General features: G+C 37.0%; 53 protein-coding genes and 4 riboswitches (1 of these 57 running past the window's edge). Of the genes, 38 read left to right on the top strand and 15 right to left on the bottom strand.

Annotated elements, in window-relative coordinates:
• On the bottom strand, window positions 1–1,601 hold the start of the coding sequence (locus tag HCH28_RS21430) for a DUF4132 domain-containing protein (protein WP_221683009.1). The gene continues 3,493 nt to the left of window position 1, outside the view; 1,601 of the gene's 5,094 nt are visible here — the first part of the coding sequence; its start codon is at window positions 1,599–1,601; its stop codon lies beyond the left edge, outside the window.
• Between the two features lie 12 nt (window positions 1,602–1,613).
• Entirely contained in the window at window positions 1,614–2,033 is a 420-nt protein-coding gene (locus HCH28_RS21425; protein ID WP_221683008.1) for a hypothetical protein, read from the bottom strand.
• Between the two features lie 620 nt (window positions 2,034–2,653).
• Here HCH28_RS21425 and HCH28_RS21420 point away from each other — a divergent pair.
• The 3 genes from HCH28_RS21420 (at window position 2,654) to HCH28_RS21410 (ending at window position 6,732) form a co-directional block, all read left to right on the top strand.
• The gene (locus tag HCH28_RS21420) at window positions 2,654–3,826 is read left to right on the top strand and encodes a glycosyl hydrolase family 18 protein (RefSeq protein WP_439331364.1); all 1,173 of its coding nucleotides are present in this window, start codon (window positions 2,654–2,656) and stop codon (window positions 3,824–3,826) included.
• Between the two features lie 128 nt (window positions 3,827–3,954).
• A complete protein-coding gene (locus HCH28_RS21415) occupies window positions 3,955–6,162 on the top strand; it encodes a YcdB/YcdC domain-containing protein (protein ID WP_221683007.1) in 2,208 nt (735 codons plus the stop codon).
• A 105-nt stretch (window positions 6,163–6,267) separates the two neighbouring features.
• Entirely contained in the window at window positions 6,268–6,732 is a 465-nt protein-coding gene (locus HCH28_RS21410) for a YusW family protein (protein WP_221683006.1), read from the top strand.
• 47 nt (window positions 6,733–6,779) lie between these two features.
• Here the strand turns inward: HCH28_RS21410 and HCH28_RS21405 are convergent, their stop codons facing one another.
• Window positions 6,780–8,774: a catalase gene (locus HCH28_RS21405; RefSeq protein ID WP_221683005.1), complete on the bottom strand. Its 1,995-nt coding sequence runs from the start codon at window positions 8,772–8,774 to the stop codon at window positions 6,780–6,782.
• A 152-nt stretch (window positions 8,775–8,926) separates the two neighbouring features.
• Between HCH28_RS21405 and HCH28_RS21400 the strand changes: the two genes are divergently transcribed.
• The 6 genes from HCH28_RS21400 (at window position 8,927) to HCH28_RS21375 (ending at window position 13,889) form a co-directional block, all read left to right on the top strand.
• A complete protein-coding gene (locus HCH28_RS21400) occupies window positions 8,927–9,361 on the top strand; it encodes a MarR family winged helix-turn-helix transcriptional regulator (protein ID WP_221683004.1) in 435 nt (144 codons plus the stop codon).
• A 50-nt stretch (window positions 9,362–9,411) separates the two neighbouring features.
• A complete protein-coding gene (locus HCH28_RS21395; RefSeq protein WP_221683003.1) occupies window positions 9,412–10,395 on the top strand; it encodes a ring-cleaving dioxygenase in 984 nt (327 codons plus the stop codon).
• Between the two features lie 69 nt (window positions 10,396–10,464).
• Complete coding sequence (locus HCH28_RS21390) at window positions 10,465–11,082, top strand: nitroreductase family protein (protein WP_221683002.1); 618 nt, start codon at window positions 10,465–10,467, stop codon at window positions 11,080–11,082.
• A 63-nt stretch (window positions 11,083–11,145) separates the two neighbouring features.
• Window positions 11,146–11,688, top strand: coding sequence for an NADPH-dependent FMN reductase (locus HCH28_RS21385; RefSeq protein WP_048394950.1), 543 nt, complete (start codon window positions 11,146–11,148; stop codon window positions 11,686–11,688).
• A 127-nt stretch (window positions 11,689–11,815) separates the two neighbouring features.
• Window positions 11,816–13,210 carry a sensor histidine kinase gene (locus tag HCH28_RS21380; protein WP_221683001.1) on the top strand — a complete coding sequence of 465 codons (1,395 nt, stop codon included), beginning with the start codon at window positions 11,816–11,818 and terminating at the stop codon, window positions 13,208–13,210.
• A complete protein-coding gene (locus HCH28_RS21375; RefSeq protein WP_221683000.1) occupies window positions 13,188–13,889 on the top strand; it encodes a response regulator transcription factor in 702 nt (233 codons plus the stop codon). Before HCH28_RS21380 ends, HCH28_RS21375 begins: the two co-directional genes overlap by 23 nt.
• Before the next feature lie 39 nt (window positions 13,890–13,928).
• Here HCH28_RS21375 and HCH28_RS21370 read toward each other — a convergent pair whose 3' ends face one another.
• Window positions 13,929–14,498, bottom strand: coding sequence for a YdhK family protein (locus HCH28_RS21370; protein ID WP_221682999.1), 570 nt, complete (start codon window positions 14,496–14,498; stop codon window positions 13,929–13,931).
• 114 nt (window positions 14,499–14,612) lie between these two features.
• Window positions 14,613–15,209 (bottom strand): biotin transporter BioY, encoded by a 597-nt coding sequence (locus HCH28_RS21365; protein WP_221682998.1) that lies wholly within the window; start codon window positions 15,207–15,209, stop codon window positions 14,613–14,615.
• 154 nt (window positions 15,210–15,363) lie between these two features.
• Window positions 15,364–15,551: riboswitch (cobalamin riboswitch) on the top strand.
• A 146-nt stretch (window positions 15,552–15,697) separates the two neighbouring features.
• Here HCH28_RS21365 and HCH28_RS21360 point away from each other — a divergent pair.
• The 3 genes from HCH28_RS21360 to HCH28_RS21350 are packed head-to-tail and all read left to right on the top strand — an operon-like array spanning window position 15,698 to window position 17,769.
• A complete protein-coding gene (locus HCH28_RS21360) occupies window positions 15,698–16,744 on the top strand; it encodes a FecCD family ABC transporter permease (RefSeq protein WP_221682997.1) in 1,047 nt (348 codons plus the stop codon).
• A 5-nt stretch (window positions 16,745–16,749) separates the two neighbouring features.
• Window positions 16,750–17,541 carry a heme ABC transporter ATP-binding protein gene (locus tag HCH28_RS21355; protein WP_221682996.1) on the top strand — a complete coding sequence of 264 codons (792 nt, stop codon included), beginning with the start codon at window positions 16,750–16,752 and terminating at the stop codon, window positions 17,539–17,541.
• A 51-nt stretch (window positions 17,542–17,592) separates the two neighbouring features.
• On the top strand, window positions 17,593–17,769 hold the full coding sequence (locus HCH28_RS21350) for a hypothetical protein (RefSeq protein WP_255601717.1): 177 nt from the start codon (window positions 17,593–17,595) through the stop codon (window positions 17,767–17,769).
• Between the two features lie 53 nt (window positions 17,770–17,822).
• Here HCH28_RS21350 and HCH28_RS21345 read toward each other — a convergent pair whose 3' ends face one another.
• The 3 genes from HCH28_RS21345 to HCH28_RS21335 form a co-directional block, all read right to left on the bottom strand.
• Window positions 17,823–18,137: a DMT family transporter gene (locus HCH28_RS21345; RefSeq protein ID WP_221682995.1), complete on the bottom strand. Its 315-nt coding sequence runs from the start codon at window positions 18,135–18,137 to the stop codon at window positions 17,823–17,825.
• A complete protein-coding gene (locus tag HCH28_RS21340) occupies window positions 18,137–18,490 on the bottom strand; it encodes a DMT family transporter (RefSeq protein WP_221682994.1) in 354 nt (117 codons plus the stop codon). Before HCH28_RS21340 ends, HCH28_RS21345 begins: the two co-directional genes overlap by 1 nt.
• Before the next feature lie 74 nt (window positions 18,491–18,564).
• Entirely contained in the window at window positions 18,565–19,143 is a 579-nt protein-coding gene (locus HCH28_RS21335) for a TetR/AcrR family transcriptional regulator (protein ID WP_221682993.1), read from the bottom strand.
• Between the two features lie 179 nt (window positions 19,144–19,322).
• On the opposite strand from HCH28_RS21335, the gene HCH28_RS21330 reads away from it, so the two are divergent.
• From HCH28_RS21330 to HCH28_RS21315, 4 genes are all read left to right on the top strand, one after another.
• On the top strand, window positions 19,323–19,493 hold the full coding sequence (locus HCH28_RS21330; protein ID WP_221682992.1) for a hypothetical protein: 171 nt from the start codon (window positions 19,323–19,325) through the stop codon (window positions 19,491–19,493).
• 69 nt (window positions 19,494–19,562) lie between these two features.
• Window positions 19,563–20,729, top strand: coding sequence for an endonuclease Q family protein (locus tag HCH28_RS21325; RefSeq protein ID WP_221682991.1), 1,167 nt, complete (start codon window positions 19,563–19,565; stop codon window positions 20,727–20,729).
• 109 nt (window positions 20,730–20,838) lie between these two features.
• Complete coding sequence (locus HCH28_RS21320; RefSeq protein ID WP_221682990.1) at window positions 20,839–22,464, top strand: S-layer homology domain-containing protein; 1,626 nt, start codon at window positions 20,839–20,841, stop codon at window positions 22,462–22,464.
• Window positions 22,465–22,570: 106 nt separating this feature from the next.
• The gene (locus HCH28_RS21315; RefSeq protein ID WP_221682989.1) at window positions 22,571–22,939 is read left to right on the top strand and encodes an ion channel; all 369 of its coding nucleotides are present in this window, start codon (window positions 22,571–22,573) and stop codon (window positions 22,937–22,939) included.
• A 50-nt stretch (window positions 22,940–22,989) separates the two neighbouring features.
• Here the strand turns inward: HCH28_RS21315 and HCH28_RS21310 are convergent, their stop codons facing one another.
• Both HCH28_RS21310 and HCH28_RS21305 read right to left on the bottom strand, forming a co-directional pair.
• Window positions 22,990–23,277 (bottom strand): DUF2653 family protein, encoded by a 288-nt coding sequence (locus HCH28_RS21310; protein WP_004224435.1) that lies wholly within the window; start codon window positions 23,275–23,277, stop codon window positions 22,990–22,992.
• Complete coding sequence (locus HCH28_RS21305; RefSeq protein WP_221682988.1) at window positions 23,265–23,726, bottom strand: hypothetical protein; 462 nt, start codon at window positions 23,724–23,726, stop codon at window positions 23,265–23,267. Before HCH28_RS21305 ends, HCH28_RS21310 begins: the two co-directional genes overlap by 13 nt.
• Window positions 23,727–23,910: 184 nt before the next feature.
• On the opposite strand from HCH28_RS21305, the gene HCH28_RS21300 reads away from it, so the two are divergent.
• The 10 genes from HCH28_RS21300 (at window position 23,911) to HCH28_RS21255 (ending at window position 39,044) form a co-directional block, all read left to right on the top strand.
• Window positions 23,911–24,927 (top strand): YdcF family protein, encoded by a 1,017-nt coding sequence (locus HCH28_RS21300; protein ID WP_221682987.1) that lies wholly within the window; start codon window positions 23,911–23,913, stop codon window positions 24,925–24,927.
• 71 nt (window positions 24,928–24,998) lie between these two features.
• Window positions 24,999–26,285, top strand: a complete 1,287-nt coding sequence (locus HCH28_RS21295; RefSeq protein WP_221682986.1) for an SEL1-like repeat protein — start codon at window positions 24,999–25,001, stop codon at window positions 26,283–26,285.
• A gap of 630 nt (window positions 26,286–26,915) precedes the next feature.
• The gene (locus HCH28_RS21290; RefSeq protein ID WP_216486202.1) at window positions 26,916–28,208 is read left to right on the top strand and encodes a globin-coupled sensor protein; all 1,293 of its coding nucleotides are present in this window, start codon (window positions 26,916–26,918) and stop codon (window positions 28,206–28,208) included.
• A 237-nt stretch (window positions 28,209–28,445) separates the two neighbouring features.
• The gene (locus HCH28_RS21285) at window positions 28,446–29,840 is read left to right on the top strand and encodes a protoporphyrinogen oxidase (RefSeq protein WP_221682985.1); all 1,395 of its coding nucleotides are present in this window, start codon (window positions 28,446–28,448) and stop codon (window positions 29,838–29,840) included.
• Between the two features lie 99 nt (window positions 29,841–29,939).
• Window positions 29,940–30,040: riboswitch (SAM riboswitch) on the top strand.
• An 88-nt stretch (window positions 30,041–30,128) separates the two neighbouring features.
• Window positions 30,129–31,976 (top strand): bifunctional homocysteine S-methyltransferase/methylenetetrahydrofolate reductase, encoded by a 1,848-nt coding sequence (locus tag HCH28_RS21280; protein ID WP_221682984.1) that lies wholly within the window; start codon window positions 30,129–30,131, stop codon window positions 31,974–31,976.
• Window positions 31,969–35,400: a methionine synthase gene (metH, locus tag HCH28_RS21275; RefSeq protein ID WP_221682983.1), complete on the top strand. Its 3,432-nt coding sequence runs from the start codon at window positions 31,969–31,971 to the stop codon at window positions 35,398–35,400. Before HCH28_RS21280 ends, metH begins: the two co-directional genes overlap by 8 nt.
• A 95-nt stretch (window positions 35,401–35,495) precedes the next feature.
• A complete protein-coding gene (locus HCH28_RS21270; protein ID WP_221682982.1) occupies window positions 35,496–35,996 on the top strand; it encodes a GNAT family N-acetyltransferase in 501 nt (166 codons plus the stop codon).
• A gap of 109 nt (window positions 35,997–36,105) precedes the next feature.
• On the top strand, window positions 36,106–37,137 hold the full coding sequence (gene desA, locus HCH28_RS21265; RefSeq protein ID WP_221682981.1) for a Delta(5) desaturase DesA: 1,032 nt from the start codon (window positions 36,106–36,108) through the stop codon (window positions 37,135–37,137).
• 130 nt (window positions 37,138–37,267) lie between these two features.
• A complete protein-coding gene (locus HCH28_RS21260; RefSeq protein WP_439331365.1) occupies window positions 37,268–38,416 on the top strand; it encodes a sensor histidine kinase in 1,149 nt (382 codons plus the stop codon).
• 16 nt (window positions 38,417–38,432) lie between these two features.
• The gene (locus tag HCH28_RS21255) at window positions 38,433–39,044 is read left to right on the top strand and encodes a response regulator transcription factor (RefSeq protein WP_004224461.1); all 612 of its coding nucleotides are present in this window, start codon (window positions 38,433–38,435) and stop codon (window positions 39,042–39,044) included.
• A 44-nt stretch (window positions 39,045–39,088) separates the two neighbouring features.
• Here HCH28_RS21255 and HCH28_RS21250 read toward each other — a convergent pair whose 3' ends face one another.
• The 3 genes from HCH28_RS21250 to HCH28_RS21240 form a co-directional block, all read right to left on the bottom strand.
• A complete protein-coding gene (locus HCH28_RS21250; RefSeq protein ID WP_048394992.1) occupies window positions 39,089–40,063 on the bottom strand; it encodes a proline dehydrogenase family protein in 975 nt (324 codons plus the stop codon).
• Between the two features lie 74 nt (window positions 40,064–40,137).
• The gene (locus tag HCH28_RS21245) at window positions 40,138–40,890 is read right to left on the bottom strand and encodes an ABC transporter permease (RefSeq protein WP_221682980.1); all 753 of its coding nucleotides are present in this window, start codon (window positions 40,888–40,890) and stop codon (window positions 40,138–40,140) included.
• Window positions 40,887–41,618, bottom strand: coding sequence for an ABC transporter ATP-binding protein (locus HCH28_RS21240; protein WP_221682979.1), 732 nt, complete (start codon window positions 41,616–41,618; stop codon window positions 40,887–40,889). The genes HCH28_RS21245 and HCH28_RS21240 overlap by 4 nt, the downstream gene beginning before the upstream one ends.
• A 92-nt stretch (window positions 41,619–41,710) precedes the next feature.
• Between HCH28_RS21240 and HCH28_RS21235 the strand changes: the two genes are divergently transcribed.
• A complete protein-coding gene (locus tag HCH28_RS21235) occupies window positions 41,711–42,220 on the top strand; it encodes a methylated-DNA--[protein]-cysteine S-methyltransferase (protein ID WP_221682978.1) in 510 nt (169 codons plus the stop codon).
• A gap of 169 nt (window positions 42,221–42,389) precedes the next feature.
• Here HCH28_RS21235 and HCH28_RS21230 read toward each other — a convergent pair whose 3' ends face one another.
• A complete protein-coding gene (locus HCH28_RS21230) occupies window positions 42,390–43,688 on the bottom strand; it encodes an ammonium transporter (protein WP_221682977.1) in 1,299 nt (432 codons plus the stop codon).
• 14 nt (window positions 43,689–43,702) lie between these two features.
• Window positions 43,703–44,044: a P-II family nitrogen regulator gene (locus HCH28_RS21225; protein WP_016995352.1), complete on the bottom strand. Its 342-nt coding sequence runs from the start codon at window positions 44,042–44,044 to the stop codon at window positions 43,703–43,705.
• A 312-nt stretch (window positions 44,045–44,356) separates the two neighbouring features.
• On the opposite strand from HCH28_RS21225, the gene HCH28_RS21220 reads away from it, so the two are divergent.
• From HCH28_RS21220 to HCH28_RS21170, 11 genes are all read left to right on the top strand, one after another.
• A complete protein-coding gene (locus HCH28_RS21220) occupies window positions 44,357–45,817 on the top strand; it encodes a nicotinate phosphoribosyltransferase (protein ID WP_221682976.1) in 1,461 nt (486 codons plus the stop codon).
• A gap of 18 nt (window positions 45,818–45,835) precedes the next feature.
• Window positions 45,836–46,660 (top strand): ammonia-dependent NAD(+) synthetase, encoded by an 825-nt coding sequence (nadE, locus tag HCH28_RS21215; RefSeq protein WP_221682975.1) that lies wholly within the window; start codon window positions 45,836–45,838, stop codon window positions 46,658–46,660.
• A gap of 159 nt (window positions 46,661–46,819) precedes the next feature.
• Complete coding sequence (locus HCH28_RS21210) at window positions 46,820–47,140, top strand: NAD synthetase (RefSeq protein ID WP_221682974.1); 321 nt, start codon at window positions 46,820–46,822, stop codon at window positions 47,138–47,140.
• A 206-nt stretch (window positions 47,141–47,346) separates the two neighbouring features.
• Window positions 47,347–47,970: a hypothetical protein gene (locus tag HCH28_RS21205; RefSeq protein ID WP_221682973.1), complete on the top strand. Its 624-nt coding sequence runs from the start codon at window positions 47,347–47,349 to the stop codon at window positions 47,968–47,970.
• Between the two features lie 148 nt (window positions 47,971–48,118).
• On the top strand, window positions 48,119–48,313 hold the full coding sequence (locus HCH28_RS21200; protein WP_255601716.1) for a hypothetical protein: 195 nt from the start codon (window positions 48,119–48,121) through the stop codon (window positions 48,311–48,313).
• A gap of 194 nt (window positions 48,314–48,507) precedes the next feature.
• The gene (locus HCH28_RS21195) at window positions 48,508–49,452 is read left to right on the top strand and encodes an AAA family ATPase (protein ID WP_004230520.1); all 945 of its coding nucleotides are present in this window, start codon (window positions 48,508–48,510) and stop codon (window positions 49,450–49,452) included.
• A complete protein-coding gene (locus HCH28_RS21190) occupies window positions 49,449–50,630 on the top strand; it encodes a DUF58 domain-containing protein (protein WP_221682972.1) in 1,182 nt (393 codons plus the stop codon). The genes HCH28_RS21195 and HCH28_RS21190 overlap by 4 nt, the downstream gene beginning before the upstream one ends.
• Window positions 50,627–52,810: a transglutaminase TgpA family protein gene (locus HCH28_RS25510; protein WP_221682971.1), complete on the top strand. Its 2,184-nt coding sequence runs from the start codon at window positions 50,627–50,629 to the stop codon at window positions 52,808–52,810. The genes HCH28_RS21190 and HCH28_RS25510 overlap by 4 nt, the downstream gene beginning before the upstream one ends.
• Before the next feature lie 32 nt (window positions 52,811–52,842).
• Window positions 52,843–52,944: riboswitch (purine riboswitch) on the top strand.
• 156 nt (window positions 52,945–53,100) lie between these two features.
• Entirely contained in the window at window positions 53,101–54,654 is a 1,554-nt protein-coding gene (gene guaA / locus HCH28_RS21180) for a glutamine-hydrolyzing GMP synthase (protein ID WP_221682970.1), read from the top strand.
• Between the two features lie 174 nt (window positions 54,655–54,828).
• Window positions 54,829–55,497 carry an MOSC domain-containing protein gene (locus tag HCH28_RS21175; RefSeq protein ID WP_221682969.1) on the top strand — a complete coding sequence of 223 codons (669 nt, stop codon included), beginning with the start codon at window positions 54,829–54,831 and terminating at the stop codon, window positions 55,495–55,497.
• A gap of 209 nt (window positions 55,498–55,706) precedes the next feature.
• Window positions 55,707–55,808, top strand: a riboswitch (purine riboswitch).
• Window positions 55,809–55,939: 131 nt separating this feature from the next.
• Entirely contained in the window at window positions 55,940–57,241 is a 1,302-nt protein-coding gene (locus HCH28_RS21170) for an NCS2 family permease (RefSeq protein ID WP_004230532.1), read from the top strand.
• Window positions 57,242–57,671 lie beyond the last annotated feature (430 nt).

The raw sequence follows: 57,671 nt of genomic DNA, 5'->3' as shown, positions 1-57,671 counted from the left end.
TCCTCTTCTGTTGGTGTTAAAGCACGTATTTTTTTTAACGCGAGAGAACGATTGATGGAACTACGATCTCGTAAAGAATTAAATAAAAATTCGCGTTGACCTTGTGTGGTGACAGGTTCTAGACAATAAATATTCAGTAGGCCGATTCTGCTAGATGGTGAGTAAGATTCTGCATGCTCAATAATTCGTTGGAATAATGCCTCATCTTGTACATGATGGGCTAAAATAATTTGTGTTGAAATTAAATCTTCTAATGACAAATGGACATGGACGAAGGATAGCGGTTTACCTGTAATGTTAAGTCCATCTTTCGTAATTTCATTTTTTGCCCACTCAAGCTGTTCAAATAAAAGGTATTCAATCCCTTGTAACTGTGTGTTTTCTTGCATGAAGGTTTGAAGGATTTGCGCCCATTCATTGTCTCTTGCATACTCACTATTAATATGGTGATTAGCATAAAGAAAATTGCCCCATGCAAAGGCAAACAACTCGATATCTTTTGTTGATAAGATTAAATCCTTTACAAATGGCGCTGTGAAGGAAATTTTCGATAAGTTTTTCAAAAAGGCAAGCGTTGTAAGTTGGATATGTTTGTCACGTTTTAAGAGAATTGTTACAAGGTCATTTAATTTCGTATAGTCCTTTGTAGCAGTTGCCCATAATGCAACATAGATATCAATTGTACGTTCACTCGTTAACAGTTGCTCAATAAAGCTGTCTTCTTCGATTGCTTGGATGGCTAATGCAAGAACTTCCTCGGTTATTTTTTGATTTTCGAAGCTATTATAGCCAAGTCCCATCCAAGTATCGACTGCTCGAATTACAGAGGAGAAGCGTGTTAGGCGTTGTTCCTGAATAAGCTTCATCATGTAGAGTTGTGCATCAAGATTGCCATGGTCAATATTTTCTACTATTGCCTGTCGTAAACCTTCTTGTCGTGCAGCTGCTAATAAGAGTTTGCCAAGTGCATCATGCATCCGATGATTATTTGATTTAAAAATACCTCGAATGAATGGATGACCGAAAAAGCTACTTTGATGTTCATCAAATAAAATACCCTCTACTGCTTCTTCAATTGACGGGTTCTCTAATGATAGTTCTTCAGCGAGCAACTGCTCAAAGACGTTAAAACCCATTACTTTTATATTTTCATTTTTTAAGACATAAGAGCTATAGTTTGGGTAGGTTCCATGCTCATATTGACGATGATTTGTTAACAACTCCTGCAAACTAATTTCCGCAAATGTCAGCATCTCTTCTATTAACTGTAAACATTGAAACAGATGGTCTTGCACTGGTTGAGATGAACGAAAAGATCGACGTAAAACACCTCTTTGGAACATTGTAGCATCAAAGCGTAATGCTAGTTTCTTGATCTTAAGTGCCCGTTCTTGTGAAGAAAACAGGGTAAGCACTTCAAATAATGGTCCACTAAATAACTCTTCAAGTGATGAATATTGCTGAACGTCTATAAGCGTTTCAATGTCATAATCTCTATTGTCCATGTATTTTAACAATGCAGCTGCTAAAGGCTGTATGACTATAGGTGCAGAATCAACTATACTTTGAAAATGTGTTTTTTGTTCATGTGAAAGTGTCATATAAATCCCTCCTTACCAAATTCGTCCTGCAAGCATAGTAAGTTTAATAAATGTAAAGACATCGTCCTCCTGTATGTTTAATGGTGTAGAAAGAGAATTTAAAGATTCTTCATTATGAAGGACTAAAAACAGCTCGTCCTGAAAGGCTTGAAGCATTGTGGAAATAGCTTGATTAACTGACTGTACAGTATCCTTTTTCTTTTCTCCAAAATGTACTTTGCCATATTGAGCTGCGTCTTCTAGTTGCTGATCCGTTAAATAAAGATGAAGTGGTGTATCTACCATTTTCTCATTAAATTGTTGAACCTGCTGTGTAACAAGCTGAACAAGTAAGTCTTGTAACGTTATGACGGGCTCTTCAATTGAAAATGGAATTTTTTCAAGTTTACGAGACTTCTTACCGATTACTTTTTGCTGGTAAAATAAACGCAATCTAACACCTCCTTACAATAATTTCATTATACAAGAGTGAGAACAGGGAAAAGAATAAGGCATATGACGCTAGTTGCGTAAAAAAATTTGGGAAAAGCGTAACAAAAAGTAGCCTGCTACACTTGATTGGTAGGGTAGAAAGTGGGTGACACTTTGCCTCAGATTATATGAAAAATAGAACATTTGTACGATTAATATTATCTAGATAAGTATCATTTTGCGCTTATTTATACTAATAACGGAGTAAAAAGCAGAATATATTACTCAGGTAACTTTATAGACATACATACGTAAAAGTAAATTCTTTCATGAAAGAGACTCGCTTTGGATTAGATTGGATTTCTATGATTTTCTTTGTATTAAATAGCTGACATAATACAGTCCAATATTCATCCGCTATAAATAGTGGTCTATTTTTGTGTAGTTGTTGAAAGACATCTTTTCATCTCTGATTTCATAAGCTTTATAGGTATGATTTTATCAAGCTAAAAGGAGGCAAAATCATTCAAATACACGTTGTACGGGCTGGTGAGTCTTTATGGGGAATTGCACAGGCGTATGGGGCTACGGTTCAGAGCATTATAGATGCCAATCAAATTCCAGAGCCAAATCGTTTAGTTGTGGGGCAAGCTCTTGTAATCCCGATTGTCGGAAGCTTTTATTATGTACAGCCAGGTGATAGCTTATGGTCAATTGGCCAACGTTTCGGTATTAATTATGTATCACTTGCACAAGTAAATGGCATTAATCCCAATCAACCATTAGCAGTTGGAACGAGATTATACATCCCACAACCACCAAAAACAAGGGCAGAAACCTTAGCCTATTTAGAGCCGAGAGGAACATCAGTTAGTGAGGCACTCTTGAATCAAGCGAGGGAAGCGGGTCCTAATTTAACATATTTAGCTTTATTTAGCTATGAAGCTAGGCGTGATGGTACTTTACAGAGGCCACCAAGCCAAGGTGTAACACAAATTGCCAATGATACGGGAGCATCAATGGCAATGGTTATTTCTAATTTGGAGAATTTTAGTTTTAGTGGTGAATTAGCGAGAGATATTTTTCAAAGCATAGCTGTTCAAGATTTACTATTTGATAATATTCTTGCAGAAGCAAAGCAACTAGGGGATGTTAAGGATATCCACTTTGACTTCGAAAATTTGCCAGCAGATCAACGACAAGCCTATAACAATTTTTTAAGAAGAGCTGTTGAAAAATTCCATGCTCAAGGATATACAGTGTCTACGGCATTAGCGCCAAAAACAAGTGATAGTGAGCAAGGACCATGGACAGCTGCACATGATTATAAGGCACATGGGGAAATCGTGGACTTTGTTTTACTCATGACCTATGAATGGGGATATTCAGCTGGCCCACCAATGGCCGTTTCACCTCTCCCAGAGGTAGAGGCAGTTGTAAAATATGCGATTAGTGAAATACCTGCAGGCAAAATTATGTTGGGGCAAAATTTATATGGCTACGATTGGACGTTACCTTTTGTCCAGGGGGGACCCTTTGCAGAAGCACTTAGTCCACAGCGAGCCATTGAAATTGCTAAACGTTATAATGCAGCAATTCAGTATGATTGGAGAGCCCAAGCACCGTTTTTTGAATACTATGATGAGCAAGGTAGAGCGCATATGGTATGGTTTGAAGATGCTAGATCTATTCAAGCTAAATTCAATCTCATTAAACAATATAACCTTCGTGGTATTGGTTATTGGAAATTAGGACTACCATTCCCTCAGAATTGGGTATTAATTGGTGCTAATTTTGATGTAGTAAAGAAATAAGATAAGGAAGTATAAGGGACAGATTACCCAATGTATTTTCTTCAAAGAGGAAATTATCTGTAAATTCCATATCTAATTATGGATAAATATATTATAATAATGGTAAATAGTATTTTAGGAGGGATATTTTGGGTAAATTTAAAAAGTTAGGTATTATTTTAACAACTACTGCATTTTCTGTTGGTATTCTAGCACCCGTTTCACAAGCTTCTGCAAATGTGAAAGAACCTTCAGAGCGTATTGCAATACAGTTGGCTGCCTCAGAGACAAAAGTGACAAAAGGTATGCTAATTAACAAATTACGTGCACTATTCCCTGAAGAGTTCAAATTTGTAGCTGACAATGAGTTTAATTCTGGAGGCGGTCATTTCTTTAGAGATGATACAACGGTCCGTTATGATTTAAACTTCCATAAAACTGTAAATGGTAAAGATGTATATGGTGGTTTTACATTTAAAGGTGAAGATTTGGAGTTAGAAAATTTCTATTATCAGCCAGCTAATATCGCTGAAGCAGTATATCCCGCAAAATATTCAGAGACTGAAGCAAAAAAAATTGCAGATGACTTCCTAAGAAAATTTGCGAAAATAGAGAACTATAAACTCCGTGAAGATGGCTTCGGTTATTACAATGACATTAATCGTCCATTATCACAACCAATTACCTACTCATTTGTTTATTCACCAACATATAATGGAGTGCTTATTGGCGATCAAAGTATCACTATTGATGTTCTTGCTAATGGTCAAATAACAGGAATGTATCGTAATACAGAATCTTTAAGTAAAGCAACCTTTGATAGCTCAAGCCAGAAAAAAAATGAGGAAGAAATTGTAGCACAAGTACGGGATAACTTAGCAGTTGAACTTCGTTATTACGTTGACTATTTTAGCGATCAACGTAATGTGAAGCTTGTCTATATGCCAGCAACAGGATTTAATGGTGTACATGCTTTAACAGGTCAATGGCAAACAACGAATGGCTTCTCTACACAAGTTCCAAAGACGAAAAGCGTTGAGAAAATATCCTCACAGCAATTACCACCAAGAAAAAGCGGTATGACAGTAGCAGAGGTTGAGGAATTCGCTAAAAATTTATTAAAAGTTGATGAAGACAAGGCAAAGCTCACGATTGATATGGTTGACGAAAGAGAAAATGACAATGGTGAAACGGTTTATACAGTAAATTACATGTATATGTACAATAATGGCGGGTCTGGTACCTCTTTCGAAATTAATAAGGCAACAGGCGATATCGTGCAGTATCACGATATTATGAGAGATTTTATCAACACTGACAAAACAACTACCCTCTCTAAGGATGCGGCATTAGCAAAGGCGATTGAATACTTAAAGCAATGGGCTCCATCCTATTTACATGAGTATTCGATGCCAATTGATGATCCTGTATATGATGATTATAGTAAAGATTATTACTTCTCCTTCCCACGCATCGTAAACGGGATTGCAGTTGTTGGAGATGAAATAAACGTAGGTATTGGCTCTGATGGGTCATTACGTTCATTGAATGTTAATAAGCAAAAGATTAATAACTGGCCTTCTCTTAGTCAGGTAATCTCTGCTGATAAAGCAAAAGAAGCATATAGTAAGGCCCTTACATTACAACTACAATATATAAAACAAGATACTGAAGGTAAACAACATTATGATCTAGTCTATGCTCCAACTTACAACGGTAGCTTAGTTAATCAGATTGATGCAATTACTGGTGAATGGTTGTATGAGGTAGATGACTCAAAAGAAAAACCATCTATTTCACACCCAACAGCAGCCAATGAATTAAACTATCTTTTACATCAAAATGTATTAGAGGTAAAAGATATAGCAAACTTTAATGCTGATGCTGCTGTGACAAAGGGAGAAGCATTAAAGATTCTACTAAAATCTTTAACATATGGCCATTTTGGTAGTGGCGATGGTGAAAAGCAAACCTTCAGCAATATCGATAAAAACCATCCATTATATGGAGTGGTTGAACAAGCTGTAAGAATGGGAATTTTACAACCAGCAAACCAATTCGCTTTGGATGAAGCATTAAATCGTCAAGAGCTAGCGGTATGGGCTGTTAAAGCAATGCAATTGGAGAATGTTGCAAAGTATAAGGATATTTACAAATTAAACTTTGCGGATTCAGCATCTATTGATCCAGCGTATACAGGCTATATAGCAATAGCAAATGGGATGGGTCTGATTGATACACAGCAAAATAACTTTAATGCTAGCAAGAGTGTGTCATATGCCGATTTGGCTGTGTCAACAGTTCGTTTAGCAAAAGCTATTCAAGAAAATAAAGTGGATCGTAACTTCTATTATTAAGTCGCATTCCATGAAAAGGGTATCTCCTTAATTGTAGGAGATGCCCTTTTTAGGTTAGTTTGTAGAAGAATGGGGAAATAATAAGTAAAGAAAGGAGTGAATAAATTGAAATTGAAATTTATTTTAGTGATTTCTTTAATGACTGTTATTCTTTACGGCTGTAATAAGGATGAGGTAAATGATGTGCCTGCAAACGCTCCAGCAGATCAGAATGCTACTCAACAGACTGGTGAGACGCCCACTGACCAAGTGACATTTAATTTTATAGAGTTTTCATTAGATGTTGATTACTCTGCAACGGAGTCTTATGAGGTAGAATATGAAGATAAAAAAACAGGAATAGAAGCAAAATTAGAGGATGATCGAAAAAATGAAAAACTGCAGGGCGATGAAGCTTATACTAAATTAGAGCCGTTATTTAAGCAGTTGAATTTTGATTCTACTACACCTAATGACGAAGTGATTGATCAAGTAATCAAAGTATTCAATATTGAAGATAACTATCAATCCATTGAAGTGGATGTCGAATTTGTAGACGGCAATGAAAAGGAATTTAAACGGATTAAATAATAAAAATATGCCAGCTAGCTGATTTAATCAGTTAGCTGGCTTTTCATTCATTTACATTCTCGTACCCAATGTCGATGTTTAGCAAGGGCATGAACAAAAGACTTTGGATCGTTTGCAACCCCATGTTTATTGGCTATATGCTGTAAAAATAAAACATTTTCCGTATAACCTATTGTTTTACAGTGCTGATAGGCTTGTTCAATAAACTGTTCTGCTTTAGCTTGTTCATAGGAATTTTGAAAGGCTCCTGTAACATAAACCCCATCATAAAGAACTGAGGAGGTAGTAGCAAATGTTTCGTGAATTTCATAGCCGCTTACTATGCCTTGTTTATTACTTACTAGTTCAACTACGATATCTTCACTTAAAAATGTAGCAATAAGTTCATTTAATTTTTCACTACTATTTTCTGTAACAATTACAGCTACTTTATTAGATTTGACACTTTCCTTTGCATTGATTACTTGGCTAACAGCAGGAGAAATTTGTTGAATATGTGGTACTTCCACTTCTACAGGTGGAACTATACCAATTCGTTCAGCGATAGATGAAGCAAGTGAGTAACTGACATTAGCATACATGTCTACAACTTGTTTTCGAATCGCTTTATTTTTTACTTTGCCAAGTTCAAAGCTAAAGGCATCGATAATATGCTTTTTCTCAATATCAGTCATACTAAGCCAGAATAATCTTGCCTGAGAAAAATGGTCTTTAAAGCTCTCACTACGTGCACGTACTTTATGCCCTTCAACTTTTTCTTCATAATGCTTATATCCACCATCTGCTTCAGAAACAGGATGTGGTGTATTATTGGCTAAGGAATTTTTATGGTAGCTAACTTGTCCCACATTAATGGTTTGTCGGCCATAGCCATCTCGTTGGTTATTATGAAATGGACAGATTGGTTTATTAATAGGAAGCTCATGGAAATTAGGACCTCCCAGTCGTATTAACTGTGTATCGGTGTAGGAGAATAAACGACCTTGTAATAAAGGATCATTTGAAAAATCAATGCCAGGTACAACATGACCGACATGGAATGCGGCTTGTTCTGTTTCTGCAAAAAAATTATCCACATTTTTATTCAAGGTCATTTTCCCAAGGATGCGTACTGGAATTTCTTCTTCAGGCCATATTTTCGTGGCATCAAGAATATCGAAGCTAAATTTGAATTCATCTTCAACGGGAATAAGTTGCACACCAAGCTCCCACTCTGGGAAATACCCACGTTCAATCGATTCCCATAAATCTCTGCGATGAAAATCGGGGTCTTTTCCAGCTATGATTTGTGCTTCATCCCATACTAATGATTTTACCCCAAGTACAGGTTTCCAATGAAATTTAACAAAGTGGGCTTTTCCTTCGGCATTGATAAAGCGATAAGTATTAACACCAAAGCCCTCCATCATTCGATAGCTTCGTGGAATCGATCTATCTGACATATGCCACATAACCATATGAGCAGACTCCTGATTATTTGCAATGAAATCCCAAAATGTATCATGGGCACTTTGTGCTTGTGGAATTTCGTTATTTGGTTCGGGCTTTACAGCGTGTACAAAATCGGGGAATTTAATAGCATCTTGAATAAAAAATACTGGTATGTTATTTCCAACTAAATCATAATTGCCCTCTTGTGTATAAAACTTAGTAGCAAAACCGCGTGCATCACGAACAGTATCTGCAGAGCCTTTAGATCCAGCAACGGTAGAGAAGCGGACAAAAACAGGGGTTTTAGTTCCTTTTCCATTTAAAAATTGTGCCTTTGTAATATCACTTGCGCATTCATATGTTTCAAAAATTCCATGAGCGGCTGAGCCACGTGCGTGTACTACTCGTTCAGGAATTCGTTCATGGTCAAAGTGAGTCATTTTTTCACGGAAATGAAAATCCTCTAGTAAAGTGGGTCCTCGCTCACCTGCTTTTAGTGAATGCTCATCTTCCGATATTTTTAATCCTTGATTGGTTGTGAGAGGTTGATCTTTATCACTTACTCGGAATGCTTCTAGCTGTTGTTGTTTTTGATTGACATCTTTTTTCATTTAGAATCCTCCTTTATAAGTTACAACTACCTTCTACCCCAACGAAAAGATGGCAAACATGAAGAAACAAATTGTTTGCTGTTCAAAAATGTATATGTTATTATTATCTCGAATTAAAGATAATTAAATTCGAAGTAAAAAGAGGGAGTCGTATGAAGCAAAACAATCGTAACTTAAAAGCATTTACGGTCTTGTTCCGAGCATATCAAACGATTCAAGATGCAACTAAAAGAGATTTACTTCAATTCGATTTAAATCAAACTGAATTTTCGGTTCTTGAATTTTTATATCATCATGGAGAACAACCAGTTCAAATGATTGGTAAAAAAATATTAATTGCAAGCAGTAGTATTACCTATGTGATAGATAAGCTTGAGCAAAAGGGCTATGTCTACCGTAAGGCATGTCTAAGAGATCGCCGTGTTACGTATGTATTACTAACGCTTGAGGGGCAGGTTTTGATGGAGGAAATATTCCCTAAGCATGAACAGAAAATAAATGAGATATTTGAAGTATTGGAAGCTCAGGAGCTGGACAACATGATTTTATCACTTAAAAAAGTTGGCAAGAACGCCAATAACCAATAAAAAATTTTATATATATATCTCGATATCGAGATATATAGGAGGAGCATACTATGAATCATTTAAAAGGTGTACACCATGTAACGGCTATCACAAGTAGTGCTGAAGAAAATTATAAATTCTTTACCTATGTTTTAGGAATGCGCTTAATAAAGAAAACAGTGAATCAGGATGATATTCAAACATACCATTTATTCTTTGCAGATGATAAGGGTAGTGCAGGTACAGATATGACGTTCTTCGATTTCCCTAATATCCCAAAAGGTGTACATGGTACAAATGAAATTTCAAAGACTTCTTTCCGTGTACCAACGGATGCTGCTTTAGATTATTGGATAAAGCGCTTTGACCGTTTAAATGTGAAGCATACAGGTATGAAAGAACAGTTTGGTAAGAGAACACTATCTTTCGTAGATTTTGATGATCAGCACTATCAGTTAATTTCCGATGAGCACAATACAGGTGTGGCAGCAGGTACGCCTTGGCAAAATGGCCCCATCCCACTTGAGTATGCCATTACAGGTTTAGGACCAGTTTTTGTCCGTGTCGCTAATTTTAAATACTTTAAGGATGTGTTAGAAAATGTATTGCTCTTTACAGAGATTGCAGAAGAAGGGGACTTCCATTTATTTGAAGTAGGTGAGGGAGGAAATGGCGCCCAGATTATTGTCGAGCACAACACAGTGTTACCTGTAGCTCGTCAAGGTTTTGGTACTGTTCACCATGCTGCCTTTCGTGTAGAGGATCGTGCGGTATTAGATGAATGGACTGCACGTTTGGAAAGTTTTGGTTTTCACACTTCTGGATATGTAAATCGTCATTTCTTTGAATCATTGTATGCACGAGTAGCTCCGCAGATTTTATTTGAATTGGCTACAGATGGTCCAGGATTTATGGGCGATGAGCCATATGAAACATTAGGAGAAAAACTGTCATTACCACCGTTTTTAGAACCAAAACGTGAACAGATTGAAAGTCTTGTTCGTCCGATTGACACTGTAAGAAGTTCCATTATGTTCGATAAAGAATATGAGTAACACAATTTCATCCAGCTGGGAAAGATAAGCCCCACTGGATGTATACATAACTGTATTGGGGGATAAAAAATGGAATTTTCCAAGCTGATTGATAAGCGTCGCTCTGCTAATAATTTTATCAAGGACGTTAAGATGACTGAAGAAGATATACGTCCTATTTTGGAGGATGTTAAGCTTGCCCCTTCAGCATTTAACTTACAGCATGCTAATTATATTGTTGTGCTGGATGAGGATATGAAAGAAAAGGTGAGAGAGGCAGCATATGGTCAATATAAAGTGCATTCAGCTTCAGGTGTAATTCTTGTACTAGGTGACAAGGAAGCATATAAAAATACTGCTGAGCTAAGTCAAGGCATGGTGGATTTAGGTATAATTACAGCGGGCGAACTAGAGGATATTGTAGCAGAGAATACAAGATTTTATGAGGATGGCGGTGAAGGATTCATGAAAGATGAAGCCATTCGTAATGCTTCTTTGTCTGCTATGTTATTCATGCTAGCTGCGAAAAATCGTGGTTGGGACACTTGTCCAATGATTGGCTTTGATAATCAGAAAATGCGTGAGCTATTCAATGTGCCAGAAACACATGAAATAGCCTTAATGATTACTATTGGGAAAGAAAAAGAGAGCAGTCGTCGATTACGTGGATATCGTAAGCCAGTTGAAGAATTTGCCATTTATTATTGAAATGGTATAAAATACAATAGCTATACAAATACTATGAATAATGGACATTTAGGAGGAAACATCATGAAAGTAGTAGCAATCGTAGGTAGTATCCGTAAAGAATCTTATAATATGCAATTAGCTCAATTTATTCAAAAACGTTATACAGAAAAGTTAGACCTTGAAGTATTAAGCTTAAAGGACCTACCAATGTATAATCAAGATATTGAAAATGAGGCTCCACAAGCAGTTCTTGATTTTAAAGCAAAAGTAAAAGCTGCAGACGCTGTACTTTGGGTTACACCAGAATATAATGGTACAGTTCCAGGGGTTATGGTAAATGCTATTGATTGGCTATCTCGTGTAGATAAAGTAATGATTGGCAAGCCATCCATCATTATGGGTGCATCAATGGGGAACTTAGGTACTGTAAAAGCACAATTACATTTACGTGATATTTTATTCTCTCCAGGCATTAACTCACCATTACTTAGCGGCAATGACGTTTATATTGGTGCTGTTCACACTAAATTTGATGAAGAAGGCAATTTAACTGATGAAGGTACAGTGAAATTCCTTGACGTAGTCATTGATAATTTCTTAAGCTGGGCAAAAAAATACGTTTAATTAAAATCTAACCCATAAGTATACAATATACTTATGGGCATTTTTTGTTTGGAAAGATGCTACTTCTGCATGAAATCTTCACACTTTCAGGATATACTTTTAAGAAATTCTAAAATGGTGGTTACGGATGAGAAAATTATCATTAAAGCTTGGCATTATCTTTTTCATCACATTGTTTTGTATTGAAACCTTTATGATGTTTTTTTTGCATGTTTCCCTGACGAATTCTAGAGTGGAAGAGGAACTAGAGCGTTTACAAGCGAGAGGAAATTCACATCGTACTATATTAGAACAGAACTTCAATAATGAAACATTAGCACATGTCGTTCTTATGGAATCAGAAGCAAGTACAGATGTCGTGGTGACTGACCATTTCGGAACAATCCTTGCATCCTCACAACCACATCAAGAAATGAGTGATCTGATTCGTGAGATAGAGGGGGAAATACCTTATGAAGGAAGGGTTTTACAAGACAATTGGCAAGAAGTTAAAGCTATTGCGACCATAAGCCCTATTCAAAATCAGCAAGGAACGATTGGCTATGTATTTATGTTTCAAAATACCGATTCCATCCATGCATTAATGAAACGGCTCAATAAGCATTTTCTCATCGTGGGTATTGTATCTGGTCTTGTCAGTATTGCAGTCATTGTTATTCTATCTCGCAAGTTGGCTAAACCACTTATTCAAATGAAAGAGGCTACATTGAAAATGAGTAAGGGTGATTTTACAGTCGCTCTTTCAACGAATGGAAAAGACGAGCTTGGGGATTTATCAAATGCTATCCAGCTTTTATCCAATGATTTAAATCATCTAAGGCAAGAGCGTAAGGAGTTTTTATCGAGTATTGCACATGAGCTTCGTACACCGCTAACTTTTATTAAAGGCTATACAGACATTCTTGCTAAACGGGATTTAACAGGGCAAGATCGTCAAAAGTATTTAGCTATTATAATAGAAGAAACAAATAGACTTTCTAGATTAATTAAAGATTTATTTGATTTAGCGAAAATGGATGAAAACTCATTTGTAATTGAAAAACATTGCTTACATTTAGAGCCGTTTTTCACAAGCATTGAAGAAAAATTAAGTCCCGCTTTTCAAGATAAAAGTATCTATTTGGTTGTCCGTTGTGATAATGGCTTAACACTATGTGCCGATGAAGCAAGACTTGAGCAAATCCTGATTAATCTATTAAATAATGCATTAATCTATTGTGCGCCAGGAGATATGACTACAGTCACTGTAAAAAAAGACAGTGGAATTTTAAGCATCACCGTTGAAGACACAGGGAAAGGAATTCCAAAGAAGGATTTACCATATATTTTTGATCGGTTTTATCGAGTGGAAAAATCACGTAGTCGTGCTTTAGGTGGATCTGGACTTGGGCTTGCTATTGTCAAGGAGCTTGTACAAGCACATGGGGGAGAAATAAAGGTTAGAAGTGAAATCAATAAAGGGACTACTTTTGAATTATCATTTAAAGGAGTAGAAACGAATGAAAACGATTTTATGCATTGATGATGAACCAAGAATGTTAGATTTATTAACCCTTTATTTGGAACCGCTATTTCTTTGTAGAGCAATGACTTCTATACAAGAGGCATTGGATTTTTTAGAAGAAGAACATGTGGATTTAGTTCTTTTGGATATTATGATGCCAGAGATGGATGGGTGGCAGGTTTGCCAGGAAATTAGGAAGTTTTGGGATGTTCCTATCATTATGCTTACTGCAAAAGGAGAACACGCTGATATTGTAAAAGGTTTAAACCTTGGTGCTGATGACTACATTTTAAAGCCTTTTGATGAGGAAGAGTTGTTAGCACGCATACATGCTGTATTAAGAAGAACGATATCTGTAGAAAAAGTGATTAACTTTGAAGGGCTTTGTCTAGATCGAGAGTCCTTTGAAGTATATTTTCAACATAAGGCAATTCCATTAACACCAAAGGAATTTGCCATGCTCGCCCTATTTTTAGATTACCAAAATAGAGCATTTTCTAGAGAACACCTTATACATGCCGTTTGGGGATATGATGTAACGATTGAAGATCGTACCATTGATTCACATGTACGTAATTTACGAGAAAAATTAAGAAAAAGTGGTTTTCCTGCGGATGATTACTTGCAAACCGTTTGGGGCATCGGCTATAAATGGCATAAGTCTGCAAATAGAAAGCGAATGGAACATAAAAGCTAGAAATAACCTCTACCAGAATTGAAGGTAGAGGTATTTCTATTATTTTGGACTAAGCTCTTCTTCTGTTACCCATTTATGATTTGTTACAGCTTCACCACTTGTAGTGGAAGTATAATCGACCATGTATACAGTTGTTTGCACAGCCTCGTCAATAAGGACAGTCGCATTTTCCATACCTTCCATATGTGTTGCGTCCGTTTTTACTTCTGTTCCAGGAGCCAGTGGTGCTTCTTGTGGGTCAATTAATTCTTCATGAATCACCCACTTATGCTTTTCTATTCGCTTTCCACCAGATGTAGGCTCATAGGAAATAACATAGGCAGTTGTATTATAGGCACCTACTATTGTTGCTTCTGCCCCTTTCATACCTTCCATATGTCCATCTGTAATAATGGCTGTGCTCCCTACAGGAAATTTCGGGTATTCAGCTTTTTTTAATGTTACTGGTACATCGCCAGAACTTGAATGGTTCATTGTAGAATGATCCATTTTTTCAGAAGTTTCATTAGAAGTGGACGCTGGTTCTGTTTGATCCTCTGTACAAGCCGATAAACTAATTAGAGCGACTACTGATAATAGTCCGACTGACCATCTTTTATTGAATTTCATATGATATCCTCCTCACTATGTGCTCCTAATGTAGCAAATAAATGTGCAGAAACGATGGATATGACCCTATGAAAAACATTTCTTTAGTCTGGCACAATTAGGTGGGGAGATATGCTATTGAATGGGCATGATCTTCAATGTTTTTTGTAATCTATGGGCGAAGATACCAGCAAAAATAGCTAAAATAATATCTTTTGGTAGTGGAGGAATCATCCAAAGCCAAGCGAGCTTATATGAAAAATTCTCTGGCGCACTTGCCCAAAGCTTATAGGCAAAAAACATCCAATTTGTTCCTATCAAATAATTTATAGCCGTTGCTACCAAAGCAGCTACGATAAAACTTTTCTTTGTCCCGCTTCGTTCCACGATCAACCCTGCAACAAATGCCGCTAATATAAATGTAATAATAAACCCAAAGGTAGGGCTTAAAATTTGGCCAATTCCACCACCGAAACGAGCAAAGACAGGAGCTCCCGCCAATCCTACGCACATATAAATTGTACAGGCGAGCGCACCTTTTCTACTACCAAGAATAAGCCCTGCTAAAGTTGCAAAGAAGGTTTGAAGCGTAATGGGTACACCACCAACTACCATAAAGGGTGCAAAGGAAGTGATATTAGCACCCACCATCATTAGCGTTGAAAACAATCCAATGTAGGTAATGTCAATAGTTCTTAACTTATGGTGACTATGTTGTGTAACAGTTGCCATGAATTTCACCTCGTTTTATAAGTTATTACTGCTAGTGTAAAAAACGAATGCTATTGTGTCAACCTTATTATTATTAATAGTTAACTCAAATATTGGGTTAAATAGAAGTAGACTATCTATCTATAAAAATGTATGATAGAACCGTCACAATTTTATAACTTCAAATACTATTGGTGTGACATTTTTGAATGTCACTTAAAAGGGAAGTCGGTGGAAGTCCGACGCTGTCCCGCAACTGTAACGAGGAATCCTATAATATGATTTGCCACTGTTTAAGAATGGGAAGGCAATTATAGGATAGTGAATCGAAGCCAGGAGACCTGCCATTTAGTAATACCTGTAATGCCCACGAGGATGCAAGCAATTACGGACAATAGCTGGATATTTTTCTGACTTTGTTTAATCTAGGGTATTTCTATGCGCATTTTCGCATGGGATACCTTTTTTTATTGCTTCATTCATCAATATTCAGTAGGAGTTTAAAACAGATGAATAAAAAATTTATGTTATTTTCCTTCGTACTTTTCATGGTATTAATTGTTTCAATGACCTTTGCTGTAATGGTTGGCTCAGTTTCAGTTACACCGTTATATGTATGGAAAGTTATTCTTTCTAAAATTCCTTTTATACAAACTTCGATCGAGCAAGATTGGAGTCGCTCTCAGGAAATCATCATCTGGCAAATAAGAGCACCTCGTGTTTTGCTAGCTGCTATAGTAGGAGCGGGGTTAGCCATTGCAGGGGCAGCCATTCAGGCACTTGTACGTAATTCTATTGCAGACCCGTATATTCTAGGGATTTCTTCAGGGGCAGCTGTAGGAGCTACTTCTGTGATTATTTTAGGAGCGTTTTCATTTTTAGGTATTTACGCTCTTTCAGTATCCGCATTCCTTGGTTCATTACTTGCCATTACACTTGTTTTTTTCTTATCACGTGTTGGGGGACGTGTCTCTATTTTCCGCTTGCTATTGGCAGGCATGGCTGTGTCCTTTATCTTAACGGCTATCTCTAACTTTATTTTAATGATGTCAAAGCAAGAAGGGGCCTTAAAGGCTGTTATGTTTTGGATGCTAGGTAGTTTAGCTGGAGCCAAATGGAATAGTATTGTGATTCCAGCCTTCGTATTCTTGGTTGTATTTGGGCTACTATGGCTACACTATCGCAATTTAAATTTATTATTACTAGGAGAAGAGGCGGCAGTGACATTAGGCGTTAATCTTCAGCAATTCCGTATTCAGTTAATACTATTAGTATCTCTATTAACTGGTGTGCTTGTCGCAGTTAGTGGTTCTATAGGATTTGTGGGATTGATTATTCCCCATATTGTGCGTTTAATTGTGGGCTCAAACTATAAATACGTCATACCTATTAGTGCTTTAATAGGTGGAATATTCTTAGTGTGGGCAGATGCCTTTGCTCGAATCATTATTGCTCCTCAGGAAATGCCAATTGGTATTATTACAGCTTTTTGTGGGGGACCATTTTTCATTTGGCTTCTCCGTCGTAACAACTATTCTTTCGGTGAAGGAGATTAACGTCCATGACATTAGAAGCGAAACAAGTATCATTCTCCATTTACGATCAGCGTATACTACATGATGTAAGCATTCAAATAAAAGAAAAGCAATTTGTTGGATTAATTGGTCCTAATGGGAGCGGAAAATCAACATTGTTAAAAAATATGTATCGTCTCCTAAAACCTGAAAGCGGAACGGTAGTATTAAATGAGCAAGATATATTAAAGCAATCAAGTAAATCAATTGCGAAAAATTTGGCTGTTGTAAGCCAAGAGACACCCGTATTATTTGATTTCACTGTGCATGATTTAGTCAGTATGGGAAGAACACCACATAAAAAGCTGTTAGAGCTTGATCAAGAGAAAGATTTTCAAATTGTTAAAGAGGCTCTTAGGCAAACGGGCATATCACATTTAGAGAAACGAAGCTTTAGTTCGCTTTCTGGTGGCGAGAAAAAGCGTGTCATGGTTGCAAGGGCACTCGCTCAACAAGCACAGGTATTAATATTGGATGAGCCGACGAATCATTTAGATATTCATCATCAACTTCAACTTATGGATTTAATTCAGACCTTGCATTTAACCGTAGTAGCAGCTTTACATGATTTGAATATCGCTGCTATGTATTGCGATCAAATTTACGTTTTACAGCAAGGGCGAATAGTTTGCCATGGTACACCAGAGGAAGTACTTACCCCAACAGTGCTACAAGATGTATTCGGTGTTTTTGCGGATATTCAAATACATCCACTGACAGGGAAGCCGTATCTTACATATGTTCCTGAACAGTTCACGAAGAGGTTTAGCCAAATATAGAAAGCGAGATCTTCTATTAGATACATAAAACATCCTTTAAGGAGTGACTGTATGCAAATAGCCTTTACGAAAATGCATGGTATTGGCAACAGCGATATCTATCTTGATCTTTTCCAACATGATTACAAGGAAGATATCTTTTGTGAATTGGCTCAAAAAATGGCCAATGTCCATACTGGTATTGGCTCGGATGGATTGATTATTATCCAACCATGCCGTATTAAATAAAATGAATACAGGACGCTTCCGATTTAAGAGTGGCGTCCTGTATTGTAGAGCCATTAAGATACTGCTTTTAAGCCTGCTACACCTATGATAATTGCTATGATACTGATAATACGTGATAGATTTTTAGATTCACCAAAGAAAATGATATTTACGAGTACAGCTCCAACAGTACCAATTCCTACCCAAACAACATAGGCAATACTTAACTGCAAATAGTTGAAGGATGCATATAAAAGGGCAAAGGACACACCAAAACCACCAATATATAAAATTAAGTTTCGTAATGTTTTCTGCTGACTATAGAAGCGTAAGCCAATCACACCTATAATTTCAGACAAAGCAGCTAAGATAATAAGTACCCAACCCATTATACATTCTCTCCTTTCGTTTGCACCTGCACTTTAGAGGAATTATCCGCTAATTTTAGACCAATCACACCTAATATTAAAATAATCATGAACAGTCCTTTAATGGCATTAAATTCTCCTTCGAAAATGAAAATATCCATTAATGTAGTACCGATTGCACCTGCTCCGGCGAAAATAGCGTAGACTGTACCAGTAGGTAAGCTCTCGCAAGCCTTCGATAAGAAATGAAAATCTATAGCAATGATTGTCACAATAATTATCCAATGCCACCATGAGCTTGCTACGTTAAAGCCAAATATCCAAAGCAATTCAAATAAACTTGTTAAAACGACGTACATCCATTCTTTTTTCATAAGTAAAATCCTTTCTATTAGGTAATGCAATGACTGACGTTCAGTCATTTTTGAAGTAAAAAAGAACGTCACTTTTATGGGTGACGTAGGCCAAGTGCGTGAGATAGGAAGTCTATAAGCTCAAGCTTGAGCAATTTCATTGTTTCATCCTTGCTATCGTCAAATAAATAAATTTGTTCAGCAGCAGATTCAATTAGACCAATCATCAGTTTAGCAGAACGTGTTGGGTCAATTGAATCACGTATCATTCCCTGTTGCTTGCCAGATAATAAGAAATGGCTCATCCATTCATAATAGGGTGCATATATATTTTCCCATTCTTTTAAATGCTCAGTTTGCGCAATACCTGCATAAATAAGTGCAACAATATCTCCATAATCTTTCGTGATTAAGAAAACCATTTCCACAACCTCTTCAAGTTGCTGTTCAAAGGGCTTATGACTTGAAATACCTTCATCTAAGGTAGCAATAATTCTTTCTACCATATTTTTTGCAATAGCTGGCATCACAGAAAGGCGTGATGGGAAATAAAGATAAAATGTTCCTTGAGCGATCCCAGCAGCTTTAACGATATCTGAAACCTTTGTTTTTTCTATTCCTTTTTCTCGAAAAACCTCAATGGCAGCTTGAATAATTTTTTCTTCTTTTGACATGCAATCCCTCACTTTTGCCTTACTTAATTATTATGTTATAGAATAAGAAAAATAATGTCAATAAAAATGACTGATAATCAGTCATTTTTTTATCCGTGTTCGTTTGTAATTCCACAATTATGCGAAGAAGTATATTTTCTATATTTCGGGGAATTGTATAATTGAAAGGATTGATGGCCATGACAGAAATTAAGTTTGCACAATTAGACCCGCAGCAACTAGAAAAAATCAATGAGCTTGAAGAAAAGATTGGTGTAACATTAGTTGCCTATGATGCTTCCTCCACACCATCACACGGTTCTGGCGCTTTTGAGTCAAATAATAGCACTACTACAAATCATCCATCATAATGAAGAGAAATGCCTTGCAGTAATGTAAGGTATTTTCGTTTTATAGATGTACTAAAAGGAGTGTTTGAATTGAATGAATTCTATGCTGATTTACATATTCATATTGGACGTACTTCTAGTGGAAGGGCAGTGAAAATTACTGGCAGTAAAACGTTAACATTAGCACGAATTTTAGAGACGTCTAGTGCAAGAAAGGGATTAGACATCATTGGGGTCATTGACTGTCACTCACCAGAAGTAATCGAAGAAATGGTGAGGATGATTGAACACGGAGAACTGAAAGAACTAAAAGAAGGTGGTCTACGTTTTCAAGAAACAACTTTGATTCCAGGATCGGAAATTGAAATTTATGATCAACATTGTCAGGGTCCTATTCATGTGCTTGCTTACTTTCCTACACTAGAGCTCATGAAGCAGTTCTCAGAATGGATGTCACAACATATGAAGAATATCCATTTAAGTTCACAACGTATTTATTGTGATGGCAAGACCTTGCAGCAAAAGGTGCATGAATTGGGAGGTATTTTTATTCCTGCACATGTATTTACACCATTTAAAAGCTTGTTTGGCAAAGGGGTTCGTCGAAGTTTAACTGAAGTCTTTGATCCGCAGCTTATTGATGGCATTGAATTAGGTTTAAGTTCTGATACAAATATGGTACGTCATATTAAAGAATTACAAGCATATACATTCGTTAGCAATTCCGATGCACATTCGCTTGGAAAATTAGCGCGAGAATATCAAAAGTTACGATTAGCAGAAGCGAATTTTACAGAATTAAAAATGGCTCTGCATGAGCAACAGGGACGAGCGGTAATAGCCAATTATGGCCTGAATCCTTTGCTTGGCAAATATCATCAAACAGTTTGTGCAAAATGTAGTCAACAGCTAAGTAAAGAAGCTACCATTTGTACAGAATGTGGGAGTACTCAAATTATAAAGGGAGTAGCTACCCGTATACAGGAGCTATCAGAAGACTTTCCCAATAAACGAAATAGACCACCTTACATTCATCAGATACCACTTGATTTCATTCCAGGTATTGGTCCTAAAATGATGGAACGTTTAATCGGAGCATTTGGTACAGAAATGAATATTTTGCATCGTGTAACAATCGACCAGCTTGAACAAATTGTGCCACATAAACTAGCCCAATTAATCGATTTAGCGAGAACAGGCCAATTAGCCATTAAAGTTGGTGGTGGTGGGATTTATGGAAAGATACAGGTTGATTAGATAAAAAATGAAATGTTTTAAAAAGATTGTTGTAATTTAACCTATTTTTATCGCTCCTCTAGTAAAATAGTGAAAACAACGACTATTTTATAAGTAGAGGAGAGAGTAAATGAGATTATCAAAGAAATTTCGTTTTTTAGCTTCAAGTATATTGGCTTTGCAATTAGCTTTACCTGTAGCAGCTAGTGCAGAAGAAGGACAGGGTGACCGTATAGCACCAAGTTGGATTGTACAAACCGATTATGTGGCACTTGGTGATTCATTAGCACATGGGATGAATGAAGTAGGTGTAATTGGATTAGGCTATACCGATTTTATTGCACAGGCATTACAGCAAGACGGCTTCCTTACTTCCTTTAATAAGGGCTTTGCTATGTCAGGCTACACAACTAAAAATGTTTTAGCTGATCTACAAAATGATGTTGCAAAAACAGTGACTGGTTTTGGCTATACAGAGGAACAGGCAAAGTTACGAGCTTCTATTAAGGAAGCTGAAATCATCACATTAACAGCTGGGGCAAATGATCTATTGCCAATATTAAAAGAATCTCAAACAACGGGAATTGACACTGTGGCTATCATAAAAGCTACTAAAGAAGCTGTATCGAACATTGCTACTATTCTTTCTGAAATCAAAAAAATTAATCCACAAGCTGAAGTATATGTAATGGGCTATTATAATTCCTTCCCATACTATAGTGCGAACTTACAAAAACAATTTAATCTGTTATTAGCTACTTTGAATTCAACAATCAAAACAACTACTGAAAAAGCGGGCGCTATTTTTGTTCCTACATATGATGTTGTTGCAAAGGATGTTGCCAACTATCTACCAAACCCTGAAAATATTCATTTAAGTGAAGCTGGTTATTTAGCGATAGCAAATGAAGCATTTTTACCCATTATTAAAACAAGCTCTTTATGGGATGTCACGCAGGCTATCGGAGTAGAGGTAAAAGATCGTACAACTGTTAAGGTTAGCTGGCAAGAAGCGACAGATAATGTAGGCGTAGCAAATTACCTTGTCTATGTGAATGGAAAATTAACTTCAACTTTAAATGCTGACACTACTACAATTACGCTCAAAGATTTAATAGAAAATACAACCTACAATGTATCTATCAAAGCCATTGATGGTGCTGGTAATGAAAGTGTTCAAAATCCTACAGTAACTTTCACTACGAAAGGAACCGTTAGCTTTACAGATACACAGAATCACTGGGCAAAAGAGTATATTCAAAAAGCCGCAAATACAGGTATAATGAATGGCTATACAGATGGGACATTTAGACCTGAGAGTAGTGTAACACGTGCCCAAGCTGCAGCCATTCTTGTAAGAAGTCTTGGCTTAACTACTGAAGAAAAAGCACCATTTACTGATATCGCAAATTATGATGCAGCAACACAGGCAGAAATTGCGGCAGCATATGTACATGGTCTTATTAAAGGAACAGATGGGAAATTTAAGCCTGGACACCCTGTGACACGTGCTCAATTAGCTTTAATGATTCATCGCGCCTATGAACAGCAATCTAATCAGCCGTATATTGCAAAAGGCAATGTGCCATTTGTGGATGTTGCTTCTTATAATGCAGAAACCAAACGTGCAATCACAATGCTGTATGAATTAGGAATCGTGACCGGGGATGGAGGGAATTTTTCACCTGAGGTTGTCACAACAAGAGGTCAAGCAGCTAAAATATTTACCAATCTTAGTCAGCTACTCATTCAATAATAATTAGAAGGTAGGGGGATTGTCTCCTCTACCTTTTGAGGTTTTCGTAAAAAACGAAGTATAGTCTAACTATGCTGCTGTATGTCCATTGATAAAGGAGAATGGGATGCTGTCATTTATATTATCTGCTAAAAGATTAGTAAAAGGTTTGTGGAGGTCCTTTAAACGTCCACAGTTCCTATCATTATTTACTACACTATTTTTAATCATTCTCTCAGGAACTCTATTCTACAAGGGGACAGAAGGGTGGTACTGGTTGGATGCCATGTATTTTGCTGTAGTGAGCTTAATTCCAACTGGAGTCGAAACAGGACTATATCCAACAACGGCTTATTCTAAAGTTTTTACAATGATTTATTTAATTGTTGGTACAGGAGTAATGTTTATCATGTTATTAATGCTGGGACGCTCTATCGTAGATTTTTCTCTTAATGAAGAAGAAAAAGAAGAGGTTAAAAAACGTTTGAAAAAGTAAAATAGCAGTACAATGAATTCCTTTGGACGATTCATTGTACTGCTATTTTTTTATGATAGTTTGGCAATAATGCCTTCTTCGTCATCTAAAACAAGTTCAATCCCTGTTGAGAATGGATCACCGTGTAGAACATCCTTGATCCAAACACGTAAGGCACCAATCATGGCTGCTGTATTAAGCACCTCGATTTGACCGTTGACTTCGACCTCCGCACCAAAGCCTGCATCATCCTCGTAAGTCAATTCAACAAGAACATCCTCGGGTCGAATGTTTTGATAGTAGGCTTGAGATAAACAAATAGCATTAATAATATCTTGTTCGTTGATTATTTGTGCCATTGTGCTTCCTCTTTGCGCTTTTTATCTTTAAACATATTCACTATCTTCACAACAAGCATCACAATAACAACAATTGCTGCGACATTAATAAGTAAACCTAAAATATTCCCCAGTATACCCATACCACTAAATAGACTACCGAATAATAATCCAGCAAGTCCACCAAGCATTAATCCTTTCATCAGACCACCTGAGAAAAAGCCACCTTTTTTAGTAGTATCTGCTTTATTAGTAGATGTTGAGTTGTTTTTATTTGTTGTTGCATTGTTTTGATCTTTGGTAGTATCCGATTTTTGGATATTCGAGCTATTATTATTGTTAGAGAAGCCCTTTTTACCCGATTTATAGGATTTAGCTTCTGCCGTTGGCGTATCAGAAATAAATAATGTTGCACCAACAGTTGAAAATATCAGTGTCGCTGCAAAAAGAGCGGCAAGAATTTTTTTCATTACATACATTCCTCCAATATAATTTTTAATCTAATCATAAACTAGTTCTTATATAGTAATATTACATGAACTATATTAAAAAATAAAACAAACGCTTTCAAAAATTAAGCTATATCAAAAAATATGGACAAATAGTGGCAGATGTAATGATTGTAGAAATTATACAATAGGAAGGAGTGAAAAAATGCTACTAACTTTATCAATCTTACTTACCATTTTTATTATTTTGTACCTAACAGAAAAAAGGCGATTTCTTAACGCGGTAGCACTTGGCCTGATAGGTATGTATATTGTCAGAGCGTTCATTATTCATTATCCTTTATTGCTACCGAATGATCAGGGGATTATTTCCGAAATGGGGATATTCATTATATTAGGAAGCTTTCCAAGTATTATGTTTATTTTATCGATAGCCATGTTTTTCAATAGTAAAGTATTATTGGAAAAGGAAGGACGCAAATTTCGTAACTTAATGTTAGCCATATTGGGGCTAAGTTTTGTTATTATGATGTTATGGTATGTATTCGTCATTTTTATTGAAATTGAAAATGTATTTTGGCATATTCTTTTCTTCTATGCGTTTTTGATTTTTGGCTATACAATGTTCTTATATACTAGTGTCCTTGCTTATTCAATATTGTATCTTCTTACACCAATACGTTATGAACCAAATTACATCATTGCATTAGGTTCAGGGTTAATTGGCGATACAGTACCTCCGCTTTTAGCAAGTCGTTTAGATGAAGCAGTAAAGCAATATAAAAAGTATGAGATGAAGCCTTATATTATTGTCTCTGGTGGTCAAGGAAATGATGAAAAGGTATCAGAAGCATATGCAATGAAACAATACCTATTAGAAGTACATCATATTCCGACTGACAAGATAGTAATGGAGGATCGTTCAGCCAATACAGAACAAAATATGATCTTTTCAAAGCAAATAATGGACCACCATTCTCATGGAGAGAACTATCGCTCCATTTTTGTTACGAATAATTTCCATGTGTTTCGCGCAAGTATTTATGCTAGGAAAGCAGCATTAGACGCCGAGGGAATTGGCTCAAAAACTGCTTTTTACTATGTTCCTAATGCATTCACACGAGAATTTATAGGCTTATTAGCCATGTATAAATGGACCCATGTCACAGTATTTTTAATTATTACGCTTTTCATAGGCTTACTATTGAGAGCATATGTGTAACCAAACTTCAACTGTCTTCCATATAATAGTGGTAAGGCAGTTTTTTACATAGTGTGCAAGGGAGGAAAATAATGTACGAGCAAATTTTAGCCAAGCGAAATAAAGAACGAATAATTTCCCTACAAAATCTTACACAAACTCAAGATCAGTGGTTTGCTCAAAATATAAAATTACTTACATTCGCAGAAGTTAACCTAACAGCCTTGCAGAAAATACTGTATCAAGTAGTACGAGGATTATTAAAAGAACAGCAACAACGTCATTTGCAGATTGTCCATACAGTGCAATCTCAATCGATTCAGGAGAATGTATTAACGCTGTTGGCAGAATATGATGATGTCTTGCGCGATGCCATTCCACAGCCTATCTATATACTCATTTGGCAAATTTCTTCGCTAGAAAAGTTAAAAAACAGTATAGAAGTAGTAGATGATGTGCTTGATATTGTAGAGTGGTATTTTCGCCATCAAGATGAACAAGTTGCTGTTCTAGATGAAGAGGACTTAGATCATGAGCTCATTATTGATTTGTATAAGGAAGCGGTTGAAGAGCAGGATGGTGATGCCCAATATCAACTGGGCGAATACTATAATTCTAGAGAGGGTAAACATTTTCAACCTGAAAAATCATTGAAATGGTTTGAGCTAGCTGCTGTCCAAGGAAATGCAGATGCTCAATATATGCTTGGGAATTTTTGCTTCGGGGGCATAGGTATGGAGGAAAATTATTCCCTTGCCTTTTCATACTATGAAAAAGCAGCTTTACAGGGACATGCGGATGCTGCCAATAATTTAGCAGATATGTACTTTAATGGCGAAGGTGTATCAACGGATTATACATTAGCAAAAAAGTGGTTTGATTATGCTGCACAAAAGAATGTGGCAGAGGCAATGTTTACGTTAGGGATTATTTATGAGCAGGGGTTAGGCGTTGAGGTAGATGTGAAAGAGGCTTTTAACGCCTATAAAAAATCAGCTGAGGCAGGGTATGTGGAAGCACAATATCGACTTGGTGGAATTTATTTAGAGGGACGCTTAGGCCAAGTGAAAGATGTCAATCGTGGTCTGTTTTGGTATGAAAGAGCTGCAGAGCAATATCATGTAGATGCCTTTTATGATTTAGGTTATATATGGAGTAATGGTCTGGCTGGAATTCGCAATCTCGAAAAAGGTATACATTGGTTTAAGCAGGCCGCACTTCAAGGAGATGTAGAAGCCAAGCTACAGTTAGGGCATATTTTTAATAAAGATACAGGGTTAGAAAGAAATCTAAAAGAAGCTATTAAATGGTATGGACTCGCGGCAGATGCAGGATCCGAAGAAGCGGCTAAAATATTACAGGAACTTAAAGGATTGTAAATTTAGTGTTAAAAAAACATAGGTTTTTAGAATGATTTATATTGCTATAGTTTATGGGTATTTAAGTCTAAATTAGACAGCTATTTAAGAGTATTTAGATAGATGATGATTGAGGGTAAAAAATATTAGTATAGTGAAATTTGAAGATGATCAATAAAAAAGTAGAATAAATATAAAACAAGTAAGCATAATAAACAAAAAAATAGTTAAAAAAGCTACCCAATAATATTGTGGTAGCTTTTTCAATGTTTATTACGCTTTATTTAACAACAAGGACTTTTTATACATTTTGTGTAAAAAAATGGTACTCATAAGATTGACAGTCATTTATAAAATGATTAATGTAAATGAGTGATTTTGAAAAGAAGCATACGTAAATAATTTACTGATAGTCATGTAGTGACTATATCTGTTTGCTGAAAGCATATAATCTTAGGATAAATTGAGTAAAGGGGTACCCGACATACTTTGGGAGGAAGTCTGTCATACGGAATTGCGCTATTGAATGTAACCATTAAATCTGACTAATCTGATTTTATCGGTATTTTTTCGTGTATCCATCAATATGTTAAAAGGGATTTGATGTTTCTCAGCCTGATGAAAGTAAACGGAATGAAAGAGGGAAGATGTGTGATTTTTCAAAAACAGAGAAAGACGAAGGTATTGGATTTACAGCAATACACAGTGAAAATGGATTTGTCCTCTCGTCAATCGATGGCGAAGCAAATTGAAATGCTGAACTTAACGAAGAACGACTTACAATATTTAAAAGCTTTCCAGCCAATAGTTATGGATAATGTAGATCACATCGTAAACCGTTTTTACAACATGATTGGAACAGAGCATCATTTGGTAGATATTATCAGTCATCATAGTTCTGTAGAAAAGCTTAAAGTAACATTACGGCAACATATTATTGAAATGTTTAACGGAACCATTGATGAGATGTATTACCAAAGGCGTGTAAAAATTGCAAAGGTGCATGTCCACATTGGGCTTAGAACACAGTGGTATATCTGTGCATTCCAAGATTTATCGATATCATTTATTGATTTAGTCGAAAAAAATATAGAATTTCCACAAGATCAATTTAATACGATCAGAGCTATATCGAAAATTTGTAATTTTGAGCAACAACTCGTTTTAGAAGCTTTTGAAAACACTGTGGAACAACTGAAAGAAAAAATGGTTCATGAAAAAGAAGCGATTGAACGACAGATTGTAGATTCTTCGGAAGCACTTGCAGCTATCTCACAGGAAACCAATAATTCATTTTCCTGCTTAAGTAAGCAATCTGACGAAATTAAACATTTGGCAAAAAAATCACTCGATGTGTCTACACTGGCTGAAAACCAAGCACTTGAGGGTCGCGAGCGTTTAAAAAATCAATCACAAAATATGCTAAATATTAGTCATTCTCTTCATGATATAGAAGAAAATATAGAACAATTATCAGGTATGTCTAAGGAAATGGAAACAATCATGAGTGTTGTGACCAATATTGCGAATCAAACAAATCTATTGGCTTTAAATGCAGCAATTGAAGCAGCACGTGCTGGGGAAGCGGGAAAGGGCTTTAGTGTAGTGGCCGATGAAGTACGGAAATTATCAATTCAGACAAAAGAATCTGTTACAGCGGTGGCTTTGTTATTGAAAAAGACAGGTGAACGAACAGAGAAACTAGAGTATTCTTTGACAAATATTCAAGATGAAGTTGCAGCAGGTGAAGAAAATATGTTACAAACTGAAGGCCAATTTACGAGTATATTGGGAGCCATGACAGAGGCAAAAGATCAAAATGAGTGTATGGCAACAAAAATACAAGCAATTGTAGGCATATTAAGTGAATTAGGCACTTCATTTACTGAGGTAACAAATTCAGCAGAAAAATTAGCGAGCTTTGCGCAAAATTTAAAAGGATAGACTATTAACAACATCCTATTTTTTATGTTTTTAGACGTAATAAACACTATAGTACCTATTAAAATGTTTGTTGTGAAGCCATCGTTATAGAGGATCAATCTTATAGAGATTCAGAAAGTAAGAGCTATTTCACTGAAGAAATAGCTCTATTTTTGCTAAATTTGTAAAGGGTTTAACGTAATTTTCAATGAAAAAAAGATTATACTGTAGAAAGAACGAATAATAGGGGCGGTTATGATGAAAACAGTTGTTGTTTTAGGCGGCGGTATTACAGGACTATGTACAATGCATTATTTGCAACGTCAAGTAAAGGAACATAATTTAGATGTTCGTCTAGTGCTTATAGAAAAAAATACATATTTAGGAGGCAAATTATATTCAGCACATGAAAAAGGTTTCATCATGGAAACGGGTGCTGATTCTATTGTAGCCCGTCATCAAGGCGTTATGGAACTCGTGCGGGAGCTTGATTTTGAGGCGGAACTAGTTTACAACGAAACAGGTATTTCTTATATTTATACGAATAATGAGTTACATGCTATTCCGGCAGATTCAACTTTCGGAATACCGATGAGTTTAGCATCCTTAGAGGAAAGTACACTTATTTCCGAGCAAGGAAAAAAAGAAGCGTTGAAGGATTTAACATTGCCAAACAATAGCTTCACAAAGGAAAGTTCAATCGGTGAATTTTTAACTTACTATTTAGGAGAGGAACTGGTGAAAAATCAAATTGCACCAGTCCTTGCAGGTGTTTATTCGGGAGATTTACATCAGCTTTCTATTGGCTCTACTTTACCGTATTTGATTGATTATAAGAATGATTATGGAAGTATTATTAAAGGCTTTGATGCGAATCGTGAGCAATTTGTTAAAGCAGCGAACAAAAAATTTATATCGTTTAAAAAAGGTTTATCTTCTTTAATTGATCGACTTGAACAAACCTTATCCGATGTAGAAATTATCAAGGGTGTTACTACGTTAAATGTTCAAAAACAAGATAAGAACTACACTATTACCTTAGCTAATGGTGAAATTATTGAGTCAGATTATGTCGTTTTAGCATTACCGAACGATACTGTCCAAAATCTGCTACAGGATGAATCTTTAAACCGCTATTTTGATCGATTTACGACAGCGTCAGCGATTACTATCTATTTAGGTTTTGATGTGCCAGATGCTAAATTGCCAGCAGATGGAACAGGCTATATTGTTTCCCATAATTCAGACGTTACTTGTAATGCAGCAACTTGGACTAGTCGTAAATGGAAGCATACATCGAAAGAAAATAAATTACTTGTGCGACTCTTTTATAAGAGCATCAATCCAGCCTATGAGCAACTACGTGCCATGACGGATGAAGAATTGGCAGCAGTTGCTTTAGATGATGTGAGAAAGAGCCTAGGAATAGAGGAGCAACCAACCGTTGTGAATGTAACAAAATGGATTGATCAAATGCCTAAATATGATCTAGCGCATCGTGAGGCATTACAAGGATTACTACAAGAATTACATGAAAAATATCCTAATTTATCGATTGCAGGGTGCTCATATTTTGGCGTAGGTATCGGTGCTTGCATTCAAAATGGGAAAAAAATTGGCGAAGAGCTTGCAAAGGAACTTGCCAATTTCTAAGATTTTAAGTGAAAAAAAACTTAGTTATGTGAAATAGTCTTGACTCATTCGTCAGTAAACGATATGATTCTTTTAATTATTTAAAAAATTCATACTTAATTCTTATCAAGAGAAGCAGAGGGACTGGCCCATTGAAGCTTCAGCAACCAACTTTATTGTCAGGTGCTAAATCCAGAAGACCGTTGAGTCGAAGATGAGAAGGAACAACAATGATGAATCGTTAAAGCCTTCTTTTTTATGAAAGAAGGCTTTTTATTATATAGAGACATAGAAAGAGAGGCTAATTTTATGGGATTGCTTGAAAGGTTAAAAACGCATGTATTGACGGCAGACGGTGCAATAGGCACAGTGCTATATGGCTATGGATTGGAGTATTGCCATGAGGAAATGAATGTTCAGAGACCCGAGTTAATTGAAAAGATTCATAGAGAATATATTGCAGCTGGTGCTGACATCATTCAAACGAATACGTACGGTGCAAATGCCATTAAATTAGCTCGCTATGGATTAGAATCACGTGTCCAACAATTTAATGAAGCTGCTATCACCATCGCAAAACGAGCAGCGGCTGATGGCGGTCAATTTGTTTTAGGAACAATTGGTGGTATTCGGGGAATTCGTAAAAGTGATGCAACCTTGGATGAAATATTAGCGACTATTGAAGAACAAGCAAGAGTCTTACTTGCAGGGAATCCAGATGGCCTTTTACTTGAAACTTATTATGATTTTGAAGAATTAACAGCAACCTTAAAGATGCTACGAGAAAAAACAAAATTGCCGATTATTGCACAAGTTTCTATGCATGAGCCTGGTGTTTTACAAAATGGGATGTCTTTAAATAATGCTCTCCATGAGCTTGAAGCCCTAGGTGCTGATATTGTTGGTGTCAATTGTCGACTAGGTCCACACCATACAATTCTGGCATTTGAGGGTGTAGAACTTCCTCATAAGGCATTTATGTCAGCCTATCCAAATGCTTCACTTCTGGACTTAGAGGATGGGCGTGTCGTTTATGAGTCAGAAGCTGATTATTTTGGTCGAGCGGCTGTTGAATTGCGTGATCAAGGTGTACGCTTAATAGGGGGCTGCTGTGGTACAACACCCAAACATATTGCAGCAGCAAAGAAGTATTTAGAAGAGTTATCACCGGTTCAGGAGAAGCATGCGAAGCCTAAAAAGATTGAGATTGTTCGGGAAGCGGAGCCAACAAAGTATGAGCCTCTTCATGAAAAAGTTAAACGTGAACGCTCTGTCATAGTAGAGTTGGATACACCTAGACATTTAGAGATCGATGGGTTCCTTGAAGGAGCAAAGCAATTATATGATGCAGGTGCAGATGTAGTTATGATGGCAGACAATTCACTGGCCTCTCCACGTATTAGTAATATTGCAATGGGCGCATTGTTGAAGAGCACACATAGTGTACGCCCACTAACTCATATTACATGTCGCGACCGTAATTTAATTGGTCTACAATCCCATTTAATGGGGTTAAATGCTTTAGGTATTCATGATGTGTTGGCCGTTACGGGTGATCCAACGAAAGTAGGAGATTTCCCAGGTGCGACAAGTGTTTATGATGTATCTTCCATGGAGCTAATCCAATTAATTAAGCAATTAAATGAAGGGGTCTCGTTCTCAGGTAAGCCACTTCGTAAAAAAGCAAATTTTTCAGTTGCTGCTGCATTTAATCCAAACGTCCGTGTGTTAGATCGTGCTGTGACACGCTTGGAGAAGAAAATTGAGCATGGGGCAGACTATTTCATTTCTCAACCAGTATATACGAAAGAGAAGATTGTAGAGATTTATGAGGCAACAAAGCATTTACAAGCTCCAATATACATCGGTATTATGCCTGTTACGAGTTATAAAAGCGCTGAATTTTTACATCATGAAGTGCCAGGTATCAAATTATCTGAAGATGCCTTAACAAGAATGAAAGCATGTGGAGAAGATAAAGAAAAGGCAACATTGGAAGGGATTGCTATTGCCAAAGAATTAGTAGAAGAGGCTACGCAATATTTCAATGGGATTTACCTTATTACACCATTTTTACGTTACGATGTGACACTAGAGTTGATGAAATATATAGAGCAATTGGATGAACAGAAAAAAGGAGTAAGTATACATGGCTAAGCACTCGATTGAAGAGCAACTAGAGAAACGTATTTTAATTCTTGATGGCGCAATGGGAACAATGCTACAAAATGAAAATTTATCAGCAGAGGATTTTGGTGGCGAGGAACTTGATGGCTGTAATGAAAATCTTGTGCTTACTAGACCAGATGTCATTGAAAAAATTCACCATAAATACTTAGAGGCAGGCGCAGATATTATTTGTACAAATACATTTGGTGGGACGCCTCTTGTGTTAAATGAATATGATCTTGGCACAAAAGCAGAAGAAATTAATAAGCGTGCAGTGGAAATTGCTCGCCAAGCAGTGGATCGTTATTCCACATCGGATTGGCCACGTTTTGTTGCAGGGGCTATGGGGCCAACAACAAAAACGTTATCAGTAACTGGTGGTATTACATTTGATGAGCTAGAGGAAAATTTTTATGTACAGGGAAAGGCATTAATTGAGGCAGGAGCCGACGTTTTGTTATTAGAAACAAGTCAGGATATGCTCAATGTCAAAGCAGGCACACTTGGCGTAAAGCGCGCTTTTGCATCAACGGGAAAAGAGCTACCCGTCATGATTTCAGGAACAATAGAACCGATGGGTACAACGCTTGCAGGGCAAACAATCGATGCCTTTTATATTTCGATCGAGCATATTAAACCATTATCAGTTGGCCTAAACTGTGCGACAGGACCTGAGTTTATGACGGATCACATTCGTTCATTAGCAGAGCTTTCAACAGGCTATATTAGCTGTTATCCAAATGCTGGCTTGCCAGATGAAGAAGGGTGTTATCATGAATCACCGGAATCGCTATCGCAAAAATTAAAAGGTTTTGCAGAAAAAGGTTGGCTTAATATTGTAGGTGGATGTTGTGGGACGACACCGGCTCATATTGCAGCCATTCGTGAGGTCTTAAAAGATGAAAAACCTCGCCAATTACCAGAAAAAACACATGGTCATGCAGTATCAGGAATTGAACCGTTATTGTATGACGATTCTATGCGTCCGTTATTTATTGGGGAGAGAACAAATGTAATTGGCTCTCGTAAATTTAAGAATTTAATCATCGATGGGAAATTTGAGGAGGCCGCAGAGATTGCACGTGCTCAAGTCAAAAATGGTGCACATGTTATTGATATTTGTTTAGCCAACCCTGATCGCGATGAATTAGCCGATATGCGTGGTTTTATGCAGGAGGTTGTAAAAAAGGTTAAGGTGCCTCTTGTGATTGACTCAACTGATGAAAAAGTAATTGAGGAAGCATTAAAGTTTTCACAAGGGAAAGCCATCATTAACTCTATTAATCTAGAGGATGGTGAAGAACGATTTGATGCAGTATTACCACTCGTGAAAAAATATGGTGCATCGTTAGTTGTCGGAACGATAGATGAAAAGGGAATGGCGGTTGACCGTCATCGAAAGCTCGAAATTGCCGAGCGCTCCTATCAACTTTTAACGGAGAAATGGGGGATTGCACCAGAGGATATCATTTTCGACCCATTAATGTTCCCTGTAGGAACTGGGGATGAGCAGTATATTGGTTCAGCGTTAGAAACGATTGAAGGCATTCGTCTCATCAAAGAAAAATTGCCGCAGACATTGACGGTACTTGGCGTAAGTAATATCTCATTTGGCTTACCACCAGTTGGTCGTGAAGTACTGAATGCTGTTTATCTCTATCATTGTACACAGGCGGGCTTAGATTATGCCATTGTTAATACAGAGAAATTGGAGCGTTATGCATCCATCCCTGAAGAGGAAATCAAACTCGCAAATGATCTGCTCTTTAATACAAATGATGAAACATTAGCAGTGTTTACAGATTTTTATCGAGATAAAAAGAAGGAGAAAACGGAAGCTGATATTCCGAAAACGGTTGAAGGTCGTTTAGCTTACTATATATTAGAAGGTACCAAAGAAGGGCTAATTGAGGATTTAGACGCTGCAAGGGAAATCTTCGAGGCGCCACTTGATATAATTAATGGTCCTTTAATGGAGGGCATGGCTGAGGTAGGTCGATTATTTAATGATAATCAACTCATTGTAGCAGAGGTCTTACAATCAGCAGGTGTGATGAAGGCCGCAGTTGCTCATTTAGAGCAATTCATGGAGAAGGATGAAGAGAGTGCTGGAAAAGGGAAAATGGTACTTGCTACGGTAAAAGGCGATGTTCACGATATTGGGAAAAACCTGGTTGATATTATATTAAGTAATAATGGCTATAAGGTAGTCGATTTGGGCATTAAAGTAACCCCTGCCCAATTGATTGATGCGATTCGTAAGGAAAAACCTGATTTTATTGGGCTGTCAGGTTTACTCGTGAAATCAGCGCAACAGATGGTCATTACTGCTCAGGATTTTAAAGAGGCAGGAATTGATGTTCCTATTTTAGTTGGTGGGGCTGCACTTTCACGTCGTTTTACTGAAACAAAAATTGCAGATGAATATGGTGGTCCTGTTATTTATTCAAAGGATGCTATGCAAGGCTTAGAGCAAGCGAATCTATTAATGGGTGAAGGGACACGTGAAAATTTCTTAGCAGAAATTGAAGAATCCCGTCAAAAACGTTTAGAGGCCGATGAAAAACGAGCTGCTCGTCCGGCAAAAGAGGTAACAATAAAGCCTGCACGAACAGTTAAAGGAGCGCCAGTATTTTTACCAGCTGATTTACGACGTCATGTGAAAAAAGACTATTCTGTATCTCATTTATATCCTTATGTTAATATGCGTACATTACTGGGACACCATTTAGGTTTAAAAGGGCAAGTTCAGCAATTGCTTGATGCGGGTGATTCAAGAGCAACAGAGCTCAAGGATTTAGTAGATGATTATTTAAAAAGTGATCTATTAAAGCCATCTGGTTTGTATCAATTTTTCCCTGCTCAAGCAGATGGTGATGATGTCGTTGTGTATGACCCTGCTGATAGTAAGACAGAAATTGAGCGTTTTACCTTCCCTCGTCAGCAGGTTGAACCATTTTTATGTCTTGCAGATTTCTTAAAAACGGTAGAGAGCAGTGAAATGGACTATATTGCACTCATGGTTGTAACAGCAGGTCAAGGAGTTATGGCTAAAGCCCGCCAGTTAAAAGAGGATGGGAAATTCCTTGAAAGTCATGCCTTGCAATCCACTGCTTTAGAATTAGCAGAGGGCTTTGCTGAACGTATGCATCAGGAAATTCGTGATCAATGGGGCTTCCCTGATGCAACAGATTTCACTATGAGAGATCGTTTTGCTGCAAAATATCAAGGTCAACGGTTTTCATTCGGATATCCTGCATGTCCTAACTTGGAGGATCAAGAGAAACTATTCGGCCTATTAAAACCTGAGGATATTGGTGTCCATCTTACAGAAGGCTTTATGATGGAGCCAGAAGCATCTGTATCTGCCATCGTTTTTGCTCATCCTGATGCTCGCTACTTCAATGTTTAAGGCATAAAATAAGAGGAGATAGATAGTCTATTCAAGGACTGTCTATCTCTGTTTCTTTATAGAAGAAAACAATTTGGTTAAGGGAAGTGAGCAGAATGATACGATTCATGGAAGAAAAAGATATTCCTGAGGTTTTGGCTATCTATAATGATATTATTTTAACAAGCAAGGCTGTCTATCGATACGAAAAACAAACTTTTGATGAAAAAGTACAGTGGTTTAAGGAACAACAAGCATTAGATAATCCTTTACTTGTATTTGAGGATAATGGGCTTGTTGCTGGCTTTGCTACCTATAGTCAATTCCGTCCTTATCCAGGTTATAAATATACAATGGAGCACTCTGTCTATGTGCATAAAGAGCATTATCAAAAAGGGATTGCGACAAAGCTCATGAACAAGCTGATAGCGATGGCTGAAGAAAATGGTGTCAAAACGCTTGTTGCTGGTATTGATGGAGAAAACATTGGTAGTATTAAAGCACATGAAAAATTAGGCTTTGAATATGCAGGAACCATTAAAAATGCAGGCTATAAATTTGAACAATGGCTAGACCTTGAGTTCTATCAACTTCATTTGACTGGACCGAAATCATAAAAGGATATGACAAATGTCATATCCTTTTTGTGATGTTTGCGTCTGTTACTGACTTGTGTTCTTGTTTTATGATGAGATCATAAGAAAAAAAGAAACGAGGGAGTAAAAGATGGCAACTATTAAAGAAAAAACAAAAAAGTTACGCCAAGATGTAGCGCCATTTGCCAAATCAGATACGCGTAAAAGTGTTTTTCAGATTATAAATACAATTGTACCGTTAATTGCATTATGGGTGGCTGGTTACTTGTTAGTGGATGTATCACCTTGGCTAACAGTTGGCTTAAGTGCCATTTCAGCAGGTTTTGTCGTACGAACTTTTATTATTTTTCATGATTGTACACACGGGTCATTTTTCAAAAGTAAAAAGGCAAACGACTGGGTTGGATTTTTTACTGGGGTGCTAACATCATTCCCTTATGAAAAATGGAAACGTGAGCATACAATTCACCATGCAACAAGCTCAAACTTAGACAAGCGTGGTATCGGTGATATTGATATGATGACAGTTGAAGAATATATGCAAGCCTCAAAAGGGCAACGTCTATGGTACCGCTTCTATCGTAATCCATTTGTGATGTTTGGATTAGGCCCACTTTATATGGTTCTTGTCTTAAATCGTTTTAATCGTAAGGATGCGAAGAAGAAGGAACGTCTCAATACAATTTTAACGAATATTACCATTGTGGGAATTTGTGCCGCTTTAATTTTCTTCATGGGCTGGCAAGCGTTTTTATTAGTGCAAGGCGTTACTTTATTTATTGCAGGTTCTTTAGGAATTTGGTTATTTTACATCCAGCATACGTATGAAGATTCTTATTTTGAACACGATTCAGAGTGGGATTATGTGAAAGCTGCAGTTGAAGGAAGCTCGTATTATAAATTGCCAAAACTTTTACAATGGGTAACAGGGAATATTGGTTTCCATCATGTTCATCACTTAGCTCCTCGTGTACCTAATTATAATCTTGAAAAGGCACACAATGAGACACCGCCATTACACATGGCAACAACGATTACTTTACGTACGAGTTTAGAATCACTACGTTACAAGTTATATGATGAAGATCAAGGTAAATTTGTAACGTTTAAAGAAGTAAATGAAATTATAAAACGTAAAGAAAGAGGCAGTATTGCCGCTTAGTTGATAACAGCCATCTCTGCAAGAGAGATGGCTGTTTTATGTAAAGAGAGGACTATGGGTCAAAGCATCTACAGGCATAAATTTAATTTTCTTGTTATAATAAGGGAAAAGTAGGAAAGAGCGTGAGATTATGTTGAGGAAATGGCATAGTATTATTCCGAATAGTCCGATGCTCAGTGTATATTTGTGGATAATTTTTTGTTTCCTACCGTTTTTCTTCATTTTTAGGAAATCATCTTATATCGAAATATCGATAGGTATTACATTTTTAATGCTCTATTTTATCTTCTATCGATTTGCCATGAATTCGAAAAGCGGTTTAGTTTATATGTGGATTAGCTTTGAAATGGTCATAAATATTATTATGACCATCTTGTATGGCTATGTCTATTTGTCCATTTTCACAGCATTTTTTATTGGCAATATCCGAAGACCCGTCGGCTTTTATATTATGTATGGTCTACATATTGGATTTACAGTTATTTCAGCAGGTGCTGGATTCTTTGTAGAGCTCAACCTATTTTTATCACAGTTGCCTTTCGTTGTATTAACTATTTTAGCTGTTGTCCTTTTACCGCTAACGCTTTATTCCAAAAATAAACGTGAAAATTTAGAGGGACAGTTAGAAACAGCCAATGAACGTATTGCTGAATTAATTGTTTTTGAAGAACGACAAAGAATAGCTCGAGATTTGCATGATACATTAGGACAAAAATTGTCCATGATAGGTTTGAAGAGTGATCTAGCTTCTAGGTTGATTGAACGAGATCCCCAGCAAGCCTTGATTGAGATTAAGGATATACGCCAGACGGCTAGTATTGCCTTAAAAGAGGTTCGGGAATTAGTTTCAGATATGCGTACAGCAAAATTTGAAGATGAGATCATGCGTATTTCACAAATACTAAAGGCAGCTGAAATGGAGTTTGTCTTTGAGGGTGATAAAAACGCATTGCAAGTTCCACCACTTGTAGAGAATGTTTTATCTATGTGCTTAAAAGAGGCGGTTAATAATGTTGTCAAACATAGTGGAGCAACAAAATGTGAAATTGCTTTCCATCAAAATTTTAAAGAAGTTTATTTGGTAGTGCGAGATAACGGACAGGGTATTACGAAAAAACAAGCCTGGAGAACTGGTAATGGATTGAAAGGAATGCGGGAACGTTTAGAGTTTATTAATGGGTCCTTTAAAATTGAAAGTGTTGAGGGCACCACATTAACGGTAACTATCCCAGTAGCTATTACGCATCAGAATGTCAAAGACAATCTGAAGAACATATAGAAAAGAGGATTGTGACATGATACGAATTGTGATTGCTGAAGATCAGGGGATGCTATTAGGCGCGCTTCGCTCTTTACTTAGTATGGAGGAGGATATGGAGGTTGTTGGCTTAGCAAAAAATGGTGAAGAAGCATTGATGCTTGTGGAAGAGCATCAGCCTGATATTTGTGTTATGGATATTGAAATGCCGGTGAAAACGGGACTAGACGCAGCAGAAGAAATGCATAGCACTGGCTCAGGTTGTAAAGTCATTATTTTAACTACATTTGCTAGACCTGGTTATTTCGAACGTGCTAGAAAAGCGAGTGTCAGAGGCTATTTATTAAAGGATAGCCCTATAGAGGAGTTAGTGAGCGCAATCCGTACAATAATGGATGGTAAACGCATTTATGCGCCAGAGCTCGTTGATTTTGTCTATGAAGACGATAGTGAAAATCCTTTAACGGAGCGAGAGAGTCAAGTTCTGACACTTGTAGCAGAGGGCAAGACGACAAAGGAAATTGCTGCTGAGCTGTTTTTGTCTGCTGGCACAGTTCGTAACTATATTTCGACGATTTTAGAAAAACTAAACGTTGGTAATCGAATTGAGGCCATTGCACGCTTTAAAGAAAAAGGATGGAATAAATAAAATGAGAACCTTATCGCATCATAAGCGAAAAGGTTCTCATTTTTTTACTTATTGCGTTTAGTTAAACGACCAAGAACGAATGCACCTGCTGCTACTGCAAGAACAGTATTCGTTTTTTTCGTAAATACTTGTTTTGTGACAAGATTAAGGTTTTGAGGACGCTCAGCTAAACGGCGCATGAAATACCCGTACCAATCTTCGCCGAATGGAACGTATACACAGAAGTTATAGCCCTCTTTTGCAAGCTCTTTTTGCATATCTGTACGGAAACCATACAGCATTTGGAATTCAAATTTATCAAGCGGAATATTATGATCAGCTACAAAGCGTTTTACGTGCGCAATGATATTGTGATCATGAGTTGCGATTGATGTAAATTTACCGTTTAGTAGGTGATATTCAATCAACTCAATAAAGTTTAAATCAATATCTAATTTGTCTTGATAGGCTACTTCAACTGGCTCTTTATAAGCACCTTTTACGATACGTAAACGGTAGTCCTTAAATTTTTCAATATCATCTTTTGCACGGTAAAAGTATGATTGGATGACAGTACCAACATTATTAAATGTTTTCGATAATTCTTCCACCATATCGAAGGAAGTTTGTAGGCGTCCATAGTCTTCCATATCAAAGTTAACAAAGATATCATATGAAGCGGCTTTTTCTACAATCTCATACAGATTGTCATAACAAAAATCAACATCAATATCTAAGCCTAATTGAGATGGCTTTAATGAAATATGTGCAGCTACACCGTTTTCGTGAATAGCTTCGATCACAGTAAGGATTTTTTCTTTAGCAGCAGTCGCTTCTTCTTTACTTGAAACAAATTCACCTAGGTTATCTACTGTACAAGAAATATTATGTGCATTTAGTTCTTTGATACTTGCAATTGTTTCTTCGATATTTGTACCAGCTACTACACTTTGTGCTCCTAATTTTAGGCCATATTTCTTTGCAGCACTATTTAATAGTTGGTTCTCAGATAAGTGGATGAAAAAATCGCGTAATAACATGGTCATTCTCCTAACTGCATTTTCTTTTTAGTATAACATAAATTATTTAAACTATATTACATTCAGCCTAACAATTATTTCATATCAAGTATTTGCATACGTTCATTAAATAGTGCAGGATAACTTAAAAAGCCAATCATAACGCTGGATAATGTTGCAGTTGTTAAGAGAGCAAAGATAATTAAAAGTTGAAATTGGACTGCCTGAAGAGGGTCGGCTCCCCCAATAATTTGACCACTCATCATACCTGGTAGCTGTACTAGTCCGATTGTTTTTTGACTCTCAATCGTAGGAATCATACTAGCTTTTATGGCATTAATTAATTGGCGATGAATAGCCTGTTTTGGTGTGCCACCCAGGGATAGTATTAGTTCCATTTGATCCTTATGGTTAGTAATTTCAGCTGTAAAACGATTTAAGAACAAAATGGATAGCACCATGGAATTACCAATTAGCATCCCGCTAATGGGAATGATATACTGAGCAGTTGCTGGAACAATATGAAAGCCTAGCAAAACACCTTGTGTAATTATTTCTACCATGACAAGAGTCAGTGCTATCTTCCAGGTGATTCCTTTAATACCTACTCCTTTTTTTCGTGCGTTTAACGTGGCCACGACAATCATTAGTGCTACCATCAGGAAAATATAGCTATAACTATTTGCATCAAACACAAATTTTAATATATAGCCGACAGCAAGCAATTGAATGATGGAGCGTAATGTTGCAATAAGTGTATCTTTTTCAAGGTCTAACTTTAATATTTTGGATAGGAATAAAGGAATACAAACAAAAATTAATGTCAGTGATAAGGATGTAAACGTCATTTGTTTACCCCCTGTACAAACTCGGCAACACGTGGATTTGTTGGTGCATTGAGTAATGAACTTTTACCAGTTTCAACGAGCTCCCCATTCATCATAACCCATGTATAGTGACCAATCGTTAGCGCTTGTTGCAAATTATGGGTAATCCAAATCATGGTGACATTGTATTTTTTGTTAATGGTGACAATCAATTTTTCAATATCCTGTACGGATTGACGATCCAAAGCAGATGTTATTTCGTCTAATAATAAAATAGAGGATTGATTGATAAGTGTTCGAGCGATAGATACCTTTTGACGTTGTCCGCCAGATAGATCATTTGTAGATTGATGCAGGAAGCTTTCGTTTAACCCAACGTCCTCTAAATATTGAATAGCCTCCTGCTGCAAAAGTTTTTGTCCTTGCAGTGTACGGGGAAGAGCAAGATTCTCTAACACTGTACCTGCTATCATAGGAGCTGCCTGTAAAGCAATACCAACATGCCTTCTTAAAGCTGTTGGATCATATGTAGATATAGGTTGATTATCAACGAGTATATGCCCATTTGATGGTGAGAGAAGGCCATTACATAATTTAAGTAAAGTTGTTTTACCAGCGCCAGAGGGACCAACGAGAGTGGTGATTTGCCCTTTTGGAAATGACCCAGTAATTGACTTTAATATCATTTTGTCATTTACTGAAAATTGAACTTGTTGAAAGTGAATGGCAGGTTCATATAACATATTCATCTATTGAAACTCCTTTACTTTAGTTAGTAAAATAACTGTAGCATGAAATGACTGGAAGATGGTGTTGAAAAAAGAAAGAAGGGGATTTGGGAATGGAAATATTGTATTTCGATACATTAACCTATGCACAGGGTGATATGTATGTTGTGGCTTCAGACAAAGGACTTGTTTATATAGGTACACCAAATGCATCATTCGAAGAAGTAAAGGAGTGGGCTGATAAACCATTTAAAGGATATTGCTTTGAAGAGAATTCAGAAAAGTTGCTCCCATATAAAGAGCAGTTAACAGCCTATTTTAAGAAGGAACTTATTGAATTTAATCTTCCAATCCATGTGAAAGGGACAGCATTTCAATTAGCGGTGTGGGATGCATTAAAAGAATTACCTTATGGTACAACAACAACTTATGGAAATATTGCTCAACGCATTGGTAATCCCAAAGCGGTTCGAGCGGTAGGGACTGCTATTGGAGCAAACCCAATCCTGGCGATTATTCCATGTCATCGGGTCATTGGCAAAAATGGTCAATTAACAGGCTTTAGAAGCGGCTTAGCTATGAAACAATTTTTACTTGAGTTAGAGAAGGAATCGATCGATTGAAGTGGAAAATGTTAATCTCTTGCTAAATGATGGAAAGAGCGCTTTTTCTATAGACTTGATCACATCAAACAAAGTAACCTACTTCATCCGTAAATGAACGGTTTCCAATGTAGGAGTGCACCAAAAGAAATCTGCCCCATTATCCAGAGATAAAGGAGCAGATCACTAGCTATACATGTTGTTCTTCTTGAACATTGTTCTGTGTTTTACCGAGATGTGTTAAACGATGAGCGAAGGTTTCGCCTCGTACTGCGGAGCTTTTGAAAATATCTTGGTATTCGTACGCAGGCGTTCCGTGTTCCATTACATCTAATCCAGCAATTTCTTCTTCAGCCGTTACTCGTAATGGGACAAATGCTTTGATGATCAATAACCCTGCTGCTACAGATACACTAACCCAAGCAATAGTTGCAATAACGCCAATTGCTTGAATACCTAATAGACCAAAACCCCCACCATAAAATAAGCCTTGCCCACCAATATCAAGTAGGCCAACTGCCAGTGTTCCCCAAATACCACAAATACCATGAACAGCAATTGCTCCAACAGGATCATCAACTTTTAGCTTCCACTCTAGGAAGCGTACACCTTCCACAAGCAAAGGTGCAGCAATTAAACCAATGATAAGCGAGCCAAAAATGCTGACATTCGCTGCACCAGCAGTAATCCCTACAAGCCCAGCTAATGCACCATTTAATGTAAGAGAGCCATCGATATGTCCGTATCGAAATTTTGTATAGAAAGCAGTGGCAACGACACCAGCTGCAGCTGCAAAAAACGTATTAGCAATAACACTAGGAACTAGCTCTGGATCAGCAGCTAATGTAGAAGCACCATTGAAGCCGAACCAGCCAAACCAAAGTAAAAATACGCCTAATGCACCTAATGGAATACTGTGTCCTGTAATAACATTTACTCGACCATTTTCATATTTGCCTAGTCGAGGTCCAACCATAACTGCTGCGACAAATGCTGCAACAGCCCCTGTTAAGTGAACAACTGTCGAGCCAGCAAAATCAACAAAACCTAAATCTGTTAACCAACCTTGCCCACTCCAAACCCAGTGGCCTACTACAGGATAAACAACTAAAGACATAAGTATAATAACTCCAACATAAGCGAAAATATTAGTACGTTCTGCAACAGCCCCCGATAAAATAGTTGCTCCAGTTGCAGCAAACATTGTTTGGAAGATAAAGAAAGAAAGATCATCTACTCCTTTTAAAGCAAAGCCACTTGTGCCGAAAATGCCACCTACTGAGTCTCCGAACATAATGGCATAGCCACATAAAAAATAGACGATCCCACCAAGAGAAATAGTGAGAAAATTCTTCATGATGATATTGACTGCATTTTTTGAGCGGGTAAATCCAGCCTCAACCATAGCAAAACCTGCATGCATAAAGAATACTAAAATAGTGCCAAGCATCACCCAAATTAAATTAACAGATAATAGTACTTCATCCATCTATATCGCCCCCTTTATTCTACTGCAATCGACCCGACTTCTTTTGTTCGGATACGAATTGCTTGTTCTACTGGATAAATGAAAATCTTCCCGTCCCCAACTTTACCAGTTGCTGCTTCACGCAATAAAATCTCTACAATGGCATCAACTTTGCCATCGTCTACAATCATTTCTAATTTTAATTTAGGTAAAAATTCAATTTCATACGTATTGCCGCGGAAGAGTCCTGTTCGACCTAGCTGACGACCACAACCAGCGATTTCTGAAACGCTTAACCCTGCAATTCCTTCCTGTGCAAGACCGTCCCGAACTGCTCCAAAAACTTCAGGACGAATGATTGCTTCAATTTTTTTCATGTGTACCAGCTCCTTGCGTGAATTTAATTTACATGTTAAAACGGTATTAAAAACAGTGCAATTGTTTTTTTAGATTCTATGTGAGGTTATTTTACATTAAATATTTCTAGTCCCGAAGTATTTTAGAAAAAAGGTTTTTATAAAGGGAATGAAAGCGGTATTAAAATTTGTGTCTAAAATGTGTACAGTTCTAAATTTTCTGACTATTAATGTTAGAAAACCTAACATCTATAAGAGGGAATGTAATACGCAAGAATTTGGGTATATAGTGTATACTAGGACTAATTATCAAAGCGGAAGAAGGGGTTTCTTTTGAGATCAAACTATGCAGATGATAGCTTAGCGCTACACACAGACTTATATCAAATCAATATGGCAGAATCCTACTGGGCGGATGGCATACATAATAAAAAAGCAGTTTTTGAATTGTATTTTAGAAAATTACCTTTTGGTAATGGCTATGCCATATTTGCTGGGTTAGAGCGAATGCTTGATTATCTACGTGATTTTCATTTTAGTGAATCGGATATTGCGTATTTACGTGATGAAGTAGGTTATAAAGAGGACTTTATCCAGTATTTAAAGAACATCCGATTTACAGGAGATATGTATTCCATGGTAGAAGGGGAACTAGTTTTCGCTAATGAACCAATTGTCCGAATCGAAGCTCCATTAGTAGAGGCGCAGCTAATTGAAACAGCATTACTTAATATTGTTAACTATCAAACATTAATTGCTACAAAGGCTAGCCGTATCAAACAAATTATTAAAAATGAAGTGGCGATGGAATTTGGTACAAGGCGTGCACAAGAAATGGATGCTGCTATTTGGGGAACACGTGCAGCGTTTATCGGTGGTTTTGCTTCCACAAGTAATGTTCGAGCAGGTAAGCTTTTTAAAATTCCTGTCTCTGGTACACATGCCCATGCATTAGTACAAGCTTATAAAAATGATTATGATGCATTCCATGCTTATGCTAAACGTCATCGCGATTGTGTGTTTTTGGTAGATACTTATAATACATTGAAATCAGGGGTGCCAACTGCTATTAAAGTAGCTAAAGAGCTAGGAGACAAAATTAACTTCATTGGCATACGTTTAGATAGCGGCGATATTGCTTTCTTGTCGAAAGAAGCTCGCCGTATGTTGGATGCTGCAGGCTTCCATGATGCCAAAATCATTGTCTCAAACGATTTAGATGAATACACCATCTTAAATTTAAAAGCTCAAGGAGCAAAAGTGGATGTTTGGGGAATCGGTACAAAGCTTATTACAGCTTACGACCAGCCTGCATTAGGTGCAGTATATAAAATGGTGGCTATCGAGAATAGCGAAGGGCAACTTGAAGATACGATAAAAATCTCAGCTAATGCGGAAAAGGTATCAACGCCAGGCTTGAAAAATGTCTATCGTATTATCGATAAAAAGAATGGAAAGGCAGAAGGAGACTACATCACAATGCACGATGAAAATCCTCAAGCTGAGGAACGTATCAAAATGTTCCATCCGATTCATACGTTTGTCTCAAAGTTTGTTACAAATTTTGATGCCAAAAATTTACATCAGCATGTTATTAAAAATGGAGCGATCAACTATCAAAACCCTACATTAGAGGAAATGCGTGATTACGCGGCGGAGAATTTAGAACTGTTATGGGATGAATATAAGCGTGCCATGAATCCTGAAGAATATCCAGTCGATCTCAGTCAAAAATGCTGGGATAATAAGATGCGTAATATTGAAGAAGTGCATGCGATGGTTAAACGAATGTGAAAAGGAGTGACAGGTGCAATGACTTTACAGCAACAAATTATTGAGGAATTACGCGTATTGCCTAACATTGATGTACAGGGGGAAATACGTAAATCCATTGATTTTTTAAAGGAATATGCAAAACGCCATAGTTTTGTAAAAGGGTTTGTTCTTGGTATTTCTGGTGGTCAAGATTCAACATTAACAGGTAAACTAGCGCAATTGGCGATTGATGAATTAAATGCAGAAGAGGGAGAAATGAAGTATTCGTTTTTCGCTGTACGATTACCATATGGCGTACAAGCTGATGAACAAGATTGCCAAGATGCCATTGATTATATAAAGCCAACGAAGGTTTATACAGTAAATATAAAAGACGCAGTGGATGCTAGTGTGAGAGCTCTAACAAATGCAGGTGTTGAGCTGAATGACTTTGTGAAAGGGAATGAAAAGGCTCGTGAGCGTATGAAGGTCCAATATTCCATTGCTGCAATGAATGGAGCGGTTGTATTAGGAACAGATCATGCTGCGGAAGCTATTACAGGCTTCTATACAAAGTTTGGTGATGGTGGAGCAGACTTGATGCCAATCTTTCGTTTAAATAAACGACAAGGAAAGCAATTGCTAGCAGAACTTCAATGCCCTGAGCATCTATATAAAAAGGTGCCTACAGCAGATTTAGAAGAAGATCGTCCCTCCTTGCCAGACGAAGTGGCGCTAGGTGTGTCGTATGATCAAATAGATGATTATTTAGAGGGGAAAGAAATTCCAGAAGAACCTCGCCGAAGATTAGAAGGGTATTATTTGCGTTCCCAACATAAGCGTCATATGCCAATAACAATATTTGATGATTTTTGGAAGTAAGATGAGTGAAAAGGGTTATAAAGAAAGTGTTTCTACTTTTAAAAATAGCTCTTTTCACTCTTTTTTTATGCATTATGGTTCTATGTTGTTAATTGTCAGCATATAATGTCGATATAATTACCTATAAGGATAGTAAAATGTAGAGGAGGGTAACTTTTTATGAGGACTTCTAGAGTGAGTGGAACGACAAGTAGTGTTTTTCGGCAGGAACAACAATATTTACATGCTGGTGATCTCAGCCATAACTTTGGGCAAAATCCACAAAAGCAATTTCGAAATAGATTACAAAAAAATAAAGAGAAGACGTACAATTCAACAACTATTTCTGTAAATTCACAACAGCAGCAACCGATTACACCTATCCATGTAGATAATGCTAGTGATTTGGAAATTCGCCGTGAATTAAATGAAACGGCACTAAAGCTCAGTCGTTTAAACAAACAAAAGAAGCGACTCAATAGTTATCGTTCTTCCATATAAGCTAAACTCTCCACATCAGTGTGGGGAGTTTTTTATTATTGAGGAGAAGTAAGTGAAAGCACTAAATTCAAAATATTTGAAGTGAAGATGTTCATGGAATGTTCAAGGTAATTTTTCCATTTCTTCACAGCGATTTTTAACTAATTTCACAACTAATCTGTAATGTAGGATATGGCAACAAAAAACTAAACTTGGAGGATAAAGTTGTGAAAAAATTATGGTTACCTGCACTAATATTATTATTTGTACTTGCAGCTTGTGGTAGCGAAAAAAAACAGGTAGAAGAAAAGGAAATTGAGCAAGAAACTACGAAAAATGAATCAGAAACCGTGCAAGTTGCTTCACTAGTAGATACACGGTTACAAGAGCCAGAAGAAGATACAATTTGTGAAATGTGTAATATGAAAGTTTATATGAAAGACCATGAGATGGGTGTATTTTCAGCACAGGCAATAAAAGAAGATGGAACAATTGCTTTTTATGACGATATTGGCTGTTTATTAAATGCGGAGGTTGCTAATGAAGAAAAAAACGAAAAATTTGTACGTGATTTTGTAACGAAAGATTGGGCAAAGATTGAAGATGTAACAATTATAAAAACGGAACTGAAATCTCCGATGAACTGGGGCTATATTTATTTCGTGGACAAGGCTGAAGCAGATAAATATATGCAAGAAAATTCGAAAGCTTATGAGGAGGAACTACAAAAAATTAAAGATGATGCATTGGAGAGACGTAAGAAAATGATGCAAAAAAAGGCTGAGGATGAAAAAGATGCATCCGGTTCTATGCATTCGAATGAGATGAATCAAGAAGGGCACAGTCATTAAATCATAGACTAGGGGAAATCCTCTAGTCTTTTCTTGCTGAATGAGGAGGTAGAAAGTGATGAAGCAAATCGTGTTGTTCTTTTTGTTTTTTCTATTTACAAGTCAAACGGTATATGCGGAATATGGATAGCACAGTTGAAAAAACATGATGTTGGAGGAGAAAGAAAAAGGCAATACGGTTATCTTCTCTACTCATTTGCTGTCTTTTGCTGAAGAAATAGCAGGTGATGTATTAGTTTTACATGAAGGTGAAATTATCATTTCTGGGGCGATAACTGAAATTTTCTTACAAGAAAATTCTACATCTTTAGAAGAAATATGGATAAAAAGATTGAATTTGTAACATTCTAATGGATAATGACGTTATATAATAAGGATTAGACTTGTTTGGATGTTATCAAACAAGCCTTTTTTATGAATGTTCGTAGGAAGTGGAAGTTTCAGATAATTGTTTTACAGGACAGATTTCGCTATGCTTATATTAAGTTTGCTTGCAATTCACACAATTGCTTGATGGAATGGGAGGCTTTTCGATTAATGAATGCTCAAATACAGAATGTTTTAGAAAATATAGAAAAAGTAATGATTGGTAAAAGAGAAGTTGCTGAGCTCAGTATTGTCGCATTATTAGCAAGGGGACATGTTTTGTTGGAGGATGTACCTGGAGTAGGAAAGACAATGATGGTGCGAGCACTTGCAAAATCTTTTGATGCACAATTTAAGCGTATTCAATTTACGCCAGATCTATTGCCATCAGATGTAGTCGGTATTTCTATTTATAACCCCAAGACAATGGAGTTTGAATTTCGTCCAGGGCCGATCATGGGGGATGTTGTATTAGCCGATGAAATTAACCGAACGTCTCCGAAAACTCAATCAGCCTTGTTAGAGGGGATGGAAGAGGCTTCTGTTACAATCGATGGGAAAACGCTGATGATCAATCAGCCATTTTTTGTTATGGCTACACAAAATCCGATTGAACATGAAGGTACCTATCCTTTACCTGAAGCACAACTAGATCGATTTCTCTTAAAGATAAAAATGGGCTATCCATCTAGGGGGCAGGAAGTTGAAATTTTACGAAGAGCTGAGAATGGTAAAGCCATTGAAAAAATCGAAGCAGTATTAACAGTAGCTCAATTAATCGAATTACAGGAGCTTGTTCAAGGTGTGTATGTAGAAGATTCTGTTAAAAATTATATGGTGGAGCTTGCTACTCTAACAAGGGAAAATAATTATGTCTTTTTAGGTGTGAGTCCACGTGCCACAATAGCGCTAATGAAAGCTTCACAGGCTTACGCATTTTTGAAAGGACGAAGCTATGTTACCCCTGATGATGTTCAATATTTAGTGCCATTTGTTTTTAGCCATCGTTTAGTTTTAAAACCAGATGCACGCTATGATAACGTGACAGCAGACGAAATTATCCAGCGTATCATTGCTAAAACACCAGTTCCGACAAAGAGGTTTGCAGAACAATGAGGCAATGGAAAGCTTTTGTAGAAAAAAGTAAACATTTCCTATTAATCGCTTTCTTGATGATCGTAACGTTTTGTTATGCAATGTTCCAAGGTGGATTTGTTAGCTGGTTTGTATTTTTTACGGTTAGTCCGTTTTTAGTATATGCATTCATGTTCTTTGTCGTTAGAGAAGATATTTTACTAATCGAACGCAAAATTGACCCGATTCATATAGAACGAGGTCAATCAGCGAAGGTGCTTATTACGATAGAACGTAAAACACGTTTTCCATTTGCCTATATCGTAATGGAGGAACTTGTGGATAGTGAGGGATTAGTGCAAGCTAAAATCCAAAATGCGAATGCCATAAAGTTCGTTGGATTTAAAAAAAACTTTAGCTGGCAATATGAATTGGAAAATATGCCACGCGGTGAACATCGCTACCTAGGTGTTACAATTGTTTTCTACGATTTTTTTGGCTGGGCTAAAAAGGTTGTCGTAGCAGAAAAGGACCAAACTATTTTAGTTTACCCAAGAGTACAAGAGATGAAATATGCTGCGCTTCAAACAAAATTTGATGTTGGCCCGATGATGTCACCATATTCTATAGTGAAGGACACATCCATGGCTGTTGGATTAAGAGAGTACGTTCCAGGAGATCGTTTTTCTTGGATTCATTGGAAATCATTTGCCCGTACACAAAAGTTGCAGTCTAAGGAATTTGAGGATCGACAATCATCAGAACTAATGTTAGTGCTAGACGCTACGAAATCCTCCATGTTTGAAGAAAAAGTGGAATTAGTAGCTTCAATGCTACAGATGATCGTTAAGGAACGAGGAGATTTGTCATTTATTTCTGCTGGAGAAATAACGAAAGTATTCCCTGCTATACAGGGGGACAAGCATTTAGATCAGGTTATGTATCATTTAGCTGCGATAAAACCTATGGAGAATGTCAAGTTTCGATTTCATGATCAACAAGCCTTTAAGCAAGTTGCAACACTGCTTTACGTGACAAGTGATGTTTCAGATGAATTACTACATACTCTTGCAAATATAGTGAAAAGCTGTATTTGTTTTGTAGTGGCAAAGCAGCCGCCAGTGCAATCTGAGCTTGCGATGCGGTATAAACATATTCAAGTTATTTATGTAAATCCAGCAGATTTCTATCATTTATTCACGGAGGTGATGAGACCGTGAAGCAATCATTAGGCGAATTTTTAGAATTAGCCCTAGCTTATGTTATTGTATTTTTCATTTTGCGTGAATGGCTTATTCCCATTATGCAATTAACGAATACAGGTGGGATGCATCTTTTCTTAGTGTTTATCGGTATGTCTTTAGCGCTAAGTCTTTTCCGCGTACATCCATTGCTATCAGGATTAGTGAAGCTTGGTTATATTACCTGGTTTATCGTTTTTATCTATAGCCCTAGTCCTGTATTATCTGGTGATACATTGCCTTTTTTATTGGCTGAATGGAAAGGAAACATGGCCACGATTCTAACAGGTGACTTTGGACAGGTTTCAGATGTTTTCAGAACAGTATTATTCCTTGTGTTGATTTGGATGCTAGTTTATTTAATTCACCATTGGGTTTCGGTGCGAAAAAATATATTCTACTTCTTTGCCATGACCGTATTCTTTATTGCTACTTTGGATACATTTAGTGACTATGATGGTAAAGCGGCAATTGTAAAAGTTGTTGTTTTAGGATTAATCATGACAGGTGTTCTTTTTGTCAAGCGTCTATGGCTTCAAGTGGAAACTACAAGTACGGCAATGGAGAAATGGAAAATTGTTATTCCCATGCTAGTATCTGTATTGCTCATTAGTTCTGTAGCATTTTTTTTACCAAAGACTGGACCAACATGGGCAGATCCTGTGCCGTTTATCCAAGGGGTTACTGGGCAAGATGGAAATGGAAATGGTCAAAAATCAGTTGGTTATAGCCAAGATGATAGTCAGTTAGGTGGTCCGTTCCAAGGAGATAATACTTTAATTTTCACTGCCTCTTCTCGTGATCGCCATTACTGGCGCATTGAAACGAAAGATACGTATACGTCAAAGGGTTGGATTGTTTCAGAGGGGAACTTTGGGAAAAATGTTTATGAGTCAAATACACCCATTCTGACTTCCTTACAAGTCGGGCCACCCGAAAATGAACGTCAGATTCAATTAGATATTGCTGTTCCAATGCCATTTTTATTTCAAACATATGGTATGCTCTCTGTTTCGGCTCAAGATGCCACTCTATTTATTCAGGATGAGCAGACTGAAAGAATGAATATAGAACAAGAGGTAGGGGAATCGAAATCATTATCAAACTATTCATTGTCTTATAGTGAACCTGTTTATAGTATGGAGCAGCTCCAATTGTCATATCCAGCAACACTTGAAACAATGGATTCTTCCTTTGATCGATTTTTGCAGTTACCAAACCAACTTCCTCAACGTGTAAGGGACTTAGCTTCTGAAATAACGCAAAAGAAAGATACGGTTTATGAACAAATTAAGGCTGTAGAAAGTTATTTTAGAACAAATGGTTTTAAGTACGATAAAACGCAAGCCGCCATTCCTGCTGAAAATCAAGATTATGTCGATCAATTTTTGTTCGATACAAAAGTAGGGTATTGTGATAATTTCTCCACGTCAATGGTGGTACTTTTACGTTCAGTAGGGATCCCAGCTCGTTGGGTAAAAGGTTTTGCACCAGGAACTGCAGGCCCCATGTCAGATGGATTACGCGAATATCGCATCACGAATGACAATGCGCACTCATGGGTAGAAGCTTTTATACCTGGAACGGGATGGATGGAGTTTGAACCTACAATCGGTTTTTCCGGCAACGTCAACATTGATTATGATATCCCGTTAGATACGTCTGACGAGGAAGAAGTAGTGCAGCCAGAACAAAAACCTGAGGAGCCACAACCACAAGAACAGGTAACCGAGAAGGAACAACCGAACTCAACATTTAGCTTTGATGCATTGTGGTTATGGATGAAAAAGTTTGCTTATGTTTGGGTGATAATTGCTGTATTATTAATAATCACGGGTATTTCTTTATTCTTACAGCGTAAAACGTGGATTCCAAAGATGCATGTTCGAGCATACCGTAAAAAAGTAGCAGATTGGTCAAATTTCGATTCTTCTTACCATGTTTTACTGAAGCAATTATCTCGTATTGGCTTGCGCAGAAAAGATGGAGAAACATTAAGTGCGTTCGCAGAGCGTGTAGATGCAGCATTAGAAACGGATGAAATGCAAAAGCTGACGGTAGTCTACGAGCAACATATTTATGGGAAAGACAAAGAAGATGTTGATTTTGTGAAGCTGAAAGAAAGTTGGGAATATTTAATCAATCGCACTATCAGTTGATTTTAACGTAGACAAAGAGTAAAATGAAAAAAATTAAATGCAAGGATTGCTTTCATATAAGTTCGATAATAGGGTTCGGATGTTTCTACGAAATCACCTTAAATGATTTCTCTATGAAGGCGGATGTTTTCGTTAGGTGAAAAGTATAGTAAGTCACTTTACTTTGCTACGCATTCGCCTTTATCAATATTCTAGAGCTTATGAACGCGTAGAAAGTTTTTTTACTTTCTTCGCGTTTTTCTTTGAACACATGAAAATATCCTTTAAAAATAATAGAAGAGGTGGAAATTTTGACAGCTAGCCCTTTATTAAGAGAGCAAGAAAAAATCGTTGTACTAGACTTCGGTAGCCAATTTAACCAATTAATTACACGTCGTATTCGTGAATTTGGTGTTTTCAGTGAATTACATCCACATACGGTAACTGCAGAAGAAATTAAAGATATGAACGCAACAGGTATTATTTTCTCAGGTGGTCCAAACTCTGTTTATGATGAAAATGCCTTTCATGTGGATCCAGCTATTTTCGAATTAGGTTTACCGATTTTAGGTATTTGCTATGGTATGCAATTAATGGCACATACAAACGGTGGTAAAGTTGAAGGTGCTGAAACACGCGAGTATGGTAAAGCCGAAATTCAAGTAACAACACCAAACAAATTATTTGGTGAGTTACCTACAGAACAAATCGTTTGGATGAGCCATGGTGACCATGTAACAGAAGTTCCAGCTGGATTTGAAGTCATCGCAACTAGCGCATCTTGTCCGATTGCTGCAATGGCAAACGTTGAACGTAAACTATATGCTGTACAATTCCATCCAGAAGTACGTCACTCTGTATATGGTAATGATCTATTACGTCAATTCGTATTCGACATCTGTGAAGCGAAAGGCGATTGGTCAATGGCAAACTTCATTGAGCTTGAAATTGCAAAAATTCGTGAAATCGTTGGCGATAAAAAAGTATTATGTGCGCTTTCTGGTGGTGTAGACTCATCAGTTGTAGCGGTGTTAATCCATAAAGCAATCGGCGATCAATTAACTTGTATGTTCGTAGACCACAACTTAAACCGTAAAGGTGAAGTTGAACAAGTAATGAAAACATTTACAGAAGACTTTGACATGAATCTTATTAAAATTGATGCACGTAAACGATTCATGGACAAACTTGCTGGCGTTTCTGATCCAGAGAAAAAACGTAAAATTATCGGTAATGAATTCATTTATGTATTTGATGAAGAGGCATCTAAACTTGAAGGTATGGATTTCTTAGCACAAGGAACTCTTTACACAGATATTATTGAATCTGGTACTTCAACTGCACAAACAATCAAATCACACCATAACGTTGGTGGTCTTCCTGAAGATATGCAATTCCAACTAATCGAGCCACTGAAAACTTTATTTAAAGATGAAGTACGTGCGCTAGGTTTAGAGCTTGGACTTGACGAAAAAATCGTTTGGCGTCAACCATTCCCAGGTCCTGGATTAGGTATCCGTGTGCTTGGTGAAGTAACAGAAGAAAAATTAGAAATCGTTCGCGAATCTGATTTCATTCTACGTGAAGAAATCGCCAAAGCTGGCCTTGATCGTGATATTTGGCAGTACTTTACGGTATTACCTGATATCCGTTCAGTTGGTGTAATGGGCGATGCTCGTACGTATGACTATGCAATCGGTATCCGTGCCGTTACATCTATCGATGGTATGACTTCTGACTGGGCGCGTATTCCTTGGGATGTACTTGAGAAAATCTCTGTCCGCCTTGTAAACGAAGTAAAACACGTGAACCGCGTGCTGTATGATATTACATCTAAGCCACCAGCAACGATTGAGTGGGAATAATAGCAAAAGCCCTAAAAGCCCTGAGAGGTTTTTAGGGCTTTTTTTGATGTAATTCCCTCTGAATTTATTGCTAAATGAAGTATCTCAACTTCAAAAATTGCTGGTAAAGTGTTGTATGTAGTAAACTAAATGAATGCACAAGAAATTATACTATTCAGATTAGGGGGGATTTAAATGGAGAAAAATAAACCAATGATTCATACATTAACGGTTGGGATGCCAAAAGAATTGATTGATAGTAAAGGGCGTTCAATGATTACAGGGATTGAAAAGCAACGAGTGCAAGAAGTTTATTTGTCCTCTCAAGGCTTTGAAGGGGATGATGTAGCTGATAAGAAACATCATGGTGGCCCTGATCGAGCAGTTTGTTTATATCCTGCGGAGCATTACATACAATGGGAACAGGAACTTGGAAAAACGTTACCCATTGCGGCATTTGGCGAAAATTTAACCGTAACAAATATGTTAGAAGCAGATGTTTGTATTGGTGATATTTATAAAATTGGAGATGCTGTCATTCAAATTACACAGGGACGTATTCCATGTAGTACGATTGATAGATATACGGAGGCAAACACATTACTCAAACGTTTAATTGAAACGGGCTATACAGGTTTCCTTGCGCGTGTTCTTGAAGAAGGGACAATCTGTGCAGATTCAACAATTGAACTTGTAGAAAAGCATCCTGCACGTATCTCTGTTCTGTATTGCAATGAAGTGTACTTCAAAAACAATGATGCAATCGCTATGAAACAAATACAAGCAGTAGATGCATTAGCAGACGATTGGAAAGAAAAATTAGAAAAAAGAATTCAAGTCTTGCAAAGTAAAGTGATGAGTTAAAACATAAGTTCAAAAGGAGGATCCTCTAGAATTTCTAGAGGATTTTTTCATTAAACTGATTGGTGGAATGTTCAGCACAAAGCCTCTTTAGTAATGTATTTAATAGAACCTGAACATTAAATAAGAATTTTACACGAACTTTCGTATTTCTTTTTAGAAAAATGTTCGGAAATAGGGTTGAAATCTAAAAAACGAAATGATATATTACGAATGTAAATTAAATACGTCGTCGTATAATGTCGGGGATAAGGCCCGTGAGTTTCTACCAAGTTACCGTAAATAACTTGACTACGATTTAGGTTTATACATAAACGTATAAACACTAATTTGTTTCACACACTAATTGTGATGAAATATATCGTAGACATGCGACTAGTAGAGTAGTCAGCGTGTCTTTTTTGTTTTCGATATTGAAGACGACCATATGGAGGATTTTTTGATAATGAAAAAATATTTCATGTTCGATGAATTAGGAACTAATTATCGCCGCGAAATAATAGGCGGTATTACAACCTTCCTTGCAATGGCATATATTCTAGCTGTTAACCCAGGTATTCTAGAAAATGCAGGGATGGATAAAGGTGCTGTTTTCGTAGCTACAGCATTAGCAGCAGCAGTCGGTTCTTTGATTATGGGGATTTTCGCTAAATTCCCGATTTCACTTGCTCCTGGGATGGGGTTAAATGCATTCTTTGCATTTACTGTAGTCGGAGCATACGGTATTCCGTGGCAAACTGGTTTAACAGGTGTGTTCTTCTCAGGGATTATCTTTATTATTTTATCTTTAACTGGTATCCGCGAAACTGTTATTAATGCTATTCCAGTACAACTTAAATATGCAGTTTCTGCAGGTATTGGTTTATTTATCACTTTTGTTGGTTTACAAGGAGCAGGGATCATTGTTGATAGCCCAGCTACTTTAGTCACTTTAGGAAGTTTCACAGGCGCTACATTATTAGCGGTATTCGGAATTATTCTTTCGGTTATTCTTATTATTAAATTGCGCAGTATCGGTATTTTCTTAGGAATGGTGATTACTGCAGTTATTGGGATGATCACAGGTATCATTGATCCTCCAACAGCCGTTGTATCAGCTATTCCAAGTGTAGATTCTACATTCATGGTAGCACTAGAACCACTTGGTGACTTCGGTACATTATTTAACGTGAAGTTTTTAGTAGTAGTGTTAACATTCTTGTTTGTTGATTTCTTTGACACAGCAGGTACTTTAATGGCTGTAGCGACACAAGCAGGTTTAGTAAAAGATAATAAATTACCGCGTGCAGGACGTGCCTTAATGGCAGATGCACTAGCAACAACTATCGGTTCTTTATTTGGTACGTCAACAACAACAGCGTACGTAGAGTCAACTTCTGGAGTTGCTGCAGGCGCTCGTTCAGGATTTTCAGCAGTTGTAACAGCAGTACTGTTCTTAGTTGCATTATTCTTCTCACCATTACTAGCGGTAGTAACACCAGCAGTTACTGCTCCAGCTTTAGTCATCGTAGGGGTACTAATGGTATCGTCCTTACGTTTAATTGATTGGGACAAATTCGAAATAGCAGTACCTGCATTCTTTACAGTGTTAATGATGCCACTTGGTTATTCAATTGCTACTGGTATTGCAATTGGTTTTGTATTCTACCCAATTACAATGTTATTAGCAGGTCGTAAAAAAGAAATTCATCCAATGATGTATGGTCTTTTCTTTGTTTTCCTTGCATACTTCATTTGGGTACGTTAGTTAAACAGACACCTTTAATTGTTAGTAAGTTGCTAACAATTAGAGGTGTTTTTTATTGAGTTGATCCAAAATAAAAGAAGTTATTATTTTTACATTTATATAGAAGAAACTCAGTTTTAAATAATGCGAATAGTTTTACTTTAATGAAACACTTGCAAACTTAAATTTGTGATGATATATTTAAACACGTTGTTACGAAATAAACGAACAACTTAAAAAATAGTAACATAAACAGTTGACAGCGAGTTAACATTATGTTAAATTATAAAAAGTTACTTAGTGTAACTAGTAAATGAACCTTGAAAACTGAACAAGCAAAACGTAATCAATAAAGTTTTAAGTAGCTAGTTTTACTAGTGAACGAAACACAATTTTGGACATCAAACATGATGCCAGCAAAACAATTTGAGCTAATCAAATTTCTTTTATG

This window comes from Lysinibacillus sp. K60, from assembly GCF_019731275.1.
GTDB classification, from domain to species: domain Bacteria; phylum Bacillota; class Bacilli; order Bacillales_A; family Planococcaceae; genus Lysinibacillus; species Lysinibacillus capsici.
Note: the sequence above shows the minus strand (reverse complement) of the source record. Positions and strands in the feature narration are given on the sequence as shown.

Bases quoted from the DNA above. Each gene is read 5' to 3' on its own strand.
- HCH28_RS21405 (WP_221683005.1), bottom strand. From the start codon at position 8,774: ATGAAAAAAGATGTCAATCAAAAACAACAACAGCTAGAAGCATTCCGA.
- HCH28_RS21400 (WP_221683004.1), top strand. From the start codon at position 8,927: ATGAAGCAAAACAATCGTAACTTAAAAGCATTTACGGTCTTGTTCCGA.
- HCH28_RS21395 (WP_221683003.1), top strand. From the start codon at position 9,412: ATGAATCATTTAAAAGGTGTACACCATGTAACGGCTATCACAAGTAGT.
- HCH28_RS21390 (WP_221683002.1), top strand. From the start codon at position 10,465: ATGGAATTTTCCAAGCTGATTGATAAGCGTCGCTCTGCTAATAATTTT.
- HCH28_RS21385 (WP_048394950.1), top strand. From the start codon at position 11,146: ATGAAAGTAGTAGCAATCGTAGGTAGTATCCGTAAAGAATCTTATAAT.
- HCH28_RS21380 (WP_221683001.1), top strand. From the start codon at position 11,816: ATGAGAAAATTATCATTAAAGCTTGGCATTATCTTTTTCATCACATTG.
- HCH28_RS21375 (WP_221683000.1), top strand. From the start codon at position 13,188: ATGAAAACGATTTTATGCATTGATGATGAACCAAGAATGTTAGATTTA.
- HCH28_RS21370 (WP_221682999.1), bottom strand. From the start codon at position 14,498: ATGAAATTCAATAAAAGATGGTCAGTCGGACTATTATCAGTAGTCGCT.
- HCH28_RS21365 (WP_221682998.1), bottom strand. From the start codon at position 15,209: ATGGCAACTGTTACACAACATAGTCACCATAAGTTAAGAACTATTGAC.
- HCH28_RS21360 (WP_221682997.1), top strand. From the start codon at position 15,698: ATGAATAAAAAATTTATGTTATTTTCCTTCGTACTTTTCATGGTATTA.
- HCH28_RS21355 (WP_221682996.1), top strand. From the start codon at position 16,750: ATGACATTAGAAGCGAAACAAGTATCATTCTCCATTTACGATCAGCGT.
- HCH28_RS21350 (WP_255601717.1), top strand. From the start codon at position 17,593: ATGCAAATAGCCTTTACGAAAATGCATGGTATTGGCAACAGCGATATC.
- HCH28_RS21345 (WP_221682995.1), bottom strand. From the start codon at position 18,137: ATGGGTTGGGTACTTATTATCTTAGCTGCTTTGTCTGAAATTATAGGT.
- HCH28_RS21340 (WP_221682994.1), bottom strand. From the start codon at position 18,490: ATGAAAAAAGAATGGATGTACGTCGTTTTAACAAGTTTATTTGAATTG.
- HCH28_RS21335 (WP_221682993.1), bottom strand. From the start codon at position 19,143: ATGTCAAAAGAAGAAAAAATTATTCAAGCTGCCATTGAGGTTTTTCGA.
- HCH28_RS21330 (WP_221682992.1), top strand. From the start codon at position 19,323: ATGACAGAAATTAAGTTTGCACAATTAGACCCGCAGCAACTAGAAAAA.
- HCH28_RS21320 (WP_221682990.1), top strand. From the start codon at position 20,839: ATGAGATTATCAAAGAAATTTCGTTTTTTAGCTTCAAGTATATTGGCT.
- HCH28_RS21315 (WP_221682989.1), top strand. From the start codon at position 22,571: ATGCTGTCATTTATATTATCTGCTAAAAGATTAGTAAAAGGTTTGTGG.
- HCH28_RS21310 (WP_004224435.1), bottom strand. From the start codon at position 23,277: ATGGCACAAATAATCAACGAACAAGATATTATTAATGCTATTTGTTTA.
- HCH28_RS21305 (WP_221682988.1), bottom strand. From the start codon at position 23,726: ATGAAAAAAATTCTTGCCGCTCTTTTTGCAGCGACACTGATATTTTCA.
- HCH28_RS21300 (WP_221682987.1), top strand. From the start codon at position 23,911: ATGCTACTAACTTTATCAATCTTACTTACCATTTTTATTATTTTGTAC.
- HCH28_RS21295 (WP_221682986.1), top strand. From the start codon at position 24,999: ATGTACGAGCAAATTTTAGCCAAGCGAAATAAAGAACGAATAATTTCC.
- HCH28_RS21285 (WP_221682985.1), top strand. From the start codon at position 28,446: ATGAAAACAGTTGTTGTTTTAGGCGGCGGTATTACAGGACTATGTACA.
- HCH28_RS21280 (WP_221682984.1), top strand. From the start codon at position 30,129: ATGGGATTGCTTGAAAGGTTAAAAACGCATGTATTGACGGCAGACGGT.
- metH (WP_221682983.1), top strand. From the start codon at position 31,969: ATGGCTAAGCACTCGATTGAAGAGCAACTAGAGAAACGTATTTTAATT.
- HCH28_RS21270 (WP_221682982.1), top strand. From the start codon at position 35,496: ATGATACGATTCATGGAAGAAAAAGATATTCCTGAGGTTTTGGCTATC.
- desA (WP_221682981.1), top strand. From the start codon at position 36,106: ATGGCAACTATTAAAGAAAAAACAAAAAAGTTACGCCAAGATGTAGCG.
- HCH28_RS21260 (WP_439331365.1), top strand. From the start codon at position 37,268: ATGTTGAGGAAATGGCATAGTATTATTCCGAATAGTCCGATGCTCAGT.
- HCH28_RS21255 (WP_004224461.1), top strand. From the start codon at position 38,433: ATGATACGAATTGTGATTGCTGAAGATCAGGGGATGCTATTAGGCGCG.
- HCH28_RS21250 (WP_048394992.1), bottom strand. From the start codon at position 40,063: ATGTTATTACGCGATTTTTTCATCCACTTATCTGAGAACCAACTATTA.
- HCH28_RS21245 (WP_221682980.1), bottom strand. From the start codon at position 40,890: ATGACGTTTACATCCTTATCACTGACATTAATTTTTGTTTGTATTCCT.
- HCH28_RS21240 (WP_221682979.1), bottom strand. From the start codon at position 41,618: ATGAATATGTTATATGAACCTGCCATTCACTTTCAACAAGTTCAATTT.
- HCH28_RS21235 (WP_221682978.1), top strand. From the start codon at position 41,711: ATGGAAATATTGTATTTCGATACATTAACCTATGCACAGGGTGATATG.
- HCH28_RS21230 (WP_221682977.1), bottom strand. From the start codon at position 43,688: ATGGATGAAGTACTATTATCTGTTAATTTAATTTGGGTGATGCTTGGC.
- HCH28_RS21225 (WP_016995352.1), bottom strand. From the start codon at position 44,044: ATGAAAAAAATTGAAGCAATCATTCGTCCTGAAGTTTTTGGAGCAGTT.
- nadE (WP_221682975.1), top strand. From the start codon at position 45,836: ATGACTTTACAGCAACAAATTATTGAGGAATTACGCGTATTGCCTAAC.
- HCH28_RS21210 (WP_221682974.1), top strand. From the start codon at position 46,820: ATGAGGACTTCTAGAGTGAGTGGAACGACAAGTAGTGTTTTTCGGCAG.
- HCH28_RS21200 (WP_255601716.1), top strand. From the start codon at position 48,119: ATGTTGGAGGAGAAAGAAAAAGGCAATACGGTTATCTTCTCTACTCAT.
- HCH28_RS21195 (WP_004230520.1), top strand. From the start codon at position 48,508: ATGAATGCTCAAATACAGAATGTTTTAGAAAATATAGAAAAAGTAATG.
- HCH28_RS21190 (WP_221682972.1), top strand. From the start codon at position 49,449: ATGAGGCAATGGAAAGCTTTTGTAGAAAAAAGTAAACATTTCCTATTA.
- HCH28_RS21175 (WP_221682969.1), top strand. From the start codon at position 54,829: ATGGAGAAAAATAAACCAATGATTCATACATTAACGGTTGGGATGCCA.
- HCH28_RS21170 (WP_004230532.1), top strand. From the start codon at position 55,940: ATGAAAAAATATTTCATGTTCGATGAATTAGGAACTAATTATCGCCGC.